53 protein-coding genes (2 of these 53 only partly in view) are annotated in these 56,413 nt (G+C 70.4%); 32 read left to right on the forward strand and 21 right to left on the reverse strand.

Annotated features, from left to right (window positions below; genetic code table 11):
• Window positions 1-722: the 5' portion of a bifunctional demethylmenaquinone methyltransferase/2-methoxy-6-polyprenyl-1,4-benzoquinol methylase UbiE gene (gene ubiE / locus RBXJA2T_RS09290; protein ID WP_009857095.1), read on the reverse strand. The gene continues 34 nt to the left of window position 1, outside the view; 722 of the gene's 756 nt are visible here — the first part of the coding sequence; its start codon is at window positions 720-722; its stop codon lies off the left edge, out of view.
• 177 nt (window positions 723-899) lie between these two features.
• Between ubiE and RBXJA2T_RS09295 the strand changes: the two genes are divergently transcribed.
• The 4 genes from RBXJA2T_RS09295 (at window position 900) to dsrP (ending at window position 5,225) form a co-directional block, all read left to right on the forward strand.
• The gene (locus RBXJA2T_RS09295) at window positions 900-2,306 is read left to right on the forward strand and encodes a coproporphyrinogen-III oxidase family protein (protein WP_081467612.1); all 1,407 of its coding nucleotides are present in this window, start codon (window positions 900-902) and stop codon (window positions 2,304-2,306) included.
• Between the two features lie 137 nt (window positions 2,307-2,443).
• On the forward strand, window positions 2,444-3,037 hold the full coding sequence (locus RBXJA2T_RS09300; RefSeq protein WP_009857097.1) for a hypothetical protein: 594 nt from the start codon (window positions 2,444-2,446) through the stop codon (window positions 3,035-3,037).
• A complete protein-coding gene (locus RBXJA2T_RS09305; protein WP_009857098.1) occupies window positions 3,037-4,002 on the forward strand; it encodes a 4Fe-4S dicluster domain-containing protein in 966 nt (321 codons plus the stop codon). The genes RBXJA2T_RS09300 and RBXJA2T_RS09305 overlap by 1 nt, the downstream gene beginning before the upstream one ends.
• The gene (gene dsrP / locus RBXJA2T_RS09310) at window positions 3,999-5,225 is read left to right on the forward strand and encodes a sulfate reduction electron transfer complex DsrMKJOP subunit DsrP (RefSeq protein WP_009857099.1); all 1,227 of its coding nucleotides are present in this window, start codon (window positions 3,999-4,001) and stop codon (window positions 5,223-5,225) included. The genes RBXJA2T_RS09305 and dsrP overlap by 4 nt, the downstream gene beginning before the upstream one ends.
• Here dsrP and RBXJA2T_RS09315 read toward each other — a convergent pair.
• A complete protein-coding gene (locus RBXJA2T_RS09315; protein ID WP_009857100.1) occupies window positions 5,212-5,532 on the reverse strand; it encodes a c-type cytochrome in 321 nt (106 codons plus the stop codon). The genes dsrP and RBXJA2T_RS09315 overlap by 14 nt on opposite strands.
• 161 nt (window positions 5,533-5,693) lie before the next feature.
• Between RBXJA2T_RS09315 and RBXJA2T_RS09320 the strand changes: the two genes are divergently transcribed.
• The 15 genes from RBXJA2T_RS09320 (at window position 5,694) to RBXJA2T_RS09390 (ending at window position 19,944) form a co-directional block, all read left to right on the forward strand.
• Window positions 5,694-6,614 carry a polyprenyl synthetase family protein gene (locus RBXJA2T_RS09320; protein ID WP_009857101.1) on the forward strand — a complete coding sequence of 307 codons (921 nt, stop codon included), beginning with the start codon at window positions 5,694-5,696 and terminating at the stop codon, window positions 6,612-6,614.
• Between the two features lie 7 nt (window positions 6,615-6,621).
• Window positions 6,622-7,794, forward strand: coding sequence for a methyltransferase (locus tag RBXJA2T_RS09325; protein WP_009857102.1), 1,173 nt, complete (start codon window positions 6,622-6,624; stop codon window positions 7,792-7,794).
• Window positions 7,795-7,945: 151 nt separating this feature from the next.
• Entirely contained in the window at window positions 7,946-8,899 is a 954-nt protein-coding gene (gene bchC / locus RBXJA2T_RS09330; protein WP_037290611.1) for a chlorophyll synthesis pathway protein BchC, read from the forward strand.
• Window positions 8,896-9,900 carry a chlorophyllide a reductase iron protein subunit X gene (locus tag RBXJA2T_RS09335; protein ID WP_009857104.1) on the forward strand — a complete coding sequence of 335 codons (1,005 nt, stop codon included), beginning with the start codon at window positions 8,896-8,898 and terminating at the stop codon, window positions 9,898-9,900. Before bchC ends, RBXJA2T_RS09335 begins: the two co-directional genes overlap by 4 nt.
• A gap of 8 nt (window positions 9,901-9,908) precedes the next feature.
• Complete coding sequence (gene bchY / locus RBXJA2T_RS09340) at window positions 9,909-11,441, forward strand: chlorophyllide a reductase subunit Y (RefSeq protein WP_029718818.1); 1,533 nt, start codon at window positions 9,909-9,911, stop codon at window positions 11,439-11,441.
• A complete protein-coding gene (gene bchZ, locus RBXJA2T_RS09345) occupies window positions 11,441-12,904 on the forward strand; it encodes a chlorophyllide a reductase subunit Z (RefSeq protein ID WP_009857106.1) in 1,464 nt (487 codons plus the stop codon). Before bchY ends, bchZ begins: the two co-directional genes overlap by 1 nt.
• A gap of 135 nt (window positions 12,905-13,039) precedes the next feature.
• Entirely contained in the window at window positions 13,040-13,186 is a 147-nt protein-coding gene (gene pufB / locus RBXJA2T_RS09350) for a light-harvesting antenna LH1, beta subunit (protein WP_009857107.1), read from the forward strand.
• Window positions 13,187-13,221: 35 nt separating this feature from the next.
• Window positions 13,222-13,446: a hypothetical protein gene (locus RBXJA2T_RS09355; RefSeq protein WP_230269217.1), complete on the forward strand. Its 225-nt coding sequence runs from the start codon at window positions 13,222-13,224 to the stop codon at window positions 13,444-13,446.
• A gap of 11 nt (window positions 13,447-13,457) precedes the next feature.
• Window positions 13,458-13,661: a light-harvesting antenna LH1, alpha subunit gene (gene pufA, locus RBXJA2T_RS09360; RefSeq protein ID WP_029718817.1), complete on the forward strand. Its 204-nt coding sequence runs from the start codon at window positions 13,458-13,460 to the stop codon at window positions 13,659-13,661.
• Window positions 13,662-13,782: 121 nt separating this feature from the next.
• The gene (gene pufL, locus RBXJA2T_RS09365; RefSeq protein ID WP_009857110.1) at window positions 13,783-14,616 is read left to right on the forward strand and encodes a photosynthetic reaction center subunit L; all 834 of its coding nucleotides are present in this window, start codon (window positions 13,783-13,785) and stop codon (window positions 14,614-14,616) included.
• Window positions 14,617-14,635: 19 nt separating this feature from the next.
• Entirely contained in the window at window positions 14,636-15,613 is a 978-nt protein-coding gene (gene pufM, locus RBXJA2T_RS09370) for a photosynthetic reaction center subunit M (protein WP_029718815.1), read from the forward strand.
• An 80-nt stretch (window positions 15,614-15,693) separates the two neighbouring features.
• Entirely contained in the window at window positions 15,694-16,713 is a 1,020-nt protein-coding gene (pufC, locus tag RBXJA2T_RS09375; RefSeq protein WP_230269218.1) for a photosynthetic reaction center cytochrome PufC, read from the forward strand.
• Window positions 16,714-16,755: 42 nt separating this feature from the next.
• Entirely contained in the window at window positions 16,756-17,526 is a 771-nt protein-coding gene (locus RBXJA2T_RS09380; protein ID WP_029718813.1) for a hypothetical protein, read from the forward strand.
• The gene (crtD, locus tag RBXJA2T_RS09385; RefSeq protein WP_009857114.1) at window positions 17,519-19,096 is read left to right on the forward strand and encodes a 1-hydroxycarotenoid 3,4-desaturase CrtD; all 1,578 of its coding nucleotides are present in this window, start codon (window positions 17,519-17,521) and stop codon (window positions 19,094-19,096) included. Before RBXJA2T_RS09380 ends, crtD begins: the two co-directional genes overlap by 8 nt.
• A gap of 5 nt (window positions 19,097-19,101) precedes the next feature.
• Entirely contained in the window at window positions 19,102-19,944 is an 843-nt protein-coding gene (locus RBXJA2T_RS09390) for a carotenoid 1,2-hydratase family protein (protein WP_510637543.1), read from the forward strand.
• A gap of 25 nt (window positions 19,945-19,969) precedes the next feature.
• Here RBXJA2T_RS09390 and RBXJA2T_RS09395 read toward each other — a convergent pair whose 3' ends face one another.
• From RBXJA2T_RS09395 to bchF, 14 genes are all read right to left on the reverse strand, one after another.
• Window positions 19,970-20,236 (reverse strand): hypothetical protein, encoded by a 267-nt coding sequence (locus RBXJA2T_RS09395; RefSeq protein ID WP_009857116.1) that lies wholly within the window; start codon window positions 20,234-20,236, stop codon window positions 19,970-19,972.
• A gap of 116 nt (window positions 20,237-20,352) precedes the next feature.
• On the reverse strand, window positions 20,353-21,390 hold the full coding sequence (locus tag RBXJA2T_RS09400; protein WP_009857117.1) for a phytoene/squalene synthase family protein: 1,038 nt from the start codon (window positions 21,388-21,390) through the stop codon (window positions 20,353-20,355).
• On the reverse strand, window positions 21,380-22,213 hold the full coding sequence (gene puhE / locus RBXJA2T_RS09405) for a putative photosynthetic complex assembly protein PuhE (RefSeq protein WP_009857118.1): 834 nt from the start codon (window positions 22,211-22,213) through the stop codon (window positions 21,380-21,382). Before puhE ends, RBXJA2T_RS09400 begins: the two co-directional genes overlap by 11 nt.
• A 10-nt stretch (window positions 22,214-22,223) precedes the next feature.
• Window positions 22,224-23,300, reverse strand: a complete 1,077-nt coding sequence (acsF, locus tag RBXJA2T_RS09410) for a magnesium-protoporphyrin IX monomethyl ester (oxidative) cyclase (protein WP_009857119.1) — start codon at window positions 23,298-23,300, stop codon at window positions 22,224-22,226.
• Between the two features lie 18 nt (window positions 23,301-23,318).
• A complete protein-coding gene (puhC, locus tag RBXJA2T_RS09415) occupies window positions 23,319-23,783 on the reverse strand; it encodes a photosynthetic complex assembly protein PuhC (RefSeq protein WP_009857120.1) in 465 nt (154 codons plus the stop codon).
• A complete protein-coding gene (gene puhB / locus RBXJA2T_RS09420) occupies window positions 23,780-24,463 on the reverse strand; it encodes a photosynthetic complex putative assembly protein PuhB (RefSeq protein ID WP_009857121.1) in 684 nt (227 codons plus the stop codon). Before puhB ends, puhC begins: the two co-directional genes overlap by 4 nt.
• On the reverse strand, window positions 24,460-25,221 hold the full coding sequence (gene puhA / locus RBXJA2T_RS09425; protein ID WP_009857122.1) for a photosynthetic reaction center subunit H: 762 nt from the start codon (window positions 25,219-25,221) through the stop codon (window positions 24,460-24,462). The genes puhB and puhA overlap by 4 nt, the downstream gene beginning before the upstream one ends.
• A gap of 25 nt (window positions 25,222-25,246) precedes the next feature.
• Window positions 25,247-26,695 (reverse strand): BCD family MFS transporter, encoded by a 1,449-nt coding sequence (locus RBXJA2T_RS09430; protein ID WP_009857123.1) that lies wholly within the window; start codon window positions 26,693-26,695, stop codon window positions 25,247-25,249.
• A complete protein-coding gene (gene bchM, locus RBXJA2T_RS09435) occupies window positions 26,692-27,393 on the reverse strand; it encodes a magnesium protoporphyrin IX methyltransferase (protein ID WP_009857124.1) in 702 nt (233 codons plus the stop codon). The genes RBXJA2T_RS09430 and bchM overlap by 4 nt, the downstream gene beginning before the upstream one ends.
• Before the next feature lie 5 nt (window positions 27,394-27,398).
• Entirely contained in the window at window positions 27,399-28,307 is a 909-nt protein-coding gene (gene bchL, locus RBXJA2T_RS09440) for a ferredoxin:protochlorophyllide reductase (ATP-dependent) iron-sulfur ATP-binding protein (RefSeq protein WP_009857125.1), read from the reverse strand.
• Between the two features lie 43 nt (window positions 28,308-28,350).
• On the reverse strand, window positions 28,351-32,061 hold the full coding sequence (locus tag RBXJA2T_RS09445; RefSeq protein WP_029718811.1) for a magnesium chelatase subunit H: 3,711 nt from the start codon (window positions 32,059-32,061) through the stop codon (window positions 28,351-28,353).
• Window positions 32,033-33,652 (reverse strand): ferredoxin:protochlorophyllide reductase (ATP-dependent) subunit B, encoded by a 1,620-nt coding sequence (gene bchB, locus RBXJA2T_RS09450; protein WP_009857127.1) that lies wholly within the window; start codon window positions 33,650-33,652, stop codon window positions 32,033-32,035. The genes RBXJA2T_RS09445 and bchB overlap by 29 nt, the downstream gene beginning before the upstream one ends.
• Window position 33,653: 1 nt before the next feature.
• Window positions 33,654-34,937: a ferredoxin:protochlorophyllide reductase (ATP-dependent) subunit N gene (locus RBXJA2T_RS09455; RefSeq protein WP_009857128.1), complete on the reverse strand. Its 1,284-nt coding sequence runs from the start codon at window positions 34,935-34,937 to the stop codon at window positions 33,654-33,656.
• Complete coding sequence (bchF, locus tag RBXJA2T_RS09460) at window positions 34,934-35,398, reverse strand: 2-vinyl bacteriochlorophyllide hydratase (RefSeq protein WP_037290597.1); 465 nt, start codon at window positions 35,396-35,398, stop codon at window positions 34,934-34,936. Before bchF ends, RBXJA2T_RS09455 begins: the two co-directional genes overlap by 4 nt.
• A gap of 277 nt (window positions 35,399-35,675) precedes the next feature.
• Between bchF and RBXJA2T_RS09465 the strand changes: the two genes are divergently transcribed.
• Together RBXJA2T_RS09465 and ppsR are read left to right on the forward strand one after the other, a co-directional pair.
• Window positions 35,676-36,515, forward strand: coding sequence for a cobalamin B12-binding domain-containing protein (locus RBXJA2T_RS09465; protein WP_138938828.1), 840 nt, complete (start codon window positions 35,676-35,678; stop codon window positions 36,513-36,515).
• A gap of 140 nt (window positions 36,516-36,655) precedes the next feature.
• Window positions 36,656-38,074 (forward strand): transcriptional regulator PpsR, encoded by a 1,419-nt coding sequence (gene ppsR / locus RBXJA2T_RS09470; RefSeq protein WP_009857131.1) that lies wholly within the window; start codon window positions 36,656-36,658, stop codon window positions 38,072-38,074.
• Between the two features lie 34 nt (window positions 38,075-38,108).
• Here the strand turns inward: ppsR and RBXJA2T_RS09475 are convergent, their stop codons facing one another.
• Window positions 38,109-39,650 carry a phytoene desaturase gene (locus RBXJA2T_RS09475; RefSeq protein WP_009857132.1) on the reverse strand — a complete coding sequence of 514 codons (1,542 nt, stop codon included), beginning with the start codon at window positions 39,648-39,650 and terminating at the stop codon, window positions 38,109-38,111.
• 78 nt (window positions 39,651-39,728) lie between these two features.
• Between RBXJA2T_RS09475 and chlG the strand changes: the two genes are divergently transcribed.
• From chlG to RBXJA2T_RS09495, 4 genes are read left to right on the forward strand one after another with little or no spacing between them, the layout of a single operon-like run.
• The gene (gene chlG, locus RBXJA2T_RS09480; RefSeq protein ID WP_081467614.1) at window positions 39,729-40,613 is read left to right on the forward strand and encodes a chlorophyll synthase ChlG; all 885 of its coding nucleotides are present in this window, start codon (window positions 39,729-39,731) and stop codon (window positions 40,611-40,613) included.
• Window positions 40,610-41,926 carry a BCD family MFS transporter gene (locus RBXJA2T_RS09485; RefSeq protein WP_009857134.1) on the forward strand — a complete coding sequence of 439 codons (1,317 nt, stop codon included), beginning with the start codon at window positions 40,610-40,612 and terminating at the stop codon, window positions 41,924-41,926. Before chlG ends, RBXJA2T_RS09485 begins: the two co-directional genes overlap by 4 nt.
• 1 nt (window position 41,927) lies before the next feature.
• Window positions 41,928-43,130, forward strand: a complete 1,203-nt coding sequence (locus RBXJA2T_RS09490; protein WP_009857135.1) for a geranylgeranyl diphosphate reductase — start codon at window positions 41,928-41,930, stop codon at window positions 43,128-43,130.
• Between the two features lie 10 nt (window positions 43,131-43,140).
• The gene (locus RBXJA2T_RS09495) at window positions 43,141-43,386 is read left to right on the forward strand and encodes a hypothetical protein (RefSeq protein ID WP_009857136.1); all 246 of its coding nucleotides are present in this window, start codon (window positions 43,141-43,143) and stop codon (window positions 43,384-43,386) included.
• Window positions 43,387-43,389: 3 nt separating this feature from the next.
• Here the strand turns inward: RBXJA2T_RS09495 and RBXJA2T_RS09500 are convergent, their stop codons facing one another.
• The 3 genes from RBXJA2T_RS09500 to RBXJA2T_RS09510 form a co-directional block, all read right to left on the reverse strand.
• Window positions 43,390-45,627, reverse strand: a complete 2,238-nt coding sequence (locus RBXJA2T_RS09500) for a sensor histidine kinase (RefSeq protein ID WP_009857137.1) — start codon at window positions 45,625-45,627, stop codon at window positions 43,390-43,392.
• Between the two features lie 37 nt (window positions 45,628-45,664).
• Complete coding sequence (locus RBXJA2T_RS09505; protein WP_009857138.1) at window positions 45,665-46,402, reverse strand: LuxR C-terminal-related transcriptional regulator; 738 nt, start codon at window positions 46,400-46,402, stop codon at window positions 45,665-45,667.
• A gap of 76 nt (window positions 46,403-46,478) precedes the next feature.
• Window positions 46,479-47,459, reverse strand: coding sequence for an NADPH:quinone oxidoreductase family protein (locus RBXJA2T_RS09510; protein WP_009857139.1), 981 nt, complete (start codon window positions 47,457-47,459; stop codon window positions 46,479-46,481).
• 96 nt (window positions 47,460-47,555) lie between these two features.
• Here RBXJA2T_RS09510 and surE point away from each other — a divergent pair, with 96 nt between their 5' ends.
• The 5 genes from surE (at window position 47,556) to rlmD (ending at window position 52,629) form a co-directional block, all read left to right on the forward strand.
• Complete coding sequence (gene surE, locus RBXJA2T_RS09515; protein ID WP_009857140.1) at window positions 47,556-48,323, forward strand: 5'/3'-nucleotidase SurE; 768 nt, start codon at window positions 47,556-47,558, stop codon at window positions 48,321-48,323.
• 139 nt (window positions 48,324-48,462) lie between these two features.
• Window positions 48,463-49,275, forward strand: a complete 813-nt coding sequence (locus tag RBXJA2T_RS09520; RefSeq protein WP_009857141.1) for a protein-L-isoaspartate(D-aspartate) O-methyltransferase — start codon at window positions 48,463-48,465, stop codon at window positions 49,273-49,275.
• Between the two features lie 68 nt (window positions 49,276-49,343).
• Complete coding sequence (locus RBXJA2T_RS09525; protein WP_050801753.1) at window positions 49,344-50,195, forward strand: peptidoglycan DD-metalloendopeptidase family protein; 852 nt, start codon at window positions 49,344-49,346, stop codon at window positions 50,193-50,195.
• A gap of 19 nt (window positions 50,196-50,214) precedes the next feature.
• Window positions 50,215-51,177 (forward strand): RNA polymerase sigma factor RpoS, encoded by a 963-nt coding sequence (gene rpoS, locus RBXJA2T_RS09530; RefSeq protein ID WP_009857143.1) that lies wholly within the window; start codon window positions 50,215-50,217, stop codon window positions 51,175-51,177.
• A 30-nt stretch (window positions 51,178-51,207) separates the two neighbouring features.
• Window positions 51,208-52,629: a 23S rRNA (uracil(1939)-C(5))-methyltransferase RlmD gene (rlmD, locus tag RBXJA2T_RS09535; RefSeq protein ID WP_009857144.1), complete on the forward strand. Its 1,422-nt coding sequence runs from the start codon at window positions 51,208-51,210 to the stop codon at window positions 52,627-52,629.
• A 63-nt stretch (window positions 52,630-52,692) separates the two neighbouring features.
• On the opposite strand, the gene RBXJA2T_RS09540 is transcribed toward rlmD, so the two are convergent.
• Complete coding sequence (locus RBXJA2T_RS09540; RefSeq protein WP_009857145.1) at window positions 52,693-53,388, reverse strand: Bax inhibitor-1/YccA family protein; 696 nt, start codon at window positions 53,386-53,388, stop codon at window positions 52,693-52,695.
• A gap of 313 nt (window positions 53,389-53,701) precedes the next feature.
• Here RBXJA2T_RS09540 and carA point away from each other — a divergent pair, with 313 nt between their 5' ends.
• On the forward strand, window positions 53,702-54,856 hold the full coding sequence (gene carA / locus RBXJA2T_RS09545; protein ID WP_009857146.1) for a glutamine-hydrolyzing carbamoyl-phosphate synthase small subunit: 1,155 nt from the start codon (window positions 53,702-53,704) through the stop codon (window positions 54,854-54,856).
• Between the two features lie 3 nt (window positions 54,857-54,859).
• On the forward strand, window positions 54,860-56,413 hold the start of the coding sequence (gene carB, locus RBXJA2T_RS09550; RefSeq protein WP_009857147.1) for a carbamoyl-phosphate synthase large subunit. Its footprint extends 1,692 nt past the window's final position; the window shows 1,554 of its 3,246 coding nt (coding positions 1-1,554); the start codon lies at window positions 54,860-54,862; its stop codon lies beyond the right edge, outside the window.

Below are 56,413 nucleotides of genomic sequence, written 5' to 3' on the forward strand. Positions count from 1 at the left end.
CGGGTGCCGACATGCACGCTGGCGATGCCGAAGCTGAGGTCGTGCCAGCGCACCTGCTCGAAGCCGGCCGCGGAGATCATCGCCGCGAAACGCGGCTGGTCCGGGAAGCGCCGGATCGACTCGACCAGGTAGGTGTAGGCCTCCGGCGAGGCGGCGATCCACGCGCCCAGGCGCGGGATCACGGTGAACGAGAACAGGTTGTAGAACGGCCTGAGCCACCACGCCGGCGTCGAGAACTCCAGGCACAGGAAACGCCCGCCGGGCTTGAGCACGCGGTGGATCTCCTTCAGCGCGTCGTCGATGCGGGTCGCGTTGCGGATGCCGAAGGAGATCGTCAGCGTGTCCACCGAGGCGTCGGCCAGCGGCAGCTGCTCGGCGCTGCCGAGCATCCAGTCGACGTGGGCGTGGCCGCGCGAGCGGCCGACATCCATCATCTCGGCGCTCGGGTCGACGACGGTCACGCGGCGGTCGGCCGCGGCCATCAGCGCGGCGACGTCGCCGGTGCCGCCGGCGAGATCGACGATGTGCTGGCCGGCCTGCGGCGCGGCCATGCGCACGAAACGACGCTTCCAGAGCCGGTGGATGCCGAAGCTCATCAGGTCGTTCATCAGGTCGTAGCGCGCCGCGACGGCGCTGAAGACGCGGCGGATGCGCTGCTCGCGCTCGCGCTCGTCCACGCTCTGATAGCCAAAACTGCGCGACAGCGGCGTGGGATCGTTCATGGGTGCGGAGGTCGTTCGGGCAAGGGGTGTCAGGCGGTCTCGACACTTTAACTGCCCGGCCGAAAGCCCGTCGGAAGCGGTCCATCCCGTTGACCTGTGTCAACCGACGGGTCGGCGGGGTGACTAAGGTTCGCCCCTAGGTCAGGCTCGAAGCGCACCGGCGTTCGAGATGTCTTCATGAGAACGCCCATCCCTCCCGACGACAGCACCCCCCATCGCCCGTCCGCCAGCGTGCTGAAGATCGCGAACCTCGACGCCGGCGCCTCGATGTGCTGGCAGCCGCCGCAGGCTTCCAATCCGCTGGTGCAGGCGATGCCGCACGGCGAGGCCCAGACGGCCCGGTCGCTGTACGAGGCCGCGCTGCGTGGCCTGGCCGCGCGCGCCGACGAGCCGATCGCGGTGTCGGCCCGCGTGCCGTTCTGCGCCGCGCACTGCTTCTGCTGCGACCGGGACATCCGCGCCGCGCAGCCCGACGACGTCATCGACGACTACGTCGCCGGCCTGGTCGAGGAGATCCGCGAAGTCGCGCAGCTGCTCGGCGGCCGGCGCGAGGTGCTGCAGTTCCACCTCGGCGGCGGCACCGCCAGCGAGCTGACCGGCTCGCAGCTCGCGCGCCTGGTGCAGGCGATGCAGTCGGAGTGGCGCATGCCGGCGGACATCGACATGTCCTGCGAATGCGACCCGCGCCGCGTCAGCCAGACGATGTTCGAGGTGCTGCGCGGGCTGGGCTTCCGCCGTGTCTCGCTGGGTGTGCTCGATCTCGACCCCGGCGTGCAGCAGGCCATCGGCCGGCGCCAGTCGGCAGCGCTGATCGACGACGTCTGCGAGCTCGCGCGTTCGGCCGGCATCGAGTACATCAACCTCGACGTCATGATCGGTCTGCCGCGCCAGACGATGGCCAGCTGGTGCACGACGATCGACCGCCTGATCGCGATGGGCCCCGAGCGCATCCGTCTGGCGCGCTACCACCACCGGCCCTGGCATGCGCCGGCGCAGGTGGCGATCGACACCGAGTCGCTGCCGTCGCCGGCGCTGATGGCCGAACTCGCGCGCGCCAGCGCCGAGATGCTGCGCAATGCCGGCTACCGCTGGATCGGCGCCGACCAGTTCGTGCTCGAGCACGACGACCTGTCGCACGCGATGGACGACGGCCGGCTGCGCCGCAGCCTGATCTCCTACACCGCCGCGCCGGCCACGCCGCTGATCGGCCTGGGTGTCGGCGCGGTCGGCGAGGTCGACGGCGCGATGTTCTGGAACGACGGTTCGCAGGCCGCCTGGCGCAACGCGCTGCGCCACGGCCGTCTGCCGGTGGCCCAGGCGCGCCCGGCCACGCCCGGCAGCGTGCAGCGCCGCGCCGCCGTCGAGCGCCTGCTGTGTTCGCTGGAGCTGCCTGCCGCGCAGGCGCAGGGGCTGGAAGAAGGGTACGGCCGTCTGGCCGCGCGCGAGGCCGACGGCCTCGTGCGTGTGTTCGACGACCGCATCGTCGTCACCGAGACCGGGCGCCACGCGCTGCATGCGCTGTGCACCGAGCTCGACGAACCCGGCGCACAGCCGGAAGGGAGGTCCGCCCGGTGCGGTTGCTGAAACGGCGCACGGCGGCGGCATTCGGTGCCGCGGCCGTGGGCCTGGTCCTCGCGCTGGGGTTTCCGGCGCTCTTTCCGTCCGAGGCCGATGCGGCAGCTGCCGCCGCGGCTCCCGTCCTGGCGCCAGGCGCCGCGCCGGTGGTTCCGGCCACCGAGACCGCGCCGCCGCACCGTCCGCTGCGCGACAACCGGCCGCCGCAGGCGCCCGACCCGCAGGAGCCGCTGGTCTTCGGCGGCTATCCCGACGCGCCGGCCTTCAGCGTCGTGCCGCGCAAGCCGCACCTGGGGCTGTACCCGTGCAGCCAGTGCCACAAGGTGCTGCCGCTGAACAAGCAGCCGCGGGCGCTGGTCGCCGCGCCGCACGTCGCCTCGCTGCCGCACGGCGGCGGCCGCATGTGGTGCCTGGACTGCCACGTCGGCGAAGACCGCGACTGGCTGCGCACCATCGACGGCCGGCGTGTCGACTTCGACCAGTCGCAGCTCGTCTGCGGCCAGTGCCACGGCCCGCGCCACCGCGACTGGGCTTTCGGCGCCCACGGCAAGCGTGACGCCAACTGGCAGGGCGACCGCACGATCTACGCCTGCACGCACTGCCACGACGCGCACGACCCCAAGATTCCGCCGCGCGAGGCCGCACCGCCGCCGCCGGTGCGTGCCGGCCTCGAACGCCCGGCGCTGACGCCGGCGCACGCCGCGCCCGTCTGGCAGCGCGCCGCTTCCGGAGCCCGATGATGAACCGCAAGCCCGACCCCGATCCGCCCGGCGGCGACGGCGCAGGCTTCCAAGCCTTGCGCCGCCGATTCCTCACCGGCGTGGCCGCCGCCGGCGGCGCCGCCGCGACCGCCCACGCCACCGGCGCCTGGGGTGGCCAGACGCTACAGGATGCGATGGGCAGCCTGCTGCAGGACCACTACCAGCGCATGACGAAGGACGAGATCCACGCCGCGCTGCAACGCATCGAGCGCAACGCCAGCCGCCGCTATGGCGTCGAGACCCGCTGCGAGGACGTGCCGCCGCTGCCGAACACCGTCTTCGGCTACGCGCTGAACATCAGCAAGTGCAAGGGCTACCGCGACTGCGTCGAGGCCTGCGTCAAGGAGAACAACCTCGGCCGTGACTCGCAGATGCAGTACATCCGCGTGCTGCAGATGCCCGACGGCACGATGGACCTGGAGAAGGCCGAGCACTACTACGACGCCAAGCAAGTCCCGGTGCCCGGCCACTGGTATCTGCCGGTGCAGTGCATGCAGTGCGACAACCCGCCCTGCGTGAAGGCCTGTCCGACCAAGGCCACCTGGAAGGAGCCCGACGGCATCGTCGTCGTCGACTACGACTGGTGCATCGGCTGCCGTTACTGCATGACGGCCTGCCCGTACTGGGCACGCCACTTCAACTGGACCGAGCCGCAGATCCCGGCGGCCGAGTTCAACCCGAACCTCAGCTACCTCGGCAACCGTCCGCGGCCCAGGGGCGTCGTCGAGAAGTGCCACTTCTGCACCCAGCGCACGCGCAAGGGCCGCCAGCCGGCATGCCAGGAAGCCTGCCCGACCGGCGCACGCATCTTCGGCAACCTGCTCGACCCGAACAGCGAGATCCGCTGGGTGCTCGAGCACAAGACCGTCTTCCGGCTGAAGGAGGACCTCGGCACCGAGCCCAAGTTCTGGTACTTCAGCGACGACCGGGTGAGTCCGGCATGAATCTCTCCCGCTTCGTGCTCGACGGCCTGCGTGCGATGGCCTCCGGCGGCGCGGCCTACCGGCGCTGGCTGGCCGCGCTGGCGGCGGTGATCGCCGCCGGCCTCTTCGCCTACGGCGGCCAGCTGCAGCAGGGCATGGTCGTCACCGGGATGAGCGACCAGGTCTCCTGGGGCTTCTACATCGCCAACTTCGCCTTCCTCGTCGGCATCGCGGCGGCGGCGGTGCTGCTGGTCATTCCGGCCTATCTGTTCCACCGAGGCGACGTCAAGCAGGTCGTCATCTACGGCGAGGCGCTGGCGGTCGCCGCGGTGGTCGCGGCGATGCTCTTCGTCACCGTCGACATCGGCCGGCCCGAGCGCATCTGGCACATGCTGCCGCTGGTCGGGCGCTTCAACTGGCCGCAGTCGATGCTGGCCTGGGACGTCGTCGTGCTCGTCGGCTACCTGCTGCTGAACCTCGGGCTGCCGGCCTACGTGCTGCACGCGCGCTGGCGCGGCGAGGAGCCGGTGACCGCGCGCTACTTCCCGGTGGTCGTGGTCGCGATCTTCTGGGCGGTGTCGATCCACACCGTCACCGCCTTCCTGTTCTCGGCCAACGCCGGGCGGCCGCTGTGGCACAGCGCGCTGCTGGCGCCGCGTTTCATCGCCTCGGCCTTCGCGTCGGGGCCGGCGCTGATCATCCTGGCACTGCTGGCCTTGCGCCGCTGGGGCGGGTTGGCCGTGAAGCAGTCGGTCATCGACCTGCTGGCGGTGGTCATGACGGTGGCGCTGCAGATCAGCCTGTTCTTCGTCGGCGTCGAGCTGTTCACCGACTTCTACAACGAGACCTCGCACGCGGCCTCGATCCGCTACCTGTTCTTCGGCCTGGCCGGCGCCGGCCAGCTGCAGCCCTGGATCTGGAGCGCGCTGGCGCTGAACGTCGTCGCGGTGGTGATCCTGTCGATCCACCCGCTGCGGCGCACGCCGCGGCTGCTGGCGCTGGCCTGCGGCCTGGCCTTCCTCGGCATCTGGATCGAGAAGGGCATGGGCCTGGTGGTGCCCGGCTACATCCCGACGCCGCTGGGCGAGATCTTCGAGTACGCGCCGAGCTGGCGCGAGTGGCTGGTGTCGGCCGGCATCTGGGCCTGCGGCGCGCTCGTCTTCACGCTGCTGGCCAAGGCCGCGCTGGCCTTCGACACCGGCCGCGCGCGGGCGCGGCCGGCGGCCGACGTCAAGGCGTCTTGAGGATCCAGTCGATCACGAGCTTGAGATCGGCGTCGCTGATGCGGGCCGGCGGGGTCGGCGTCATCGGCACCTTGCCGAAGATGCCGACGCTGCCCTTGCGCACGCGTTCGGCCATCACGGCCGGGGCGCCGGCCTGACCCTTGTACTTCTTCGCGATCTCCTGGTAGCTGGGGCCCAGGCCCTTGGCGACGGGCTGGTGGCAGACGGCGCAGCCGGCCTTGGTGGCCAGTTCGGCCGGCGTCGCGGCGAGGGCGCCGGAAGCGGCGAAAACGGTGCTGGTGGCGAGGATGAGAGGCGTGAGTTTCATGTGTTTCATTCGGCCAAAGGGAGCGTGCGACTGTCTTGAGCCGCGTCAGTTCCGCTTTCTTGACAGAGGTCTGCCCCGTGTCAAAATCAGTTGACACTTTGGGGTGACATGACGACCTTACAGCGGTGCGCCATCCGGTGCCGGGTCGTCGGAGGAAGTCGATGAACATGCAGACCCGCATCGAACAGGCGCTGGAGGCGGCGGTTGCCGCCCAAGAGGGCGCCGGTTGCCCCCCGAAGCTGGCGGCGGCGATCCGCCACGCGGTGTTTCCCGGCGGTGCGCGCATCCGTCCTCAGCTGTGCATCGCTGTCGCGATGGCCAACGGCGACACCGACCCCGAACTGGCCGATGCCGCCGCGTCTGCGATCGAGCTGATCCACTGCGCCTCGCTGGTGCACGACGACCTGCCGTGTTTCGACGACGCGCCGACGCGCCGGGGCCAGCCCTCGGTGCACAAGGCCTACGGCGAACGCCTGGCCGTGCTCGCCGGCGACGCGCTGATCGTCACCGCCTTCCAGACCCTGGGTGCCGCCGGTGCCCGCCACCCGGAGCGCATGGCGCGCGTGCTGCAGACCGTGGCCCGCGGCGTCGGCACGCCGCTGGGCATCATTGCCGGCCAGGCCTGGGAGTGCGAGCCGCGTGTCGCGCTGTCCGACTACCAGCGCGCCAAGACCGGCGCCCTGTTCGCTGCGGCCACGGCCGCCGGTGCGCAGGCCTCGGGTGGTGACGGAGAGACCTGGCGTGCGCTCGGCGACTGGCTGGGCGAGGCCTATCAGGTGGCCGACGACGTGCGCGACGCGCTCGCCGACCCCGAGCAGCTCGGCAAGCCGGTCGGCCGCGACGTCGCGCTCGGCCGTCCGAGCTCGGCGATCCAGCACGGCCTCGTGGGCGCCGTCGAACATTTCGAGCGCCTGGTGCAGGGCGCGATCGATGCCATCCCCGACTGCAAGGGTGCCGGCATGCTGCGCCAGATCGTGCGCATGGAGTCCGAGCGCCTGGTGCCCAAGGCCTGGTGCGCCAACATCGAAGCGCTCGCCGCCGAGCGCGCCGCGGTCCGCGCCGCCACGATCCAGACCGCCTGACATCCCGATGGACCGAGCCGAGACGAGGCCGCAGGCCGGGCCGCGCCGTTCCCCGACGCTGGCCGAACGCTTTCGCGACTGGAAGCACCGCACGATCGCCCGCCCCGGGTTCCAGAAGTGGGCCGCGGCCTTCCCGCTGACCCGCCCGGTGGCGCGCAAGCACGCCCGCGAGCTCTTCGACCTGCTGGCGGGCTTCGTCTATTCGCAGATCCTGCTGGCCTGCGTGCGCCTGGACGTGTTCCGCATGCTGGCCGACGGCCCGCTGCCGCTGGCCACCGTCGCCGAGCGCTGCGGCCTGAGCCTGGAGGCGACACGTCGCCTGGTGGCGGCTGCCGACTCGCTCGAGCTGCTGGACCTGCAGAGCGGGGACCTCGTCACGCTGGGGCGCCTGGGTGCGCCGCTGGTCGCCAACGAGGCGATCACGGCGATGGTCGAGCACCACGCGACGCTGTACGGCGACCTGACCGACCCCGTGGCGCTGCTGCGCGGCCAGGGGCGTCCGGCGATGGCCGGCTACTGGCCGTATGCCGCGGCCGCCGATGCCGGCCCCGGCCTGCCGGCGACGCTGGCCACCGAGAAGGTCGCCGAGTACTCCAAGCTGATGACGGCCTCGCAGCCGCTGGTGGCGCGCGAGGTCATCGCCGCCTACCGCTTCGGCCGGCACAAGGTGCTGATGGACGTCGGTGGCGGCGAGGGCGCTTTCGTGCGCTGCGTGGCCGCCGAGGTGCCGGGTGTCGAGCTGCGGGTCTTCGACCTGCCGGCCGTCGCCGAGCGTGCCAACGAGAACTTCCGGCGCTGGGGTCTGGCCGGCCGCGCCCAGGCTTTCGGCGGCGACTTCTTCGCCGACGAGCTGCCGCGTGGTGCCGACGTGATCTCCCTCGTCCGCGTGGCCTTCGACCATCCGGATGAACGGGTGTTGACGCTGTTCAAGAACGTGCGCCGGGCCTTGCCGGACAACGGCACGCTCGTGCTCGCCGAGGCGATGGCCGAGGTGCCCGGCGTCGAGCCGATCGGCGACGCGTACTTCGGCTTCTACCTGCTCGCGATGGGCCGCGGCCGTCCGCGTTCGGCGGCCCGCCTGACGCAGCTGCTGCACGAAGCCGGCTTCGCCAGCGTCCGTTCCCTGCCCACGCACATGCCGCTGCAGGCGGGTGTCCTGGTGGCGCGCTGCACTGCTTAAGGTTTCCTGATCTAAGGCATGTCCAGCCACCTTGACACACTGAACTGTCAGCTTAAGATGACGTCGTGATGTTGAAGCCGATGAAGCACCGTTCGCCGACGTGGCCTGTGATGCCGCCGATGGTCCGTCCGCTCTCGGCATGGAGGGCTGCATGAAGACTCAAGCCATCGTGCTCGAGCAGCCCGAGCGCCTGGTTCTCCGTGAACTCGAGCTGACGCCGCCGACCGGCGAGGATCTGGTCGTCGACATCGAGTACAGCGGGATTTCCACCGGTACCGAGAAGCTGCTGTGGAGCGGCCGCATGCCGGCCTTCCCCGGCATGGGCTATCCGCTGGTGCCTGGCTACGAATCCGTCGGCCGCGTCGTGCAGGCCGGCGCCGATGCGCACCACAAGGTGGGCGAGCGCGTCTTCGTGCCCGGCGCCCGTTGTTACGGCGAGGTGCGTGGCCTGTTCGGCGGTGCCGCGTCGCGGGTCGTCGTCGCGGACTCGCGCGTCTGCGCCGTGTCCGACAGCCTGGGTGAACAAGCCGTGCTGCTGGCGCTGGCCGCGACCGCCTACCACTCGGTGGCCGGCGGCGGCAAGCGCACGCCGATCGTGCCGCCCGACCTGATCGTCGGCCACGGCGTGCTCGGCCGTCTGCTGGCGCGCATGACCGTCGTCGCCGGTTTCCCGGCGCCGACCGTCTGGGAAACCAACCCGCTGCGTGCCGAGGGTGCCACCGGCTACACGGTCGTGCATCCCGACGAAGATCCGCGCCGCGACTACCGCGCGATCTTCGACGTCAGCGGCGACTCGTCGATCCTTGATCGTCTCGTCGAGCGCCTGGCGCGCGGTGGCGAGATCGTGCTGGCCGGCTTCTACACCGAGCCGCTGCACTTCAATTTCGCGCCGGCGTTCATGCGCGAAGCCCAGATCCGGTGTGCTGCCGAATGGCAGCGCCCCGACCTGCTGGCCGTGAAGGAACTGGCCGAGACCGGGCGCCTGTCGCTCGACGGCCTGATCACCCACCACGCCAGCCCGTCCGACGCCGACGCCGCCTACCGCACGGCTTTCGGCGATCCGGACTGCCTGAAGATGGTCCTCGACTGGAGCAGTACACGATGAGTCAGACCACCTCGCCCGTCATCCTCATGCGCGACGAGCGCCTGAAGAACGAGGCGGCGATCGAACCGGATGCGGTATCCACGGCCCCGGTGACCAAGACCACGCAGATCATCGCGATCTACGGCAAGGGCGGCATCGGCAAGAGCTTCACGCTCGCCAACCTGAGCTACATGATGGCTCAGCAGGGCAAGAAGGTCCTGCTGATCGGCTGCGACCCGAAGAGCGACACGACGAGCCTGCTGTTCGGCGGCAAGGCCACGCCGACGATCATCGAGACCAGCTCGAAGAAGAAGCTGGCCGGCGAGGCCGTCTCGATCGGCGACGTCTGCTTCAAGCGCGACGGCGTGTTCGCGATGGAGCTCGGCGGCCCCGAGGTCGGCCGCGGCTGCGGCGGGCGCGGCATCATCCACGGCTTCGAGACCCTGGAGAAGCTCGGCTTCCACGACTGGGGCTTCGACTACGTGCTGCTCGACTTCCTTGGCGACGTGGTCTGCGGCGGCTTCGGTCTGCCGATCGCCCGCGACATGTGCCAGAAGGTCATCGTCGTCGGCAGCAACGACCTGCAGTCGCTGTACGTGGCCAACAACGTCTGCAACGCGGTCGAGTACTTCCGCAAGCTCGGCGGCAACGTCGGCGTGGCGGGCATGGTGATCAACAAGGACGATGGCACGGGCGAGGCCCAGGCCTTCGCCGCCAACGTCGGCATCCCGGTGCTGGCCGCGATCCCGGCCAACGAGGACATCCGCCGCAAGAGCGCCGCCTACGAGATCGTCGCCCGTCCGGGCACGACCTGGGGCCCGCTGTTCGAGCAGCTCGCGACCAACGTCGCCGAGGCGCCGCCGGTGCGTCCGACGCCGCTGTCGCAGGACGCGCTGCTGGGCCTGTTCTCCTCGGAGAGCACCGGCCGCGACGTCGTGCTCGAGCCGGCGACCGTGCAGGACATGCTCGGCAAGGACGAGATCGTCCGCCCGACGCTCGAAGTCGTCTACGACGCCGCCTGAGACCCGCGATGAGCGAGCAACACGTCTCCAATCCTGGTGCGCCCGTGGCCGACGACGGCCTGGGTTGCCACGCGGGTCGGGAACAGATGCTGGCCGCGGCCGCCGCTTCGGGCAACGGCGAGATGCTGCAGCAGTACGCCCGCGACTATCCGATGCCCGAAGGCGCCGGCCCGCACGACCAGCCGCAGAGCATGTGCCCGGCCTTCGGTTCGCTGCGTGTCGGCCTGCGCATGCGCCGCACCGCGACCGTGCTGTCGGGCTCGGCCTGCTGTGTCTACGGCCTGAGCTTCACGGCCCACTTCTACGGCGCGCGCCGCTCGATCGGCTACGTGCCGTTCAGCAGCGAGACGCTGGTCACCGGCAAGCTGTTCGAGGACATCCGCGAGGCCGTCCACAAGCTCGCCGACCCGAAGCAGTACGACGCCGTCGTCGTCATCAACCTCTGCGTGCCCAGTGCCTCGGGCGTGCCGCTGCGCCTGCTGCCCAAGGAAATCGACGGCGTGCGCATCATCGGCATCGACGTGCCGGGTTTCGGCGTGCCGACGCACGCCGAAGCCAAGGACGTGCTCGCCGGCGCGATGCTGCGCGTGGCGCGTGGCGAAGCCGAGGCCGGCCCGGTGGCCGCGCCGCGCGGCGGCGTCAGCGAGAAGCCGACCGTCACGCTGCTCGGCGAGATGTTCCCGGCCGACCCGGTGGGCATCGGCATGATGCTCGAGCCGATGGGCCTGGCCGCCGGCCCGGTGGTGCCGACGCGTGAGTGGCGCGAGCTGTATGCCGCGCTGGACTGCGCCGCCGTCGCCGCGATCCACCCGTTCTACACCGCCAGCGTGCGCGAGTTCGAGACCGCCGGTCGCCCGATCGTGGCTTCCGCACCGGTCGGTCACGATGGCACCGAAGCCTGGCTGCAGGCCGTCGGCCGCGCCTGCAACGTGCCGCAGGCGATGATCGACGCGTCGAAGAACAAGTGGCTTCGCGCGATCAAGGGCGCGCTGGCCGCCACGCCGATCAAGGGCCGTGTCGTCGTCTCCGGCTACGAAGGCTCGGAGCTGCTGGTCGCGCGCCTGCTCGTCGAGAGCGGCGCCGAGGTGCCCTATGTCGGCACCGCCTGCCCGAAGACGCCCTGGAGCGCGCCCGACCTCGAATGGCTGCAGGCGCGCGGCGTGCACGTGCAGTACCGCGCCTCGCTCGAGCAGGACATCGCCGCGGTGCGCGAATGCCGCCCCGACCTGGCGATCGGCACGACGCCGGTCGTGCAGGCCGCCAAGCAGGCGACGATCCCCGCGCTGTACTTCACGAACCTGATCTCCGCGCGTCCGCTGATGGGCCCGGCCGGGGCTGGTTCGCTGGCCCAGGTCATCAACGCGGCCATCGCCAACAAGTCGCGCTTCCAGCAGATGCGCGAGTTCTTCGGCGAGGTCGGCACCGGCGACAACGCCGGTGTCTGGGAAGACGTTCCGCAGTCGCGCCCCGAGTTCCGGGCCGACACGCGCCGTCAGGTCATCAAGCTCCAGAAGCGCCGCAAGGCCGAGGAGATGATCTGATGTACGTGATCGACCACGACCGCGCGGGCGGCTACTGGGGCGCGGTGTACGTCTTCACCGCGATCAAGGGGCTGCAGGTCGTCATCGACGGCCCGGTGGGCTGCGAGAACCTGCCGGCCACCGCCGTGCTGCACTACACCGACGCGCTGCCGCCGCACGAGCTGCCGATCGTCGTCACCGGTCTCGGCGAAGAGGAACTGGGCCGCGAAGGCACCGAAGGCGCGATGAAGCGCGCCCACGCGGCGCTCGACCCGGACCTCCCGGCCGTCGTCGTCACCGGCTCGATCGCCGAGATGATCGGCGGCGGCGTGACGCCCGAAGGCACGACGATCCAGCGTTTCCTGCCGCGCACGATCGACGAAGACCAGTGGCAATGCGCCAACCGCGCGATGTTCTGGCTGTGGAGCGAGTACGGCCTGCGCAAGATCCCGCAGCGCACCCCGTTCGAGCAGCGCCCGGCCGGCGAGAAGCCACGCGTGAACATCATCGGCCCGAGCTACGGCACCTTCAACATGCCGAGCGACCTGGCCGAGATCCGCCGCCTGGTCGAAGGCATCGGTGCCGAGGTGAACATGGTGTTCCCGCTCGGCAGCCACCTGGCCGACGTGCCCAAGCTGGTCGACGCCGACGTCAACGTCTGCATGTACCGCGAGTACGGCCGCATGCTGTGCGAGGCGCTGGAGCGCCCGTACCTGCAGGCGCCGATCGGCATGCACAGCACGACCGCGTTCCTGCGCGAGCTCGGCCGCCTGCTGAACCTGGACCCCGAGCCCTTCATCGAGCGCGAGAAGCACACCACGCTCAAGCCGATCTGGGATCTGTGGCGCTCGGTGACGCAGGACTTCTTCGGCACCGCCAACTTCGGCATCGTCGCCGGCGAGACCTACGCCCGCGGCATCCGCCACTTCCTCGAAGACGAGCTGGGCCTGCCGTGCAACTTCGCCGTCGCCCGCAAGGCCGGCGAGAAGACCGACAACGAAAGCGTGCGCGAGCTGGTGCACTCGAAGACGCCGCTGGTGCTCTTCGGCAGCTACAACGAGCGCATGTACCTGGCGGAAACGACCTCGGGCCATGGTCCGAAGCCGGCCTATATTCCGGCCTCGTTCCCCGGCGCGATCATCCGCCGTCACACCGGCACGCCCTTCATGGGCTACGCCGGCGCGACCTACCTGGTGCAGGAGTTCTGCAACGCGCTCTTCGACGCGCTGTTCAACATCCTGCCGCTGGGCACCGAGCTCGACCGCATCGACGCGACGCCGTCGCGCCGCGGCGACTCCAGGCCCTGGGACGACGAGGCCCAGCAGGTGCTGCGCGACTACGTCGCCCGCCAGCCGGTGCTGGTCCAGATTTCCGCTGCCAAGCAGCTGCGCGACCGCGCCGAACGCGAAGCCGGCGCCGCCGGCGAGGAACGCGTCACCGCGGCCCGCGTGCGCCAGCTGCTCGGCCAGAAGGAGCCCGCGTGATCAAGGGCTCCATTCACCAGTTCCTGTCCGCGATCAGTGGACAAACCGAATGTCGTGGCACTCTGCCGCGGCTGCCCACCGTGCGCGGGTCTTGTGCGCACGCGGCCATCTGGCCGCTTATGAAGGAGTTTCCTCATGGCTGAAAGAAAGGGCTCGATCTCCGGGCTTACCGACGACGAGGCCCAGGAGTTCCACAAGTTCTGGGTTCAGGGTTTCGTGGGTTTCACGGCGGTCGCCGTGGTCGCTCACTTCCTGGTCTGGGTCTGGCGTCCCTGGCTCTAAGTACCTGATAGCTTGACCCGTCATTGGGGAGCGTTATGGCCCATCTTGAATCTGCAATGCCGAAGCCGGTCGCGGCGGGTGACTCCAGAAGTTTCTGGATCATCTTCGCGCTCAGCTACGTGGCGTTTCTGATCATTGCCCTCATCGGGCAATTGCTTGGTTGGCACTGGCGTTCCTGGTTGCCGGGTGCTGAAGGTGTGAAATCTATTTTTGGCGGCGTCAAGGCAGCGGTTTATACCTTCATGTCGCATTTGCTATAGGAGCTTGGATTATGTGGAGAATTTGGCGTCTGTTCGATCCGATGCGCGCCATGGTGGCCCAGGCGGTGTTCCTTCTCGGTCTCGCCGTTCTGATTCACCTGATGCTGCTGGGCACGAACAAGTACAACTGGATGGACGGCGCGAAGAAGGCGCCGGCGGCGACGGCTGTTGCCCCGGTTCCTGCCGAAGTGACGTCCCTGGCGCAGGCGAAGTAAAAAGCGCCACGCCAGTGCATGCGGGCGAGACCGGTCTTGACCGGTTTCGACCCGCTGCAACAACAAACTCGCCGTTCGGGTTGTCGGTGGCGACCCGTCGGTTGGAGGAATCAATATGGCAATGCTGAGTTTCGAGAAGAAATACCGGGTGCGCGGCGGCACGCTGGTCGGGGGCGATCTCTTCGACTTCTGGGTCGGACCGTTCTACGTCGGTTTCTTCGGCGTGACGACGCTCTTCTTCTCGGTCCTGGGAACCGCGTTGATCATCTGGGGCGCTTCGCAGGGGCCGACGTGGAATCTTTGGCAGATCAGTATTGCGCCCCCTGACCTGAAGTACGGGCTGGGCGTGGCACCGCTGATGGAAGGCGGTCTCTGGCAGATCATCACGGTGTGCGCCATCGGGGCATTCGTCTCTTGGGCGCTGCGTGAAGTCGAGATCTGCCGCAAGCTCGGCATGCAGTACCACGTGCCGATCGCATTCAGTTTCGCGATCCTGGCCTACGTCACGCTGGTCGTCATCCGCCCGGTTCTCATGGGCGCTTGGGGCCATGGCTTCCCGTACGGCATCTTCAGCCATCTGGACTGGGTGTCGAACGTGGGCTACCAATATCTGCACTTCCACTACAACCCGGCACACATGCTGGCGATCTCGTTCTTCTTTACGACGACGCTGGCGATGTCGATGCACGGTGGCCTGATCCTGTCGGCGGCCAACCCGAAGAAGGGTGAGCCGATGAAGACGACGGACCACGAAGACACGTTCTTCCGCGACGCGGTCGGTTATTCGATCGGTTCGCTGGGTATCCACCGCCTGGGTCTGTTCCTGGCGCTGTCGGCGGCCTTCTGGAGCGCGGTCTGTATCGTGATCAGCGGTCCGTTCTGGACCCGCGGCTGGCCGGAGTGGTGGGGCTGGTGGCTGAATCTGCCCGTCTGGAGTCAGTGGCCGCTCAACTGAGCTGCTCAGGAGAAACCCAATGGCTGAGTATCAAAACATCTTCACGCGTGTGCAGGTCGCAGGACCGGCGCACATGGGTGTGCCGCTGCCCGAGAGGGACAGCCCGCGCACCGGCAAGAAGCCTTGGCAGATCCACCTGCTGGGTCGTCTGGGCATGGCGCAGATCGGGCCGATCTACCTCGGTCCCCTGGGCATCCTGTCGGCGGTCTTCGGCGCGCTGGCGATCATGATCATGGGCTTCAACATGCTGGCCCAGGTCGGCTGGAACCCGATCGAGTTCGGCCGCCAGTTCTTCTGGCTGGCGCTGGAGCCGCCGTCTCCGAAGTACGGCCTGAACCTGCCGCCGCTGAACGACGGTGGCTGGTGGCTGATGGCCGGTCTGTTCCTGACGATCTCGATCCTGCTGTGGTGGGTTCGCATGTACACCCGGGCCCGCGCCCTGGGCATGGGCACGCACGTCGCCTGGGCCTTCGCTGCGGCCATCTGGCTGTACCTGGTCCTGGGCTTCATCCGCCCGATCGCCATGGGCAGCTGGTCGGAAGGTGTGCCGTTCGGCATCTTCCCGCACCTGGACTGGACCGCCGCGTTCTCGCTGCGCTACGGCAACCTGTTCTACAACCCGTTCCACGCGCTCTCGATCGCCTTCCTGTACGGCGCGACGCTTCTGTTCGCGATGCACGGTGCGACGATCCTGGCCGTCAGCCGCTTCGGTGGCGAGCGTGAACTGGAGCAGATCGCCGACCGTGGCACCGCCTCGGAACGCGCCCAGCTGTTCTGGCGCTGGACGATGGGCTTCAACGCGACGACCGAGTCGATCCACCGCTGGGCGTGGTGGTTCGCCGTGCTTTGCCCGCTGTGCGGCGGCATCGGCATCCTGCTGTCGGGTACCGTCGTCGACAACTGGTATCTGTGGGCCGTGAAACACGGCGTGGCACCGGCCTACCCGGCGGTGTTCGCGCCCACGATCGACCCCGCCACCCTGCAGGGAGTCAAGTGATGGCACTCGCGGCTCGTTTTACGACCCTTACCGTCGCCGTGACCGCGGCGGTCCTGCTCGCGGGATGCGAGCGTCCGCCGGTGGAATCGGTGCAGCGGGGCTACCGCGGCACCGGCATGCAGCACATCGTCAACCCGCGCACGCTGGCCGAGCAGATCCCGACTCAGCAAGCCCCGGTGGCAACGCCGGTGGCCGACGATTCGGGCCCGCGCGCCAATCAGGTGTTCCAGAACGTCAAGGTTCTGGGCCACCTGTCGGTCGCGGAGTTCACGCGGCAGATGGCGGCGATCACCGAATGGGTGTCGCCGACCGAGGGCTGCAACTACTGCCATACCGAGAACCTCGCCGACGACTCGAAGTACCAGAAGGTCGTCTCGCGTCGGATGCTCGAGATGACGCAGAAGATCAACGCCCAGTGGACGCAGCACGTCGCCGCTACCGGCGTCACCTGCTACACCTGCCACCGTGGTCAGCCGGTCCCGAAGGAGATCTGGTTCACCGCTGCGCCGCAGAACAAGCGTTCGGACTTCATCGGCAACCTCGACGGCCAGAACCAGGCCGCCAAGGTCGTCGGGCTGACCTCGCTGCCGTACGACCCGTTCACGACCTTCCTGAAGGAAGACACGAACGTCCGGATCTACGCGACGACGGCGCTGCCGGCGGGCACTTCGACGGCCGACATCAAGCAGGCCGAGAAGAGCTACGGTCTGATGATGCACTTCTCGGGCGCGCTGGGTGTCAATTGCACGTACTGCCACAACACCAACGGCTTCGGCAGTTGGGAGAACGCCGCGCCGCAACGCGCGACGGCCTGGTACGGCATCCGCATGGCGCGTGACCTCAACAACAACTTCATGCAAGGGCTGACCTCGGCCTTCCCGGCCCACCGGCTGGGCCCCACCGGGGACGTGGCGAAGATCAACTGCGCCACTTGCCACCAGGGCGCCTACAAGCCGCTGTACGGCGCGCAGATGGCCAAGGACTACCCGGGCCTGAAGCCGGCTCCGGCGGCCCCCGCCGCCTCTGCCGTGGAAGCCGCTCCGGTCGACGCCGCCGCGTCGGCTGCTCCGGTCGCCACGGTGGCCACCGCCGCGAAGTGACGTGTTGAACGGCGGCCGCGGCACCCGCCGCGGCCGTTCCGCATGACGAACGAACTCAGCATTGCCGCCGGCGCCTCGCAACAGGCCCCGGCGGCTTCTTCTTTGTCGAGCGAGGCGTTGCCGCGGGTCACCGCCGGTGGCGACGTGCTCGTTCTGCTGCTCATCGACGTGGCGCCCGCCTCGCGGCTGTGGGGTTACGGGCGTTTCATCGCCGGCAGGGCGCCAGCCCGTCGCGAGCCTGGCGCCCGCTTCGCCAAGCAACTCGGCACCGGCTACGAAGGCGGCTTCGGGCTGCGGCCCAGCGCCACGCGCCAGGGCCTTTTCGTGCTTTTCGAGGACGAGGCCGCGGCCGATGCTTTCATCGGGCACTCCGAGCTCGTCCAGGAATACCGCCGCCACGCGCGCGAGCTCTGCATCGTCAAGGCGCGGCCGTACGCGGCGCGCGGCACCTGGGATGGCCAGCAGCCGCGTGTCGGCGCACCGGCGCCGGTGGACGGCCCGGTCGCGGCGCTGACGCGAGCGTCGATCCGGCTGTCGCGGGCGCACCGTTTCTGGCCCAACGCCGGGCCTTCGCAGGTTTCGCTCGAGCGCGCGAGTGGCTGCCGGCTGGCCGTCGGCCTGGGCGAGGCGCCGTTCCTGCGCCAGGCCACCTTCAGTGTCTGGGACAGCGTCGCCGCGATGGACGCCTACGCGCGCACCGGCGCGCACCAGCGCGCGATCCAGGCCTCGCGCGACTTCTTCTCCGAATCGATGTTCGTGCGCTTCGTGCCGCTGGCGATCGAAGGCGTCTGGAAGGGGCGCCGTTATGGCTGATGTCTCCCGCACCCATCGTGTCGTCGTCGTCGGCGCCGGCATCGCCGGGCTGACCAGCGCGTTGCTGCTGGCCGCACGCGGGCTCGACGTCACGCTCGTCGACAAGTCGGCGACGCCGGGCGGCAAGATGCGCCAGGTGATGGTCGACGGCGCGCCGGTGGACGCCGGCCCGACGGTCTTCACGATGCGCTGGGTCTTCGACCAGATCTTCGCCGCCGCCGGCGCCAGGGTCGAGGACCACCTGAAGCTGCAGCCGCTGGGCGTGCTCGCACGCCACGCCTGGCGCGGGCACGAGCCCCGCCTGGACCTGTTCGCCGACATCCAGCGCTCCGCCGAGGCGATCGGCGAGTTCAGCGGCCCGCAGGAGGCCCAGCGTTTCCTCGGCTTCTGCCGCCAGGCTCGCCAGCTCTACGACCATCTCGAGGGCCCGTACATCCGCTCCGAGCGCCCGACGCTCGGCAGCATGGTCGGCGACCTGGGCCCGCGCGGCCTGATGGTGCTGATGCAGATCGGGCCGTTCTCCAATCTCTGGCGCTCGCTGTCGCGGCACTTCCGCGACCCGAAGCTGCAGCAGCTGTTCGCGCGCTACGCGACCTACTGCGGCGCGTCGCCTTGGATGGCGCCGGCGACGCTGATGCTCGTCGCCCAGGTCGAACTCGACGGCGTCTGGGCCGTCGAGGGCGGCATGCATGCCGTCGCCCGGGCCTTCTCGGCGCTGGCCGAGGCGCGCGGCGTCAAGCTGCGCTACGGCTGCGGCTGCGAGCAGGTGCTGGTGCGCGATGGCCGCGCCGTCGGCGTGCGCCTGTCCGACGGCGAGGAGATCGCCGCCGACTCGGTGGTGTTCAACGGCGACGTCAACGCGCTGGCCCAGGGGTTGCTAGGCGACCCGGCGCGGCGGGCGTCGGCGCCGGTCGCGCCGGCGCGGCGCTCGCTGTCGGCGCTGACCTGGCTGGTCAACGCGCGCACCAGCGGCTTCCCGCTGGTGCGCCACAACGTGTTCTTCGACGAGGACTACGCGTCCGAGTTCGACGACATCTTCCGCCAGCGCCGCCTGCCGCGGCGCGGCACCGTCTACGTCTGTGCGCAGGATCGCACCGACGAAGGAATCGGGTCGGACGCCCCCGAGCGCCTGCTGTGCCTGGTCAATGCACCAGCCGACGGGGACCGGCGACCCTTCGACGTTTCGGAGACCGAACCATGCGAGCAGCGGAGTCTGGCGCTGATGCGCGAGTGCGGCCTGTCGATCGAGTGGAGCCCGCAGACGCACCGGCTGGTGACGCCGGCGGACTTCGAGCGGCTGTTCCCGGCGACGGGGGGAGCGCTCTACGGCCCGGCGACACACGGCTGGATGTCCTCGTTCCATCGGGCGTCGTCGACGAGCCGGCTGCCGGGGCTGTATCTGGCGGGCGGGAGTGTCCACCCGGGGCCGGGCGTGCCGATGGCGGCGATGTCCGGCCGGTTGGCGGCCGAGACGCTGATGGCGCACCTCGATTCGACCAGCCGGTCCCGCCGGGTGGTTATCTCTGGTGGTATGTCGACGCGGTCAGCGACGACGGGCGGCATGGCCTGACCTTCATCGCCTTCGTCGGCAGCGTCTTCTCGCCTTACTACGCCTGGGCCGGCGGCCCGAACGCCGACCGCGCCGACCCGGAGAACCACTGCGCGCTGAACCTCGCGCTGTACGGCGACGCCGGCAAGCGCTGGACGATGACCGAACGCGGCCGGCGCTGGATGCGCCGCAGCCGCGACGAGTTCGTCATCGGCCCGAGCCGGCTGCACTGGGACGGCGAATCGCTGCTCGTCGAGTTCGACGAGATCGGCGTGCCGATCCCGCGCCGCGTGAAGGGCAGGGTGCGGGTCTGGCCGAAGGCGCTGTGCCGCTTCGTCACCTCGCTGGACAGCGGCGGGCGCCACCGCTGGGGCCCGATCGCGCCGTGCAGCCGCATCGAGGTCGAACTCGACAGCCCGCGCGTGCGCTGGAGCGGCCACGCCTACCTCGACTCGAACGAGGGCGACGAGCCGATCGACCGGCCGTTCCACGAATGGGACTGGTCGCGCGCGACGATGGCCGACGGCAGCACCGCGGTGATCTACGACGTGCGCCAGAAGCGCGACGGTGACCGCGTCATCGCCGAACGCTTCCTGCTCGACGGCAGCACCGAGAGCTTCGAGGCGCCGCCGCGCCAGCCGTTGCCGACGACGCTGTGGCGCATCGGCCGCACGATGCGCACCGAGCCGGGGGTGCCGGCGGTCGTCGAGCAGACGCTCGAGGACACGCCGTTCTACGCGCGCTCGATGGTGCGTTCGGGGCTGCTCGGCGAGGTCGTGACCTCGGTGCACGAGACCATGCTGCTGCCGCGCGTGATCACGCTGCCGGTGCGGCTGATGCTGCCCTGGCGCATGCCGCGCCGGGGGTGACGGCGGGGCCGGCCGGGGGGCCGGCTCATTCCTGGTGGTCGTCGGCGCGGCGGCCGTTGAACGAGCTGGGGCGGTAGACGTTGCCCTCGCGCTTGACGTTCGGGGCCCCGCGGCGGGCGCGTTCGATGACCTCGACCGCTTCGCGCTCGGCGTGCCGGCGCTGGCGGCTCCAGCGCCAGGCGCTGCGCGTGCGTTGCAGCATCGCGCTCACACGCTGGCGGCCGACCAGCATGCCCAGCAGCAGGGCCATGCAGACGGCCAGACCGATCGCGGCGAATACCTTCTCGAGCATGGTGACAATCTAGCGCGCTTCGCCGTCGGCGTCGCGCAAGTTGTGCACGGCGCGGGACGCGGTCTTGATCATTGTCGGCCGCAATCCCGCGAACATCGGGCGCCGGTGCGCCGCCTTCAGACGCCGCGGCGTGCCGCCTGGCGTTCCATCAGCTCGAGCACCCAGCCCAGCCGCTCGTTGAACGAGCGCGGCAGCGGGCGGTGGGTGGCCGAGGCGCCGGAGGTCGAGGCGACCGAGGCGTCCACCAGGTACTGGATGGCCGGCAGCGGCGGGATCGAGGCGTGGGCCCGCCCGGGGCTGTTCAGCGCCGCGGACGCGGCGACGGCCATCAGCGCGGCCTTGCGGCGGGCCGGCACGACGACCCGGCGGTTGACCGAATCCAGGCCGTCGCGCTCGAGGCGGTGGCCGATCTCGGCGTAGACCAGCCGGGCGGCGCGGATCGCCGGGCGGCAGTCGCGCGGCAGCGCGGCGATGCCGTGCTCGGAGCGTTCGTACAGCTCGTCGGCAGCCCGCAGCAGCCGGCGCACGGTCTGCGCCACCTCGGGGCAGTGCACGGGGTTCTTCAGCCAGGCGTCGACGTCCAGTCCGGCCTCGCGCAGCCACTGCCGCGGCAGGTACAGGCGGCCGTTGCGGGCGTCTTCGCCGACGTCGCGCGCGATGTTCGTGAACTGCATCGCCACGCCCAGCTCGCAGGCCCGGGCCAGCGCCTGCGGCGAGCGCACGCCCATGATCACCGCCATCGCGGCGCCGACGGTGCCGGCGACGCGTGCGCCGTAGGCCTCGACGTCGGCGACGGTCTCGTAGCGGCGGCCCTCGGCGTCCCAGAGGAAACCTTCGAGCAGCGCGTCGAGCAGCACGCGCGGCAGGCCGTGCCGGTGCACGGTGCAGGCCAGCGCGCGGTCGGCGGCGATCGGCTCGGGCGTGCCGGCGTAGACCTTGTCCAGCCGCGACCGCAGCTCGGCCATCGCGGCGTGCGGGTCGCCGCTCAGATCGACGGCGTCGTCGGCGACGCGGCAGAACGCGTACAGCGCGGTGGCCGGCGCGCGCACGCGTTGCGGCAGCAGCAGCGAGGCGGCGAAGAAGGACTTGGAGCCGCCGCGCATCAGTTCGCGGCAGGCCTGCAGTTCGGTCGAGACGCGCAAGTCAGCGGGCATGGAGCAGGTTGTTGTCGGGCGGGGGCACCAGCATCGGCGGCGGGTCGCGCGGCTCCCCCGGTTCGCGCGAACGCAGCGCCCAGCGCCACAGCGCGGCGACGGGCAGCGGCAGCACCATCATCCAGTGCTCGATGACGGCCATGCCGAGCATCGTGGCCACGAGCAGCAGGCCGACATGCATCGCCGGGCTGGTGCCGGGCAGCAGCGCCTCCTGGACCATCAGGCCGGCCACGATCGTCGGCACGGTGACCGAGATCGGGAACAGCAGGTTCATCGCGCGCCGACGGAAGAAGCTGACGAGGTACTTCAGGTGCTCCGGCAGGAACTCCTCGCTCAGGTTGCGCACGCCCAGGAACAGGTTCAGCTTGGCGCTGGCGCGCATCGTCCAGAGCACGAGGTAGGTCCAGGTGCCGACCTGGTTGGGCTCGCCCCAGGTGACGGCGATGATCGCGATGCCGACGCCGATGATCGCGATCTCGTGCCACAGGATGGCCTGGATGGCGTGGATGAAGCGTGTCCAGGTGCTCGCGCCGGGCGGCGTCGCGGTCTTGCGCGGGCCGGTGATCCAGCCGGTCAGGAAGGCCAGCTCGTGCCAGCCCCAGACCAGCAGCGCGCAGGTGAAGGCGCAGTACGCGTCGGCCGGCGTCGTGTTGCCGGCGGTGTGGACCAGGGCGCCGAAGGCCGTCACCGCCAGAGCGGTCGAGATGACCAGGCTCCAGCGGAAGGTCTTCCGCGGCAGACCGTCCAGCAGCAGGATCAGCCCGGTGCTGAACCACCAGACGAACACCGCGAACAGCACCGGGATCGCCACGCTCAGCATCATGTCCTCGCTTTCACCATGCCGGTGCCATGCGCACCTGCGCCGGCAGCGCGTGACGGCGCACCGGGATCAGGTACATGCGGGCGAAGGTCGCGGCACCCGCCACGGCCCAGACACCCTGCTGCAGGCGGCCGACGAGGCCGCCCCGCTTCTTCGCGGCGTCGAACGCCGTCTTCACGCGCACCAGGCGCTCCATGCCGGCACGGAAGGCCGGATGGTCGATGTCCAGCGAGATCGGGAAGACCTGCTTGGAGATCTCGTTGGTGATCTCGAACACGCGGTAGTCGTAGTCGGTCGACTCCAGCCCCATCGCCTCGTGAAGCAGCGGCCGCATGTGGTCGCGCACGTACATCGTCGTGTAGACGGCGAGCAGGAAGAAACGCACCCACAGAAGGTTGGCGCCCGAGACCAGGTGCGGGTTGGCACGCAGGATCAGCGCGAACGATTCGCCGTGGCGGAATTCGTCGTTGCACCAGCGTTCGAACCAGCGAAAGATCGGGTGGAAGCGCTTGTCGGGGTGGCGTTCGAGCTGGCGGTAGATCGTGATGTAGCGCGCGTAGCCGATCTTCTCGGACAGGTAGGTCGCGTAGAAGATGTACTTCGGCTTGAAGTACGTGTACGCCTTGGTGCGCTTCAGGCCGCCCAGGTCGATGCCCAGGCCGAAATCGCGCAGCGCCTGGTTGATGAAGCCCGCGTGGCGCGACTCGTCGCGCGCCATGAAGCGCATCAGCGCCTTGACGTCCGGGTTCTCGACGTTCTTCTGGATCTCGTTGTAGAGCACGCAGCCCGAAAACTCGGAGGTCACCGACGAGATCAGGAAGTCCAGGAACTCCTGGCGCAGTTCCGGAGACACCTGGGAGAAACGCTCGGCCACCTCCTGCGCGAACTCGGGCGTGCGCTGGAAGTGGTCGTGGTTGTTGTCGCCCTCGTACTCGGCCAGCATCGCGTCCCATTCCGCGCGGATCGACGAGACGTCGATCGCGTTCATCGCGGCGTAGTCCGTGGTGTAGAAGCGCGGGCTCAGGAGCGTGCTCTCCTTGGCCCGGCGGGCGGCCTCTTCGGGTGATTCGATCGTCGGGGTCGCGAGCATGAGGGTCTCCGTGGTGTTTCAGCGGGCCGAAGCCGGCTGGGGTTCGACGTTCAGCAGGCGCGCGAACACGCCGGCGTTGGTCGGGCCGAAGGACTCCAGGTCGATGCGCTCACCCGTTGCCGGGTCCATCAGCGTCAGTCGGCCATCGTTCCGGGCGACGAGTTCGAACGCCTGCTCGGGGCCGAGGCCCCGCTTCATGCGTTCGCGGGCGAGTGCACGCAGGGCCCCACGGAGGAACCCGGCCTCGCCCTGGACCGATTCGAGCAGCGCGCCGTCGCGCGCATCGATGACGGCGATGCTGCCGTCGGGTCGATCCTCGAACCGGAGGGCACGCGTCGCGACGGCATCGCCGTCGGGCGCGCGGATCGACTGCCCGCTCAGGCGCACCGCGGCAACGCCGACGATGACGGCCACGAGCAGCACGCCGATGGCGATCAGCGGCGTGCGGGGCAGGTCGTTGGAACGGGACGTGGTGTCGCTCATGCAGCGGCACCCTGGCCCGCGAGATTGCCGGCGGCAGGCTTGCCGTCGGCCGCCGCGGCAGGCACGGCGGGCAGCTCGTTGGCCCGCGACCAGGCCTCCGACAGCTGCCGGGCCACCGCCTCGGCATCGGGAACGCAGCGCAGCATCGGCTCCGGCTTGGCGTAGCGCCACGGGCGGGCGTGCGGCCAGAGGTGCAGATACGCGATGCGATCCGTTCCGAGCAGCGTGATCGGGATGTCGCCGCTGCCGTCGCGATGACGGCGCAGGCCGGCGGCCGCGATGCGCTTGAACGGAATGTTGAAGGTCACCGTCAGCACGATGCCGATGCGCATGACCACGCGCCGGTCGGTGATGGTGTAGACGGCGCCGCGCGCCGTCAGCCAGGCGAGCCCGGTGATCAGCACGAGCGCGAAGACGACCAGAGGCAGCAGCAGCACGAGCGCGCGCAGTGCGTCGCCGGCGCTGCCGCCCTGGCTCAGCACGTAACCGGCACGGGCCGCCAGGACGGCGGCGAAGTACAGCACCAGCGCAGGCACGTGAAAGGCGCGCCGTGCGAGGGCGCGCCAGTCAGGACTGCCCTGCCAGAGGATGTGCTCCTCGGCAGGGAGGACCTCCGGCAGTCCGTGCACGGGCTCGTATTCGTGCTCGTGCCCGGTGGTGTGCCGGTGGCCGTGTGTCACAGCAGGGGCTCCTGCCGCGACGGCTCGGCGTACAGCGTGCCGGCGCCGTAGTAGGCGCAGATCTTCTCTTCCTCGAGCATCGTGACCTGCTCGGGATGCTTGGTCGCCGGGACGTCGGCGAACTGGCCGGCCAGCAGCGCCGTGACCTTGACCGCGTCACGCTTGAGGATCGCGAAGTTGATCGGCAGCAGCACCTTGCGGGCCCCGTCGTTCAGCTCGACCTCGATGTAGCGGAACAGGTTTTCCGGCGTGTCGACCCACAGGTCGGTCACCGTGCCGGCCTGCACGCCGTCGGCGCCGAAGACCGGCTTGCCGCGCGGGTCGCTGTCCTGCTTGGCGACGTCGAAACCTTCGACGAGGCGCAGCGGCAGGATGCGGGCGTTGCCGTCGGCGTCCGTGTCGGGACGGTCGGCACGCTCGGCCCAGGCGCCCGGGCCGACGCCGGCCAGCAGCGGGTTGCCGGTCGGGACCAGCGGGGCACCGATCCAGCCGTGGGCCGGTTCGGCGGCGAGGTTGTCCTGCGACGGCTCGGCCTTCGGCACGACGTGCTCGTGGCCGTCGGCCAGCTTGAACGTCTTGGGCTCGGGGACCGGCCAGCCGGTGATGACACCGCGGCCCGTGCCGCTGTCCATCTCGGGGTAGCCCTCGCGATGGTTCTCGCGGATCAGGTAATAGCAAAGGCCCGCGAAGAACGCCCAGAAGGCGTACAGCACGAGCTGCGCAACGTCGACATAGGATGTGATGGCACCGGATTCCATGGGGTTCTCCTTCTCGCGAATCTCGCTAGCCGGGGAAATCGGCCAGTCCGAATTGGTTTTGGTCAGGCTGCTGCCGCCGCCCCGAGCGGCGCACCAGCGGGCCGATCGCGACCAGGGCCGCGAACAGCAGGATCATCTCGAGGTGATACACGAAGCTGTAGCCGGTCACGGGGCTGACCAGCACCTGGCCCAGCAGGCCTTGCGTCGCCATGCTCGACACGAGGTCGCGCATCGCGCCGCCGGCTGCAACCGCACCGCCGGCAGCCGTGGCCTGAACGGCGCCCCAGGCGCCGAGGGCCAGACCGACGTGCTCCTTGCGCTCCATTCCCATCGCCGCCGTCAGCGTGCCGACCGAGAACAGACCGCCTCCGAAACCGATCATCACCGTGCCGATGCGGAACATCGCCGGTGAATCCATCGGCGCGGCGAAGACCACCAGCGCGAACGCCGGCAGCCCGCAGACCGCACCCAGCGCCGCGACGCGCAGCGGATCCCAGCCGCGCGCCAGCATGCGTGCGGCGAGCGCGAACGCGACCAGCGCACCGCCGGCCAGCAGGGCCGTCAGCGTGCTCGTGGCGGCGACGCTCAGCTTCAGGATCTCGCCGCCGTAGGGCTCGAGCACGATGTCCTGCATGTTGAACGCCGCGGTGCCCAGGCCGACCATCCAGAGGAAGCGCCGGGCCTGCGGCTGCTCGATGAAGCCGCGCCACATGGTGCGGAATTCCGGCGCGGGCTGGTCCTTGCTGCGGCGGCGGTTCGGGTCGCGCGCCTCCTGCTTCCAGACGGCGATCAGGTTCAGCGCGACGGTCAGCACGGCGGCGCCCTGGACGACCTCGACCAGGCGCTGCTCGGAGAAGTCCGACAGCAGGGCCGAGCAGGTCATGCCGCCGCCGACCAGGCCGACCAGCAGCATCACGTACATCAGCGCGACGACACGCGGGCGGGACTCCTCGCTGGCCAGGTCGGTGGCCAGGGCCAGCCCGGTGGTCTGCGTGGTCTGCAGGCCGGCGCCGACGAGCAGGAAGGCGACGGCGGCGAAGATCTGGCCGACCCAGCCCATGCCGAGGTGGCCCTGGCCGGTCAGCACCAGCAGCGCGAACGGCATGATCGCCAGGCCACCGAACTGCATCAGCGTGCCCAGCCAGATGTAGGGCACGCGGCGCCAGCCGATGACCGAGGCGTGGATGTCCGAGCGGAAACCGACGAAGGCGCGGAACGGCGCCGCCAGCATCGGCAGCGCGACCATCATCGAGACGATCCAGGCGTGCACGCCCAGCTCGACGATCATCACGCGATTGAGCGTGCCGACGAGCAGCGCGGTGGCCAGGCCGACCGACACCTGGAACAGCGCCAGGCGCAGCAGGCGCGACAGCGGCAGGCCGGGGCTGGCCGCGTCGGCAAAAGGCATCAGGCGCGGCACGACACGCTGCAGCCATTCGCGCAGCGGGTCGGGCAGGGCCGGGGTCGCCTTCACGAGCGTTTCCACTCCGTGGCCTGGGAGGTGTAGAAGCCGCTGGCGACGCGTTCGCTGCGGCCCCACTGCCAGTCCTTCAGCCCGGGGTGCGCGGCCATCAGCGCACGCAACTGGTCGGGCGCGACCGGCACGATGGCCGGCGAGCGGTCACCGCGAGGGAACAGCTTGCCGACGGTCCACATCAGCGACAGCAGCGCGGTGCGCGGCGCGAAGGTGAAGACCATCGAGGTCGAGGTGCGCTCGGCGAGCCGCGACAGCGCCGCGACGGCGTCCGGCGCGTCGTAGTGGATCACCGAGTCCATCGCGATGACGTGGTCGAAGCGGCCCAGCGCCGCATCGAGCATGTCGCCGCTGCGGAAGTCGATCGAGCCCGGACCCAGCGACTCGGGCAGGCGCTCGCGGGCGTAGCCGACCAGCGTCGGCGACAGGTCGATCGCGACGACCTCGGCGCCGCGGCGCGCGAGTTCGATCGAGGCCGCGCCGGTGCCGCAGCCTGCGTCGAGCACACGCCGGCCGCGCAGGTCCTGCGGCAGCCACGACAGCAGCGTCGTGCGCATGCGGTCGCGGCCGGCGCGCACGGTGGCGCGCACGCCGCTGACCGGGGCGTCGGACGTCAGCCGCGCCCAGGTCTGGGCGGCGGTGCGGTCGAAGTAGTGCTCGACCTCGCCGCGGCGGTTCTGATAGCTGGTGTTGTCCATGGCGATCAGTCGTAGCCCAGCAGGTCGAAGATCTCGCGGTCCTTCAGCGGCTCGCAGTACAGCGGGTCGACGCCGTCCCACAGGCGCTGGGCGAGCTGCAGGTACTCGGCCTGCACCGCCAGCACCTCGGGGCTTTCTTCCATCTCGAACAGCGTGGCCTTCTTCAGCCGGCTCTTGCGGATGACGTCCAGCGCCGGGATGCGCGCCAGCGAGCGCATGCCGATGCGCTCGTTGAACTTGTCGATCTGGTCGGTGGCGTCGGAGCGGTTGGCGATGATGCCGCCCAGGCGCACGTTGTAGTTCTTGGCCTTGGCACCGATCGCCTGGACGATGCGGTTGGCGGCGAAGATCGAGTCGAAGTCGTTGGCGGTGACGATCAGCGCGCGGTCGGCGTGCTGCAGCGGGGCGGCGAAACCGCCGCAGACCACGTCGCCGAGCACGTCGAAGACGACGACGTCGGTCTCCTCGAGCAGGTGGTGCTCCTTGAGCAGCTTGACGGTCTGGCCGACGACGTAGCCGCCGCAGCCGGTGCCCGCCGGCGGGCCGCCGGCCTCGACGCACATCACGCCGTTGGTGCCCTCGAAGACGAAGTCCTCGACACGCAGCTCCTCGGGGTGGAAGTTCACCGTCTCGAGCACGTCGATGACGGTGGGCACCATGCGCTTGGTCAGCGTGAACGTGGAGTCGTGCTTCGGGTCGCAGCCGATCTGCAGCACGCGCTTGCCGAGCTTGCTGAAGGCCACCGACAGGTTGCTCGACGTCGTGCTCTTGCCGATGCCGCCCTTGCCGTAGATCGCGAACACCTTGGCGTTGCCGATCTTGGCGCCGGTTTCCATCTGCACCTGAACGCTGCCTTCGCCGTCCGGGCGTCCGCCGCGGCCGATCTGGCTGGGGGAGATCGTGGCCGTGCTCATGCCTGCGTCTCCGTCATCCGGGCGTACTGCCCCCGGGTCATCGTCATGCTGGAGTTCCTTCGTATACACCTTCGAGGCGGTCTTCCAGCTCTTCGCCGGCACGGCGCAGGGCTTCGAGCACTTCGGGGTCCGGGCTCCAGTACTGGCGCTCGGACGCTTCGATCAGGCGATTGGCCACCTTCGCCGAGGCGGCCGGGTTCAGACGCGCGAGGCGTTCGCGCATCTCGGGGTCGAGCATGAAGGTCTCGGTGAGCTGCTGGTAGACCCAGGGCTGCACCTGACCGGTCGTCGCCGACCAGCCCATCGTGTTGGTCACGTGGACCTCGATCTGGCGCACGCCTTCGTAGCCGTGCTCCAGCATGCCTTCGTACCACTTCGGGTTGAGCATGCGCGTGCGGGTCTCCAGCGCGACCTGCTCGGACAGCGTGCGCACGGTGCCGTCGCCCTTGGTCTGGTCGCCGATGTAGACCGGCGTCGCGGTGCCGCCCTTGGCGCGGCGCACCGCGCGGCTGATGCCGCCCAGCGTGTCGAAGTAGGTGTCGATCGTCGTCACGCCCAGCTCGACCGAGTCGAGGTTCTGGTAGGCGAGGTCGACGTCGGCGAGCACGCTTTGCAGCAGCTCGGCCTTCTGCATCGGCTTGCCGGCGCGGCCGTAGGCGAAGCCCTTGCGGCGGCTGTAGGTCTCGGCGAGCTCGTCTTCGTCGTCCCAGCGGCCGTTCTCGACCAAGTTGTTGACGTTGGAGCCGTAGGTGCCGTCGGCGTTGCCGAAGACACGCAGCGCCGCGGTCTCCATGTCGCAGCCGTGCTGCTGCATGTAGGCCAGGGCGTGCTTGCGCACGAAGTTCTGCTCGACCGGCTCGTCGGCGGTGGCGGCCAGGTAGGCGGCTTCGGCCAGCAGCTTGATCTGCAGCGGCAGCAGGTCGCGGAAGATGCCCGACAGCGTGATGACGACGTCGACACGCGGACGGCCGAGCTGCTCCAGCGGGATCAGCGTCGCGCCGGCGAGGCGGCCGTAGCTGTCGAAGCGCGGCGTCGCGCCCATCAGCGCCAGGGCCTGGCCGATCGGGCCGCCTTCGGTCTTCAGGTTGTCGGTGCCCCACAGCACCAGCGCGACCGATTCCGGCAGCGCGTTGCCGTCGGCGACGTGGCGGTCCAGCAGCAGCTGCGCCAGGCGCGTGCCGTCCTTAACGGCGAAGGCGCTGGGGATGCGGAACGGGTCGAAGCCGTGCAGGTTGCGCCCGGTCGGCAGCACCTCCGGCGTGCGCAGCAGGTCGCCACCCGGCGCCGGCGGCACGAAGCGGCCGTCGAGCGCGCGCAGGATGCCCGGCACCTCGGTGTCCAGCGCCAGCAGCTTGTTGGCGCGCACCAGGTCGTCGTGGCCGCTGACGGCCTTGCCGGCGACGATGGCCTCGACCACCGAACGCTCCGGCGGCGTGTCGCCGGCCATCGACATCAGCATGTCCACACGCTGGCCTTCGGTCAGCGGCTTGCCGACGACGTGCAGGCCGTGCGGGATCAGCGTGTACTCGAGCTCGAGCACTGCCGAGGTCAGGCGCTGGACCTCGGTCTCGGCCTGTTCCGGCGTCCAGGCCGGTTCGGCGGCGGTGAGTTCGAGTTCGGCGGCCTGGGCCTGGATCACCGAGGCGTACTCGGCGCGTTCGGCGGCGTCGGGATCGAGCCCGCGCCAGCGCTCCAGCGAGGCCTTCAGCTCGAGCAGGCCGCGGTACAGGCCGGCCTGGGCCACCGGCGGCGTCAGGTAGCTGATCAGCGTCGCGGCGGCACGGCGCTTGGCGATCGCGCCTTCGGACGGGTTGTTCGACGCGTAGAGGTAGAAGTTCGGCAGGTCCGAGATCAGGCGGTCGGGCCAGCACATGCCGGACATGCCGGTCTGCTTGCCGGGCATGAACTCCAGCGCGCCGTGGGTGCCGAAGTGCAGCACCGCGTCGGCCTTGAAGTCGTCGCGCAGCCAGCGGTAGAAGGCCGAGAACGCGTGCGTCGGCGCGAAGCCGCGCTCGAACAGCAGGCGCATCGGGTCGCCTTCGTAGCCCATGCTCGGCTGGATCGCGACCAGCGCGTTGCCGAACTGGGCGCCGAGCACGAAGATCGAGCGGCCGTCGGTCAGCTGGCGGCCGGGCGCCGGGCCCCACTGCGCCTCGATCTCCTTCAGGTAACGCTCGCGACGGACGTGGTCGTCCACCGGGATGAAGGCGTGCACGTTGGCGTCGGCGCCGTAGGTCTGCGCGTTGCCCTTGAGCACCGCGTCGCGCAGCGCGTCGACGCTGTCCGGCACCTCGACGGCGTAGCCCTGGGCCTTCATGCCCTTGAGCGTCTCGTACAGGCTCTCGAAGACCGACAGGTAGGCGGCGGTGCCGATGTTCCCGGCGTTGGGCGGGAAGTTGAAGATGACGATCGCGACCTTGCGCTCGGCGCGGCGGGCGCGGCGCAGCGACACGAGGCGCGCCACGCGGGCCGCCAGCATCGCGGTGCGTTCCGAGCAGCTGCGCATGTCCTGCGAGTTGTCGCTGCTGGTGAACTGGCAGCCCTTCTCGCAGCCGGCGCAGGTGGTGCCGGCGGCGCCGCAGCGGCCGCCGAAGATCGTCGGGCTGGTCGCGCCGTCGAGCTCGGGGATCGCGACCATGATGGTGCTTTCCACCGGCAGCAGGCCGCGGTCGGAGCCGCCCCATTCGCCAAGCGTCTGGAACTCGACCGGGTGCGCGGCGATGTAGGGCACGTCGAGCTGGGCGAGGATCTCCTCGGCGGCGCGCGCGTCGTTGTAGGCCGGGCCGCCGACCAGAGAGAAGCCCGACAGCGAGACGACGGCGTCGACCGTCGGCTTGCCGTCCTTCATGAAGAAGCGTTCGATCGCCGGACGCGAGTCCAGACCCGAGGCGAAGGCCGGCACGACCTGCAGGCCCTGGACCTCGAGCGCCGCGATGACGCCGTCGTAGTGCGCCGCGTTGCCGGCCAGCAGGTACGAGCGCAGCAGCAGCAGGCCGACGCGGCCCTGGCATTCGCCGTCCTTGACGACCGTCGGCAGTGCCGCGGCGTCCTCGCCGATGCGGCCCTTCATGCGCGGGTGGTAGACGCCGATGTCGGGGTACTCGACCGGCGCCGCGGGCTTGCCGCGGCCGCGCAGCGCGGCGCGCTCGCCGGCCGCGTAGCGGTCGACGAGGAAACGCACCATGTTGAAGATGTTCTCTTCGGAGCCGCCCAGCCAGTACTGCAGCGACAGGAAATAGGCGCGCACGTCCTGGGCGGTGCCCGGGATGAAGCGCAGCAGCTGCGGCACGCGGCGCAGCATCTTCATCTGCGCGGCGCCGCCGGTGGCGGCCTTGTCCTTGTTGCCGCGCAGGCGCTTCAACAGCGCCAGCGGCCCCGAGGCCGGCTTGTCCATGTCGAAGCCGCCCAGGCGCGTCAGCTTGACGACCTCGGCGGCCGACATGGCGCAGACCATCGCGTCGCACTGCAGGCGCCGCTCCTGCAGCACCGGCATCAGCGGCAGGAAGTGGTCTTCCAGGAACAGCATCGTCACGATGACGATGTCGGCCTGGCGGATGTCGGCGATGCAGCGCTGCAGCCCTTCGGGCTCGTTGGCCCACTCCGACGCGGCGTGCAGCGTCAGTTCCAGGCCGGGCAGCACGCGGCGGAGGTTGACCCGCGCGCGCTCCGCAGCGCTCGCCAGGTGGGTGTCCATCGTGACGATGACGACCCGGATGGGCGTCGCGTCAACGCCCGAAGTGCGCCTTGGCGTCATACAGCGTTTCCACGGTGATGGTCGCGAGGCCGCGTTCGGCGGCGAATCGCTCGGTGTTGCGACGGGCCTTGCCGCGCACGAAGAACGGGATCTTCTGCAGTTCCTTCTGCGCGTCGGGTGCCCATTGGGCGACGGCGATCGGAGCGGAGGCGGCGGGCGCGGCCGTGACGGCCGCAGCGGGGGTGTCGGGGGCGGGCTCGGGGGCTTCGGCGGCGGCGGGCGCAGCGGCCGGCGCCGGCACGGCGGCACGCCCGAGGTGCGAGGCCGCGGCGCCGTCGTGGAACTCGAAGTCGCCGCGGAACATCGTCAGCAGGTGTTCCTCGAGGCCCATCATCAGCGGGTGGACCCAGCTGTCGAACAGGACGTTGGCGCCCTCGAAGCCCATCTGCGGCGAGTAGCGCGCGGGGAAGTCCTGCACGTGCACCGGCGACGAGATCACCGCGCAGGGCACGCCCAGGCGCTTGGCGATGTGGCGCTCCATCTGGGTGCCCAGCACCAGCTCGGGGTGCAGCTCGGCCACCTTGGCCTCGACTTCCAGATAGTCGTCGGTGATCAGCGCCTCGACGCCGTAGAGCTTGGCCGCCTCGCGCACGTCGCGGGCGAACTCGCGGCTGTAGGTGCCCAGGCCGACGACGGTGAAGCCCATCTCCTGGTGCGCCACGCGCGCCGCAGCGACGACGTGCGTGGCGTCGCCGAAGATGAACACGCGCTTGCCGGTGAGGTAGGTCGAGTCGACCGAACGCGAGTACCAGGGCGAGCGCGACAGCGCGTCGGGCAGCGGCGTGTCGGCCGGCAGGCCGGCCAGGCCGAGCACCTCGGCGATGAAGTCCTTGGTCGCGCCGACGCCGATCGGGATCGTCTTCGTGAACGGCTGGCCGAAGAAGCGCTGCAGCCAGCTCGCCGCCTGTCCGCCCGTCTCGGGGTAGAGCACGACGTTGAAGTCGGCCTCGCCCAGGCGGGCGATGTCGTCGGCCGAGGCGCCCAGCGGCGCGACGGTGCGGACCTCGATGCCGAGCTCGTTCAGCAGGCCGGTGATCTCGCGCACGTCGTCGCGGTGGCGGAAGCCCAGCGCGGTCGGGCCGAGGATGTTGCAGCTCGGCTTGGCGCCGGGCTCGCGTGCGGGCCGCGGCGTGCCGGGCGCGGGGGCGTTCGGGCCGGCCAGCGTGCGCACGACCTGGTAGAAGGTCTCGGACGCGCCCCAGTTCTCCTTGCGCTGGTACGACGGCAGCTCCAGCGGGACGACGGGGATCGGCAGCGCCAGCGCACGGGCGAGGCCGCCCGGATCGTCCTGGATCAGCTCGGCCGTGCACGAGGCACCGACCAGCAGCGCGTTCGGGCGAAAGCGCTCGACCGCCTGGGCGCAGGCGGTCTTGAAGAGTTCGGCGGTGTCGCTGCCCAGGTCACGCGCCTGGAAGGTCGTGTACGTGACCGGCGGGCGGCGCGGCAGCCGTTCGATCATCGTGAACAGCAGGTCGGCGTAGGTGTCGCCTTGCGGCGCGTGCAGCACGTAGTGCACGTCGTCCATCGCGGTGGCGACCCGCATCGCGCCGACGTGCGGCGGGCCTTCGTAGGTCCAGAGCGTCAACTGCATGTCAGGCGACCAGTTTCATCCGCCGGGCGAGCGGGCGGGTGAACAGCTCGGCCAGGTCGGCTGCCTGGTCGAAGCCGTGCACCGGCGTGAACACGAGCTCGATCGACCACTTGGTCGTGAGCCCCTCGCTTTCCAGCGGATTCGCGAGGCCCAGGCCGCAGACGACGATGTCGGGGCGGGCGGCGCGGCACCGGTCGAGCTGACGCTCGAGATCCTGGCCCTCGGAAAGCTGGGTACCCGCCGGCAGCAGCGCCAGTTCGGGCGCGACCAGCTGGCGGTGCAGGTAGGGCGTGCCGACTTCGACCGGCACCATGCCCATCTCTCGCGCGAGGAAGCGGGCCAGCGGCACCTCGAGCTGCGAGTCGGGGAAGAAGAAGACCTTGCGCCCCTCGAGCAGGACGCGGTGGCGGGCCAGCGCGCGGGCGGCGCGTTCGCGGCGCGGGCCGACGACCGAGACGAACTTCGTCGCCTCGACCTGGAACTCGCGGGCGATGGCCTGCAGCCACAGCGTCGTGCCTTCGGCGCCGAACGGGAACGGCGCCGGCAGTCGCTTGGCGCCGCGCAGTTCCAGCGCGCGTGCGGTGTCGGCCAGGAAGGGCTGGGCCAGCACGAAGCGCGTGCCCGGGCCGACCGGCGGCATCTCGCCGGCACGGTGGGCGGGGAAGAAGTGGACCGGGCCCACGCCCAGGCCGTCGAAGACGCGGCGGAACTGGTCCTCGACGATGTCGGCGACCGCGCCGACGACCATCAGCGCGCGCTCGTCGCTGGCCGGCAGTTCGGGCACCAGCGCCGCCAGGCAGGTGTCTTCGCCCTGCGTGAAGGTGGTGTCGATGCCGCTGCCGGTGTAGGACAGGATGCGCACGCGCGGCGAGAAGCTGCGCGACAGGCGCTCGGCGGCGCGCGACAGGTCGAGCTTGATGACTTCCGACGGGCACGAGCCCACCAGGAACAGCATCTTGATGTCCGGCCGGCGCTCGAGCAGGCGCGTGACGACGCGGTCGAGCTCGGCGTTGGCGTCGGCCAGGCCGGCGAGGTCGCGGTCGTCGATGATCGCGGTGGCGAAACGCGGCTCGGCGAAGATCATCACGCCGGCGGCCGACTGCAGCAGGTGGGCGCAGGTGCGCGACCCGACGACGAGGAAGAAGGCGTCCTGGATCTTGCGGTGCAGCCAGACGATGCCCGCGAGACCGCAGAACACCTCGCGCTGCCCGCGTTCGCGCAGGACAGGGGCGTCGCCACAGCCCTGCTGCATCGGGGCAGGGGCGATGTCGATGACGGCATTCATGCGTAGGCTTCCGACTGGGCGCTCAATCGCGCGGCCCGGAGCTTAAGGAGGAACTGCCCGGCGTTAATGACGTAGGTCGCGTACGCTGCGAGTGCCAGCCACATTTGTTGACGCGCATCAAGCCAGCCAGTGGCCAGCGCCACGAGGTAGGCCGTGTGCAGCGCCAGCACCAGCATGCTGAACACGTCTTCCCAATAGAAGGAAGGGTGGAAGAGGTAGACGCCGAAGACGTCCTTCTCCCAGATCGCGCCCGTGACCATGATGGTGTAGAGCAGCAGCGTCTTGACGACGATCGAGATCGTCGCCGCGTCATGCCCTTGACCTGTGATCAGGTAGCGCACGACGAGCACGAGGCTGACGAGGAAGACGAAGAACTGCAGCGGCGCGAGCACGGCCTGGACGATCGTCCAGGGCGAGCGGTCGCGCCGAATGCGCTCTTCGGGCGTGTACAGCGGAGGCACGCGCGGCGCCGTGGGTCCGCGGTCGAGTTTGGTCCTTTGACCCATGACGCAGAATCTAGACGGGGACACCCCTGATGTCAACAGGGGTTGACGTCATGCGAGCCTGACACTACTCTTGACTCATGCGGGTTCAGTTCGCCCGCGCCAGGGGAGTCGCTCGCATGATGGACGCCGGAAAAGCCGGTCCGCAGACGCGTTTCACGCGCGCGGCGGCAGGTGCGTCCGTGTCGCGGGCCCCGCGCTCCCGGCAATGCCTTTCGCGACGCGGAGAGCGGCCGTGAGCCCGGCCGCCTGCGCCGCGAGGGTCGATCCGGCATCGGCTGTCGACGGTGTCCAGGTGTTGTCTCCCGATGGTCGTCTCGTGCTGCCGCCGGCGCGTGCCGGCCGCCCCCTCGAAGGCGAGGTGGTGCCGTTGCTGGGGCGTGGCGGGCGCGTCGACCCGTCGGCCCGCGTGGCCGACGACGACCTGTCGCGCTTCATCGAGTTCGCGCTCGCTCCGGGGGATGCGGGCTGGCTCGAGATGATCGCCGATCTGCGCGAGCGCGGCGTCCCCGTCGAGACCCTCTATCTTGATCTTTTGGCGCCGGCTGCCCGGCGGCTCGGCGAGATGTGGGAGCAGGACCTGGTGATGTTCAGCGACGTCACCGTCGCGCTGGGCCGCCTGCACCGCATCATGCGCGGGCTGAGTCCCTCGCTCGGCCACGATCTGCATCTGCCCGCCGAGGGCCGCCGCGCGCTGCTGCTGCCGGCCCCGGGGGAACAACACACTTTCGGCCTGTCGATGGTCGCCGAGTTCTTCCGCCAGTCCGGCTGGGAGGTGGTCTGCGAACTCGACAGCCGCAGTGTCGACCCCGTGCGCCGGGTGCGCCGGGAGTGGTTCGATGTCGTCGGCGTGTCCGTCGGCGTTGAGGCGCGGCTGGATTGGCTGCGCGACGGCATCACGACGATGCGCCGTGCGTCCCGCAACCGCGGGTTGGCGGTCATCGTCGGCGGCCCGGTCTTTGCGCTGCACCCTGAGCGTGCTGTCGAACTCGGCGCCGATGGCACCGCGCATGACGCGCGCGAGGCCCCGGCACTGGCAGCGCGCCTGGTGGCCGCGAAAGCGGTGCGGCCATGAGCGGGCGACGCCACGAACCTGATTTCGGGAAGCTGCTGCATGAACCAAGTGCTGCTGTTTCGATCAACGCAGTTTTTATGAGCTGAAAGGCGGGTCTCCGAATGAGACCGTTTGGAGCACCGGAGAAGACGTTCGGCGGCGTGACCGCCGCGACGGCCGGGTCGCTGCTGTCGGTTGCGAACGACATTACGCTGGTCATCGATGCCCAGGGTGTCGTGTGCGACCTCGCCTGTGGTGGCGAGGACTTCGCCCGCGAGGCCGGCGCCGAGTGGATCGGCAAGCGCTGGATCGACATCGTCACGCCCGAGAGCCGTGACAAGGTCGAGGCGCTGCTGCGCGAGGCCGCGCCCGACGCGGTCGGCGCGATCCGCTGGCGCCATCTGAATTTCGTCCTCCCCGGTGACCGCGAGATCCCGCTGCTGTTCGTCGCCGTGCGGCTGAACGGCGTCGACGGCGACCGGCCGGGTTCGATCCTCGCGTTCGGCCGCGACCTGCGTGCCGTGGCGGCGCTGCAGCAGCGTCTGGTCGAGGCCCAGCAGGCGATGGAGCGCGACTACTGGAAGTTCCGCCACGCCGAGACGCGCTATCGCCATCTCTTCCAGGTGGCGTCGGAAGCGGTGCTGGTCGTCGACGCGACGACGCAGAAGATACTCGAGGCCAACCCGGCCGCGGCCCGGTTGCTGGCCGACGGCGGCGCCGCAAGCCTCGTCGGGCTGACCTTCCCGACCGGTGTCGATCCCCGCACGGCCGAGCAGCTGAACCTGTTGCTGGCCGGCGTGCGCGCCACCGGTCGCGCCGACGAAGGCCGGGCGGAGCTGGTCGACGGCCGCGGCGAGGTCAGTGTCGCGGTGTCGACCTATCGCCAGGATCTGGTCTCGCACTTCCTGGTGCGCCTGTCGCGTGTGCAGTCGCAGGTGGTCGCCGAGATGGCGCCGTCGACCGGGTCGATGCTGCTCAAGCTCGTGCAGAGCGCGCCCGACTGCCTGGTCGTCACCGACCTCGAAGGCCGCGTGATCTCGGCCAACCCGGCGTTCGTCGAGCTGGCCCAGCTGACGACCGAGGAGCAGGTGCGCGGCGAGACGCTGGACCGCTGGCTGGGCCGCACCGGCGTCGACCTGAGCGTGATGATCTCCAACCTGCGCCAGCGCGGCCAGGTGAGGCTGTTCGCGACGACGCTGCGCGGCGAATACGGTGCCGTCACCGACGTCGAGATCTCGGCGACGATGGTCGGGCAGGGTGACCGGCCCTTCCTCGGCTTCACGATCCGCGACGTCGGCCGCCGTCTGGCGGGCCACGACGCGCGCACGACGCGCGAGCTGCCCCGTTCGGTCGGTCAGCTGACCGAGCTCGTCGGCCGCCTGCCGCTGAAGGACATCGTCGGCGAGACGACTGACCTGATCGAGCAGCTGTGCATCGAGGCCGCGCTCGAGCTCACGCGCGACAACCGCGCGTCGGCGGCCGAGATGCTCGGCCTGTCGCGTCAGAGTCTGTACGTGAAGCTGCGCCGCTACGGCCTGGGTGACCTGGGCAGCAGCACCACGGCCGAAGCCGAGAAGTAGAACGGCCGGCAGCCGCCGGCCGTCGTCCTGCGCTTCAGCGGCGGAATGTCGCCGGGTCGGGCAGCACCGACTCCAGCGCCTTGGCTGACATGATGACGCCCGGCACGCCGGCGCCCGGGTGGGTGCTGGCGCCGACCATGAACAGGTTCTTCACGTCCTCGCTGCGGTTGTGCGGGCGGAAGTAGGCGCTCTGCAGCAGCAGCGGCTCCAGGCCGAAGCCGGCGCCCTTGTACGACAGCAGCCGGTGCTGGAAGTCCAGCGGCGTGGTGCAGAACGAGACGCGCAGGTGCTGCCCCAGCCCCGGCAGCACGGTGCGCTCCAGCGCCTCCTGGATCGCCTGGCGATAGGGCTCGGCCTGCGTCGTCCAGTCGGTGCCGCTGTCCAGGTGCGGCACCGGCGACAGCGCGTAGAAGGTGTCGCAGCCCTCGGGGCCCATCGACGGATCGGTGGCCGTCGGGCGGTGCAGGTAGATGCTGAAGTCGCCGGCCAGCTTCTTCTTGCGGAAGATGTCGTCCAGCAGCTCGCGGTAGCGCGGGCCCAGCACCATCATGTGGTGCGGCACGTCGTCGTAGCGGCGGTCGGTGCCGAAGTACCAGACGAACAGGCCCATCGAGTAGTGGCCGCGTTCGATGCGGTTGTCGGTCCAGTGCTTGCGCCAGCGTGCGTCGACGAGGTTCTTGTACAGGTAGCCGGTGTCGCCGTTGCAGACCACGATGTCCGCCGGGATGCGCTCGCCGTCGGCCAGCGTGACGCCGGTGGCGACGCCGTTGTCGATCTCGATGCGCTTGACCTCGGCCTTCAGCCGCACCGTGCCGCCCATGCCCTCGAAGACATTGACCAGGCCGCGGATCAGCTCGCCGGTGCCGCCCATCGCCCAGTGCACGCCCCACTGGCGCTCGAGCGCGTTGACCAGCGCGTACATGCTGGTCACCGAGAACGGGTTGCCGCCGATGAGCAGCGACTGCAGGCTCATCGCGACGCGCAGCTTGGGGTGCTTCAGGTGGCTGGACACCATCTGGTGCAGGCTGCGCCAGCCACGCAGCTTGATGATCAGCGGCGCGGCCTTGATCAGGTCGCCGACGGTGTCGAAGGCCTTGTCGCCCAGCGAGCGGAAGCCCAGCTCGTAACACTGGTCGGCCTCGCGCATGAAGCGTTCGAAGCCCTCGGCGTCCGACGGGCTGATGCGCCGCACCTCGGCCCGCATGCGCGCCGGGTCGCCGCTGTAGTCGAAGTGGTCGCCGTCGTCGAAGCGGATGCGGTAGAACGGGTCGAGCGACTTCAGCTCGATGTCGTCGCTGAACTTGCGCCCGGCCAGCGCCCACAGCTCGTCGAAGAGATAGGGCACGGTGACGATGGTGGGCCCGGCGTCGAAGACGTGGCCTTCGCGGCGGTGCACGTAGGCCCGGCCGCCGGGGGCGTCGAGCTTCTCGAGAACGGTGACGCGGTAGCCTTTGGCGGCCAGACGCACCGCGGCGGCCATGCCGCCGAACCCGCTGCCCACGACCAGCGCCACCGGCGCCTGGGGATCCTGCTTTCCGGCCGCGCCCGTGGCTGCGGCATCCGACTTCATCAGCATTCGCAGAGCTTGTCCTAAGGCAGGGATTGTGTCAACGATAATTGACGCTCTGTTTTGTCAAGCGCAAGATTCAGCCCCATGGCAAGGCCCGCGTTGTCCGCTGTAGCGGAGTTGCTCAAACCGATCACCTGGTTCCCTCCGATGTGGGCCTTCTCGTGCGGCGTCGTCGCATCGGGACAGTCGATCACGGCGAACTGGTTTCTCGTCTTCCTCGGCGTGCTGCTCGCCGGGCCGCTGGTCTGCGCGACCAGCCAGGCCGTCAACGACTGGTTCGACCGTCACGTCGACGCGATCAACGAACCCAACCGTCCGATCCCCTCGGGCCGCATCCCCGGCCGCTGGGGGTTGTACATCGCGATCGGCTGGACGGCGCTGTCGCTGCTCGTCGCCACGCAACTCGGGCCCTGGGGCTTCGGTGCCGCGGTGCTGGGGCTGATCCTGGCCTGGGCCTACAGCGCGCCGCCGGTGCGCCTCAAGCAGAACGGCTGGTGGGGCAACGCCGCCTGCGGCATCTCCTACGAAGGCCTGGCCTGGGTGACGGGCGCGGCGGTGATGGCCGGCGGCGCGATGCCGGCTTCGCACTCGCTGGCGCTGGCGCTGCTCTACAGCATCGGCGCGCACGGGATCATGACGCTCAACGACTTCAAGGCCATCGAGGGCGACAAGAAGATGGGCGTCGGCTCGCTGCCGGTGCGCCTGGGCGTCGACGGCGCGGCGCGCACGGCCTGCATCGTGATGGCGGTGCCGCAGGTCGTCGTCATCGGCATGCTGGTGCAGTGGGGGGCCGTCTGGCACGCCGCGGCGATCGGCGCGCTGCTGGTCGCGCAGTTCGTGCTGATGGCCTGGTTCCTGAAGGACCCGGTCAAGCGCGCGCTGTTCTACAGCGGCTTCGGCGTGCCGCTGTTCGTCAGCGGCATGATGGTCAGCGCCTTCGCGCTGCGCGCGACCGGGGGCCTGGTGTGAGCGCCGCGCACTTCGGCTGGTTCACCGTCTTCCGCCTGGGTCTGGTGCAGGCCTGCATCGGCGCGATGGTGGTGCTGACGACCTCGACGCTGAACCGCATCATGGTCGTCGAGCTGGCGCTGCCGGCGCTGCTGCCGGGGCTGCTGGTGGCGGTGCACTACATGGTGCAGATGATGCGTCCGCGCATGGGCTTCGGCTCCGACGTCGGCGGCCGGCGCACGCCGTGGATCGTCGGCGGCCTGGCGGTGCTGGCCGCCGGCGGCATCGGCGCCGCGGCCTCGGTGGCGCTGATCCCGGTGGCGCGCGTGCCCGGCATCGCTGCGGCCTTCGTGTCCTTCGTCGTCATCGGCCTGGGCGTCGGCGCGGCCGGCACCTCGCTGCTGGTGCTGCTGGCGCAGCGTGTGCCCGAGCATCGCCGCGCGCCGGCCGCGACCATCGTCTGGATGATGATGATCCTCGGCCTGGCGGTGACCGCCGGCGTGGCCGGCAAGCTGCTCGACCCGTACTCGCCGGCGCGGCTGATGGTCGTCGTCACCGGGGTGGCCGTCGCCGCGTTCGTCGTCGCCACGCTCGCGCTGTGGCGCGTCGAGGGCGAGGGCCGGCCGGCGCCGGCCGAGGCCGAGGCCAAGCCCGACTTCCGCCAGGCGCTGGCCGAGGTCTGGGCCGAGACCGATGCCCGCCGCTTCACGATCTTCATCTTCGTGTCGATGCTGGCGTTCAGCGCGCAGGACCTGATCCTCGAGCCCTTTGCCGGCACCGTCTTCGGCTTCACGCCGGGCGAGTCGACCTCGCTGTCGGGCATGCAGCACGGCGGCGTGCTCGCCGGGATGATCCTGGTGGCGCTGGCCGGCCAGCGCCTGGGCACGCTGCGCACCTGGTCGATCGGCGGCTGCCTCGCCTCGGCGCTGTGCCTGCTGTCGCTGGCCGGTGCCGGCATCGTCGGCCCGGGCTGGCCGTTCAAGGCCACGGTGTTCCTGCTCGGCGTGGCCAACGGCGCGTTCTCGATCGCCGCGGTCGGCTCGATGATGCGCCTGGCCGGCGAGGGCAAGGAACGCCGCGAGGGCGTGCGCATGGGGCTGTGGGGTGCGGCGCAGGCCGTCGCCTTCGGCCTGGGCGGCGTGATCGGCACCGGCGCGAGCGACCTCGCGCACTGGCTGCTGGGCGAGCCCTCGGTCGCCTATTCCAGCGTCTTCGCTGCCGAAGCGCTGCTGTTTGTCGTGTCCGCCTTCCTGGCGGCCAAGATCGATGCCCGGCCTCGCGCCACCGCGACGCCGCGCCTTTATGCTGAACCCGCGGTGGCAAAGGTGGAGTGAGATGCAACTGGAGACCTTCGATGTCGTCGTCGTCGGCGGCGGTCCGGCTGGCGCCACGGCGGCCACGGAGATCGCGCGGCAGGGCCGCAGCGTGCTGCTGCTGGACCGTGCCGGCCGCATCAAGCCCTGCGGCGGGGCGATTCCGCCGCGCGCGATCCGCGACTTCGGCATTCCCGACGAGCTGATCGTCGCCAAGGCCTTGTGCGCCCGGATGATCTCGCCGAGCGACGTCAAGGTGGACATCCACATCGAGAACGGCTACGTCGGCCTCGTCGACCGCGAGCACTTCGACGAGTGGCTGCGCGAGCGTGCGCGCCAGTGCGGCGCCGAGCGCCGCACCGGCACCTTCGAGCGCATCGACCGCGACACCGACGGCTGCGCCATCGTGCGCTACCGCCCGCACGACAAGGGCGAGCGCGGCGAAGGCCAGGAGGCCGCGGTGCGCGCCCGCGCGATCATCGGTGCCGACGGCGCCCGCTCGGAGGTCGCGCGCCAGCAGATCGCCTGCGCCAACGAGATCGAGTACGTCTTCGCCTACCACGAGATCATCGAGGCGCCCGAGCCCGGCCACCCCGACTACGACCCCAACCGCTGCGACGTCTACTACCGCGGCACGATCTCGCCGGACTTCTACGGCTGGGTGTTCCCGCACGGCAAGACGATGAGCGTGGGCACCGGCAGCGCCGACAAGGGCTTCTCGCTGCGCAACGCGACCGCCAAGCTGCGCGAGGACGCCGGCCTGGCCAACTGCAGGACGATCCGCCGCGAAGGCGCGCCGATCCCGCTGAAGCCGCTGCGCTGCTGGGACAACGGCCGCGACGTCGTGCTCGCCGGCGACGCCTCGGGCGTCGTCGCGCCGGCCTCGGGCGAGGGCATCTACTACGCGCTGGCCGGCGGCCGCTTCGCCGCCGAGGCGGTGCTGGAGATGCTGCGCACCGGCGACGCCAAGGCGCTGGCCGGCGCGCGCCGCAACTTCATGCGCGAGCACGGCCGCGTGTTCTGGATCCTCGGCGTCATGCAGCGCTTCTGGTACTCCAGCGACAAGCGCCGCGAGCGTTTCGTCAGCATCTGCAAGGACAAGGACGTGCAGCAGCTGACCTTCGACTCGTACATGAACAAGCGGCTGACGCGGCGCAAGCCGATGGCCCACGTGCGCATCTTCTTCAAGGACATCGCGCACCTGCTGGGCCTGGCCCGGGTCTGACGACGGCGGCGTGGCGCTCGTCGACATCGTCATCGCCGTCACGCTGCTCGAGGGCCTGGCGCTCTGGGTCTGGCACGCGCGCACTGGGCGCGGCCTGGCGCCGCGCGAGTTCGTCGCCAACCTCTGCGCCGGCCTGGCGCTGATGCTGGCGGTCAGGGCGGCCCTGTCAGGTGCCTCCTGGACCTGGGTGGCCACCGGCCTGGCCGCCGCCGGCGTCGCGCACCTGCTGGACCTGCGCCGGCGCTGGCGCCGCTGAGGCTCAGGCGTCTTCCTCGGGCGCCTGGAAGTCGGGCACGAGGACCTCGCAGACGATGCCGCGCGGCGTGTTCTCGCGCCAGCGCACCTCGCCGGCCAGCAGCTTCACGCGCTTGCGCACGCCGCCCATGCCCAGGCCGTGGGCCCAGGACTGCGGGTCGCGGCCGTCGCCGTCGTCGCTGACGGCCAGCGTCAGCCGCGCGCCGGCAAGCATCACCTGGACGTCCACGCGCGTGGCGTGGCCGTGGTACAGCGCGTTCGTCACCAGCTCGCGGATCACGCGCGTGATCGCCGACCACTGCACGACGGTCAGGCGGACGTCGCGGTCGTACTCCACCGACCAGCCGAGCTGCACCTGGGCTGCCGTCAGGCGCTGGGTCAGGTCGGCCTTCCACTCGGCCGCGGCGTGCGACAGCCGGTGCTCGGCTGCGGCCAGGCCGCGCGTCAGGGTCTTCAGGTCCAGCAGCGTGTGGCGGATGTAGTCCTCCATCTCCGGTGTCGGCGACTGGTACATCAGCGTCAGCAGGCGGGCCCCGATGTCGTCGTGCAGGTCCTGGGCGATGCGCAGCCGTTCCTCGTTGCGTCCGCGTTCGACGGCCTGGTCATAGGCCACCGCACGGCGCAGCTGTTCGACGACACGCTCGGCCAGTCGCGCGTCGTCGCGCGAGAACAGGCGCTGGCCGCGGCGCGCGAAACGCAGCACCAGCGACAGCGGCCGGCTGCCGCCGCGGGCGCCGCGCACCGGCACGATCAGCGCGGCGCCGCCGCCGACGACCGAGGCACGCGGCGAGTCGCGTTCCAGGCGCAGCACCTCCAGCGGCTCGAACAGGTCGCGCAGCAGCTCGGCGACCAGCGTCGAGTAGCGTGCCGGCTGCTTCTGCAGCTCGCGTGCGACGCGGTAGAGCTGCTCGAAGCTGCGTTCGGTGGTCAGCACCTCGGCGCCGATCGTCTGGTTCAGGATCCATTGGCGCGAGACGGTGTAGGCCCCCAGCGCCAGCAGAACCGCCAGCGTCAGCGACGTCAGCTGGCCGAGCGAGAAGATGGCGACGAACAGCAGGTCCAGCGAGATCGCGATCGTGCCGATGCCCGCCAGCATCGCGAGCTCGCGCAGCGCCAGCCGCGAGCGCGACAGAAAGGGCACCAGCAGCAGCAGCGAGCTCAGGAACAGCGTCCAGATCAGCGAGCCGGCCGCGGCGATCGTGCCGGGCGGCCCCGGCGTGCCGGCGGCAGCGGCCATGCCCAGCGTCACGAGGGCGAAGGCGCCGACGGCGATGAAGCCCAGCCGCCGCAGCACCGCCGAGAACGGATTGGGCTCCAGGCGGTACGACCAGCTGATCGTCGCCAATGCCGCCGCGCCTTGCGCCAGCATCGTGCCCTGGGTCCACCACCAGACCTGCTGCAGCCCGCCCGCGTGCGCCAGCGCCGGCAGCAGCAGCACCGGCAGCCAGCCGGCCGCCGCGATGACCAGCCGGTGCGGCAGCGGGCGCGGGTGCAGCGTGAAGGCGTGCAGCACCGCGGCGCCGGTCGCCAGGTCCAGCGCCATGCGCGCGATGGGCTCCAGGGTGGCGAATCCGGCCGGCAGTCCCAGCCCCCGCATCGAGCCGACGGCGATGATCAGCAGCGTCGCTGCCTGGCACAGCACGACCGTCAGGTACAGCAGGTTGCGCCCCTGGGGCCGGGCGAGCACGACGAAGGCGCCGACCAGCGCGACGGCCAGCGCCAGCCCGGCGAGCGGCCAGAACAGCAGCCCGAGGCCGCCGTAGCCGCGCGGCCGCGCGGGCACCGGCACCTCGATGCCGTTGCGGAACTCGACGAAGACCTCGCGGCCCTCGAGCACCGCGGCCAGCGCCTCCTGCCGGGCGATCAGCTGGGCGCGCATGGTGTCGTCGACCTGCCAGCGCGGCGAGCGCTCGGTCAGCATCTCGTCGACCTGCAGTTCCCGGCCGTCGGCGTTGCGCAGCACGATCGGTGCGCGTCCGACCATCGGCTCGAGCGCCGGGATCGAGGTCGACAGCACCGTCGGCGGGCCGCTGACGGTGGGCAGCAGCACGATGTCCAGCGACGGGATCGCCGCCAGCCAGCGCGCCAGCGCGAGGATGCCCAGGACGCCCGCCACGGCCAGCAGCACCAGCAGCTGGCGCCGCCAGCCCGGGCGCTGGACGGGCAGCTCGCCGCCGAGCGCCGGCTCCAGCGGGGTGTTGTCGAAACTCGAATCGCCGGGGACGGCGGGACGTTCCGTCATGGCGATGGGGCAGCGGCGGTGCGGCGCCGCCGCGGGCTCAGACCAGGCCCTGCTTGCTCGCCAGCACCGCGGCCTCGGCGCGGCTGGAGACGTTCAGCTTCTTGTAGATGGACTTGATGTGGTCGTTGACGGTGAACCACTTGATGCCCATCAGGCTGGCGATCTCCTTGATCGTGAAGCCCTTGCTGAGGTAGGTGAGCACTTCGCTCTCGCGCGGCGTCAGGCGCTCGTGCTCGGGCAGCGCCTTCTCCATCGGCACCGGCCGGCTGGTCGTGAAGCCGGTCGTGCTGACGAAGCCGCTGTCCGGCGGCAGGTCGGGGCCGGCGCCCTGGCGGAAGTGGGTCAGCAGGCGGCGTGCGATCGCCGGCGACAGCGGCGGCTGGCCACGCACGATCTTCTGCAGCTCCTCGACCAGGACCTCGAAGCGGTCCACCTTCAGCAGGTAGCCGTCGGCGCCGTGCTGCAAGGCGGGGAAGAGATGCTCGTCGTCGGAGTACAGCGTCGTGACGATCTTCGTCGCCGGGTAGTGCGCCAGCTCGGCCAGCAGCTCCATGCCGTTGCCGTCGGGCAGTTCCAGGTCGATCAGGATGAGCTTGAACGGATCGACGCCGTGCAGCCCGGTGGCGCCGCCGGCCAGCGTGATCTGGCGGCGCGCCGACTCGAGATCGCCGGCCTCGGTGATGTGGTTCGCATCGCTGAAGCTCTCGCGAACGACCCGGCAAAGGAAGCTGCGCGCCACCGGGTTGTCTTCCAGGATCAGCACCTTGACGGCCATAGCCGACCTCCCCCTTATTCGCTCGGCCGTCATCCTAGCGCGTTCGCTTCGCGCCCGGACAGGTGCACCCCCTGCCTCAGTTGCCGCAGTCGACCAGCAGCTTGCCCAGGGCGCGCCGTGAGGCCATGCGTTCGTAAGCCTGGGGCAAGTCTTCGAGGGCGAAGCGGGCGCCGACGACTGGCTTGACGCGGCCCTCGGCGTACCAGCGCGCGAGCTGGCCGATCGCCGCGGCGCTGGCCTGCGGTTCGCGGCGCACGAACTCGCCCCAGAAGACGCCGACGATGGACGCGCCCTTGAGCAGCGCGAGGTTCCACGGCAGCGCCGGGATCGTGCCGGCGGCGAAGCCGACGACGAGGTAGCGCCCGCGCCAGGCGATCGAACGCAGCGCCGGCTCGGCCAGGTCGCCGCCGACCGGGTCGTAGACGAGGTCCGGCCCGCGGCCGCCGGTCAGCGCCTTCAGCGCGTCGCGCAGCTTGTCCACCGAGTAGTCGATGGTCGCGTCGGCGCCCAGCTCGCGGCACAGCGCGCATTTCTCGGCGCTGGACGCGGCGGCGATGACCCGCGCCCCGGCCGCCTTGGCGATCTGCAGCGCCGCGCTGCCGACGCCCCCGGCGGCCCCCAGCACCAGCACCGTCTCGCCGGCGACGAGGCCGCCGCGGTCGATCAGCGCGTGGTGCGAGGTCCCGTAGGTGAAGGCGAAGGCCGCCGCGTCCTCCAGCACGAAGCCCGGCGGCAGCGCGATCGCCCGGCCGGCGTCGACGCAGGCGTGGGTGGCGAAGCCGCCATGCGTGCCGATCACGGCCACCGGCTGGCCGACGGCCAGCGTCGTCACGCCCTCGCCGAGCGCCTCGACGACGCCGGCGAACTCGGCGCCGGGCACGAAGGGCAGGGCAGGCCGCGCCTGGTACTTGCCCTCGACGATCAGCAGGTCGGGGAAGTTCAGGCTCGCGGCGCGGATCGCCACGCGCACCTCGCCGGGTGCCGGCTCGGGTGTCGGCAGTTCGCGCCATTGCAGGCCGGCCACGCCGTCCAGCGATTCACAGAGCCAGGCCTTCATCGTCGTCTCCTGTCGAGTGCCGCGGGCATCTTAGGCAGCGCGGCACCGGCAGGCCGTCGCGAAGGCGACGTCCGGGCGACTCCCTACAATGCTCCGATGCGCATCCTGATCGCCAACGACGACGGTTATCTGGCCCCCGGCATCGCCGCGCTGGTCAAGGCCTGCGAGGGCCTGGGCACGATCGACGTCATCGCCCCGGAGCAGAACGCCAGCGGCACCTCCAACGCGCTGACGCTGAACCGGCCGCTGTCGGTGTTCGAGGCGCGAGGCGAGCCGGTGCAGGGCTTTCGCGTCGTCAACGGCACGCCGTCGGACTCGGTGCACGTCGCGCTGACCGGGCTGCTGCCGCACAAGCCCGACCTGGTGCTCTCGGGCATCAACCAGGGTGCCAACATGGGCGACGACACGCTGTACTCGGGCACCGTCGCTGCGGCGATGGAAGGCTACCTGTTCGGCATCCCGGCGATCGCCTTCTCGCAGGTGGAGAAGGGCTGGACCCACCTCGACGCCGCCGCCGCGACGGCACGGGCCATCGTCGAGCAGGTGCTCGCCGGCGGCCCGCCCAGCGGGCCCTGGCTGCTGAACGTCAACATCCCCAACCGCGCCGACGCGGCGTCGCTGCCGCGCCTGGTCACGCGGCTGGGCCGCCGCCACGCCAGCGAGCCGGTGATCCACCAGACCAACCCGCGTGGCGAGCCGATCTACTGGATCGGCCCGGCCGGCGACGCGCGCGACGCCGGCGAAGGCACCGATTTCCACGCCGTCGCCCACGGCGCGGTGTCGATCACGCCGCTGCAGGTCGACCTCACCGACCACGCGATGCGTGGCGCCTGGGCGTCCCGGCTGGGTGTGCCGCTGGCATGAGCCCGCAGGACATGTCCGGGGCTCATTCCCGCTCGGCGGGACCGGCCGCCAGGCCGAAGGGTGCCCCAGCGAGCCCGCAGGACTTGTCCGGGGCTCGTTCCCGCCTGGCGGGACCGGCCGAAGGCCGAGGGGTGCCCCGGTGACCACCAAGCCGCCGCGCTTTCCGCTCGGGCTGCACCACGTGCAGCCGCGTTCACCGGCGCGGCCGGCCACCGACGTGCTGCGCCCGCAGCGCCTGCTGCACGACGCGGCGCGCGACGCCGCACGCCGCGTCGCACCCAGCGGGCTGGGGCTGGACTCGCCCGCGGTGCGCGAGCGCATGGTGGCCCGCCTGCACGCCGACGGCCTGCGCTGCGAGCCGGTGCTGCGCGCCTTTGCCGCGGTGCCGCGCCACCACTTCGTCGACAGCGCGCTGGCGATCCAGGCCTACGAGGACACCAGCCTGCCGATCGGCCTCGGCCAGACGATCTCCAAGCCTTCGGTGGTCGGCCGCATGCTCGCGCTGCTGTTCGGCGGCGAACGTGCCGCGGCCGCCGGCCAGCTCGGCCGCGTGCTGGAGATCGGCACCGGCTGCGGCTACCAGACGGCGCTGCTGGCGCATCTGTCGCGCCGCGTCGTCTCGATGGAGCGTCTGAAGCCGCTGCACGACAAGGCCCGCGAGAACCTGGCCGCACTGCGCCTGCCCGGCGACCTGCGCCTGCTCTACGGCGACGGCCGCCTCGGGCATGCGCCGCTGGCCCCTTACGACAGCATCGTGGCCGCCGCCGGCGGCGAGGACATCCCGGCCGCCTGGCTCGACCAGCTGGCCGAAGGCGGGCGCCTCGTCGCCCCGATGCACGATCCGGCCCTGGGCGGACAGGTGCTCGTCGTCGTCGACCGCCGCCCCGAAGGGCTGAGGCGCCAGATTCACGATGCCGTCCATTTCGTCCCTCTAAAATCCGGCACGGCATGACCTACGACGCACCCCAAGAGTTGAATCGTCGCGTGACCCGGGGCCGCCCCGCGTCCGCCCTGCTGCCGATGGCCGTCCTCGCCGCCCTGGTGGCCGGCTGCGCCAGCCCGACGCATCGCGCCCCGGTCGAGGACCGCGGCGGCCGCGGCACCGCGCCTGTCGCCGCCGCCGACGCCGCAGTGAAGCCGCCGCCCGGCCAGGAGAACCTCGGCAAGCCCGGCTACTACGCCGTCAAGCCCGGCGACACGCTGATCCGCATCGGCCTGGAGAACGGCCAGAACTGGCGCGACATCGCCCGCTGGAACAACCTCGAGAACCCCGACCGCATCGAGGTCGGGCAGGTGGTGCGCGTGGTGCCGCCGGCGGCCGAGACCTCGGCCGTCGTCGTGCGCCCGGTGCTGCCGCCGGGCCGCACCGAGGCCCGGCCGGTGGGCGCGCCGGCCTCCGGTGCGTCGACCGCCGCGTCGTCGGCGACGCCGTCGACGAGCGCGCCCTCCGCGGTCGCCACCCCGGCACCGTCGTCGCCGCCTCTGGCCGCGCGTGACGGTGACGACGACCTGAACTGGACCTGGCCGGCTTCGGGCCACGTGGCCGCCGGCTTCGACGAGCTGCGCAGCAAGGGCCTAGCGATCACCGGCAAGGCCGGCGATCCGGTCTTCGCCGCCGCCGACGGCCGTGTCGTCTATGCCGGCTCCGGCCTGCGCGGCTACGGCAACCTCATCATCGTCAAGCACAACGCCACCTTCCTGTCCGCGTACGCGCACAACCAGACGCTGCTGGTGAAGGAAGACCAGGTCGTGCGCCGCGGCCAGAAGATCGCCGAGATGGGCTCCAGCGACGCCGACCGGGTGCAGCTGCACTTCGAGATCCGGCGCCAGGGCAAGCCGGTCGATCCGGCGAAGCTGCTGCCCTCGCGGTAGTGCACGCGGAGCCGGGCGGATGGTCACGCGGCGCGATGCGCACGACGGCCCCGCCGAAGGCTCCGACACGTTCGAACCGGGCGCCGCCCCCGAGGCGCCCGAACTCGCGGCGTCCCCGCCGCCCGCCGACGGCGAGGCCGAGCACGGCAACACGCTGCAGAGCTATCTGCGCGACATCCGCCGCGCGCCGCTGATGAGCGCCGAGGAGGAGCACGCGACCGCGGTGCGTGCACGCGCCGGCGACTTCGCGGCGCGCCAGACGATGATCGAGCGCAACCTGCGCCTCGTCGTCAGCATCGCCAAGCACTACGTCGGCCGCGGCATGCCGATGATCGACCTGATCGAGGAAGGCAACCTCGGCCTGATGCACGCCACCGGCAAGTTCGAGCCCGAGCGCGGTTTCCGCTTCTCGACCTACGCCTCGTGGTGGATCCGGCAGAGCATCGAGCGGGCGATCATGCACCAGGCCCGGCTGATCCGGCTGCCGGTGCACGTCGTGCGCGAGCTCAACCAGGTGCTCAAGGCGCGCCGGGCGCTGGAGTCTTCGCGCCATGGCGAGGCCGAGCGGCCGGTCTCGGTCGACGAGGTCGCCGCGGCGCTGGGTCGCCCGGTCGACGAGGTCGCCGAGCTGCTGAAACTCGCCGAGCAGCCGACCTCGCTGGACATGCCGCTGGAGCGCGAAGGCGGCGAGTCGATGCTCGACACGGTGGCCGACGACGATGCCGTCGACCCGCTCGGTCTGACGCTCAGCCGCGAGGCCGTGCACCTGCTGGACCACGGTCTGGCCGAGCTCAACGAGCGCGAGCGCGAGGTGCTTGCCGGCCGCTTCGGCCTGCACGATCGCGAGCCCGAGACGCTGGAGGAACTGGCCGTGCGACTGGGCCTCACGCGCGAGCGCATCCGCCAGATCCAGCAGGAAGCCCTGCTCAAGCTCAAGCGCCGCATGATGCGCCGTGGCGTCGATCGCGACGCGCTGTTCTGAGTCGGGGCGCCGGCCCGGGATAATCGGGGCATGAGTTCAGGTACGGATTGGCTGCAGGTCGAGTCGCTCGACCTCGAGGCCCAGGGCGTCGCGCATCGCGCCGACGGCAAGGTGGTGTTCATCGAAGGCGCGCTGCCGGGCGAGACCGTGCAGGTGCAGGTCGCGCGGCGCAAGAACCAGTGGGAGCAGGGCGTGCTCTCCGCGCTGGCACGCGAGAGTTCGCAGCGCGTGCGCCCGGGCTGCCCGCACTTCGGCTTGCATGCCGGCGCTTGCGGCGGCTGCAAGATGCAGCACCTGCATCCGTCGGCCCAGGTCGCCGTCAAGCAGCGGGTGCTGGAGGACAACCTCTGGCATCTCGGCAAGGTCAAGCCCGAGCGGCTGCTGCGCCCGGTTCACGGGCCGGCCTGGGGGTATCGCTGGCGCGCGCGGCTGTCGGTGCGCTACGTGCCGAAGAAGGGCACGGTGCTGGTGGGCTTTCACGAGCGCAAGTCGCGCTACGTCGCCGACATGCTCGAGTGCCCGGTGCTGCCGGCCCAGGTCAGCGCGATGCTGCCGGCGCTGCGCGAGCTGGTCGGCGCGATGGAGCAGCGAGACCGCCTGCCGCAGATCGAGCTGGCCGCCGGCGACGAGGTCGTCGCGCTGGTGCTGCGCCACCTCGAGCCCTTGTCGGCCGGCGATGCGGCCAGGCTGCGCGCCTTCGGTGCTGAGCACGGTGTGCAGTGGTGGCTGCAGCCCAAGGGGCCGGAGACCGTTCACCGTCTCGACGACGGTGGGCCGCAGCTCTCTTACTCGCTGCCGGAGTACGGCGTGACGATGCCGTTCAAGCCGACCGACTTCACGCAGGTGAACCCGCAGATCAACCGCGTGCTCGTCGACCGCGCGGTGCGGCTGCTCGACCCGAAGCCGCACGAACGTGTCGTCGACTGGTTCTGCGGCCTGGGCAACTTCACGCTGCCGCTGGCGCGGCGTGCGGCCGCGGTGCACGGCATAGAAGGCAGCGAGACGCTGGTGCAGCGGGCGCGCGACAACGCCGCCGCCAACGGCCTCGCGGCCAACACCAGCTTTGCCGCGCGCAACCTGTTCGAGATGAGCGCCGACGAGCTGATGACCAGCGGCGCCGCCGACGCCTGGCTCGTCGACCCGCCGCGCGAAGGCGCGTTCGCGCTCGCCAAGTCGCTGGCCGAGCTGCGCGGCCGCGAAGGCTGGACGCCGCCGCGGCGCATCGTCTACGTCAGCTGCAACCCGGCGACGCTGGCGCGCGACGCCGGGCTGATCGTGCACCTGGCGGGCTTCCGCTGCGTCGCCGCGGGCGTCGTCAACATGTTCCCGCACACCGCCCACGTCGAGAGCGTCGCGGTGTTCGAGCGCACCGAGGCGGCGCTCGGCCCGCGCCCCGAGGGCGAGGCGCAGCCGGAGCTCGCCGGGGTGGAAGTCGCGCCCGAGGCTGGCTGACGCGTCCGCGACGCACAAGAAAAACGGGGCCCTCGGGCCCCGTTCTCGTTGCTCGTGCGAGCGTCAGTCGCGTTCGCCGCCGAAGATGCCCAGCAGCATCAGCAGGCTCTGGAACACGTTGTAGATGTCCAGGTAGATCGCCAGCGTGGCGCTGATGTAGTTCGTCTCGCCGCCGTCGATGACACGCTTGACGTCGACCAGCATGAAGGCCGAGAAGATGCCGATCGCGGCGACCGACAGCGTCAGCATCAGCGCGCTGGACTGCACGAAGATGTTGATGACGCCAGCGACCAGCAGCAGGATCGCGCCGACGAACAGGAACTTCGACAGGTTCGACAGGTCGCGCTTGACCACCGTGGCCAGCGAGGCCATCGCGAAGAACACCGCCGCGGTGCCGCCGAAGGCGGTCATGATCAGCGACGCGCCGTTCGAGAAGCCGAGGATGGCCGCCAGCATGCGCGACAGCATCAGGCCCATGAAGAACGTGAAGCCGAGCAGCACGCCGACGCCGGCCGCCGAGTTCTTGGTCTTCTCGATCGCGAACATGAACGCGAACGCGCCGCCGAGGAAGACCAGCGCGCTCATGCCCATGCCGAGGCTGGCCGTGATGCCGGTGGTGACGCCGATCCAGGCACCGAGCACGGTCGGCACGAGAGACAGCGCGAGCAGCGCATAGGTGTTGCGCAGGACGCGGTTGCGCTGCGCGGTCAGAACGCCGCCGCCTGCGAAACCGCCGTAGGTGGGCGAAGTGCGATCCATCAGACCTCCGAAGGGGGTTGTGACAAAGACGACTCTTTGAGTCGGAAAGCAATTGTAGGTTCCGTCATTCGTCGAATGGCCCCGCGGCGCCCTGGGCTGTTCTCCTGGCGGGGCAGGCGGCGGGAAGTGCCGCCTCCGCGGCTGCGGCCACGGGGCTGTATCACGATCGTTGACCGGTGGGTGCCACGAATCGGCTATACTCAGCAGGTTTACCCGCCATCACCGCAGCCCTAGCGAAACTCCGTCGTCGGTTTCCCCCTCGGACCACCCTTCACCGGGTGGCGCTGGGCGCGCGAATCCCGGAGCTTTTCACTTGCTGCCCGTCCTGCCCCCCGCACTCCTCGCACTCGCAGACGGCACGACCTTCCTCGGTACCTCGATCGGCGCGCCCGGTCGGACCGTCGGCGAGGTGGTGTTCAACACCGCGCTCACCGGCTACCAGGAAATCCTCACCGACCCGAGCTATTGCCGGCAGATCGTCACGCTGACGTATCCGCACATCGGCAACGTCGGCGTCAACGAGGAAGACGTCGAGGCCGCCAAGGTTCACGCCGCCGGCCTGGTCATCAAGGACCTGCCGCTGCGCGTCTCCAACTTCCGCGCCACGCTGTCGCTGGCGCAGTACCTCGAGCGCGAGGGCACGGTGGCCATCGCCGGCATCGACACCCGCCGCCTGACGCGCGTGCTGCGCACGACCGGCGCGCAGAACGGCTGCATCGTCAGCTTCGTGCCCGGCACCGTCGTCGGTGAAGCCGAGATCGCCGCCGCCGTCGCCGCCGCCCAGGCCGCGCCGTCGATGGCCGGGCTGGACCTGGCTCAGGTCGTGTCGGCCGACGCGCCCTACGAGTGGACCGAGACCTCCTGGCAGCTCGGCCGTGGCCACGGCACGCTGACCGACGCGAAGTTCCACGTCGTCGCCTACGACTTCGGCGTCAAGCGCAACATCCTGCGCCTGCTGGCCGACCGCGGCTGCCGCGTCACCGTCGTGCCGGCGAAGACGCCGGCCGCCGAGGTGTTCAAGCTGAAGCCCGACGGCGTCTTCCTCAGCAACGGCCCCGGGGACCCGGAGCCTTGCGACTACGCCATCGCCGCGGCGCGCGAGATCATCGACGCCGGCGTGCCGACCTTCGGCATCTGCCTGGGCCACCAGATCATGGCCCTGGCCTCGGGTGCGAAGACCTTCAAGATGAAGTTCGGCCACCACGGCGGCAACCATCCGGTGAAGGACCTGGACAGTGGCCGCGTCAGCATCACCAGCCAGAACCACGGCTTCGCGGTCGACGAGAAGACGCTGGGTGCCAACCTGCGCCCCACGCACGTCAGCCTGTTCGACGGCACGCTGCAGGGCCTGGCCCGCACCGACCGCCCGGCCTTCTGCTTCCAGGGACACCCCGAGGCCAGCCCCGGCCCGCACGACATCGGCTACCTGTTCGACCGCTTCGTGGCGCTGATGCAAGAGAGAGCCTGACCCATGCCCAAGCGCAACGACATCCACAAGATCCTCATCATCGGCGCCGGCCCGATCATCATCGGCCAGGCCTGCGAGTTCGACTATTCCGGCGCCCAGGCCTGCAAGGCGCTGCGCGAGGAGGGCTACAAGGTCATCCTCGTCAACAGCAACCCGGCGACGATCATGACCGACCCGGAGATGGCCGATGTCACCTACATCGAGCCCATCACCTGGCAGGTCGTCGAGAAGATCATCGCCAAGGAGCGCCCCGACGCGATCCTGCCGACGATGGGCGGCCAGACGGCGCTGAACTGCGCGCTGGATCTGCACCGCCATGGCGTGCTCGCCAAGTACGGCGTCGAGATGATCGGCGCCAACGAGCACGCGATCGAGAAGGCCGAAGACCGCATGAAGTTCAAGGACGCGATGACGGCCATCGGGCTGGAATCGGCCAAGAGCGGCATCGCGCACAGCATGGAGGAAGCGCTCGCGGTGCAGCGGCGCATCCAGTCCGAGATCGGCGGCACGGGCTTCCCGATGGTCATCCGCCCGAGCTTCACGATGGGCGGCACCGGTGGCGGCATCGCCTACAACCCGGAGGAGTTCGAGGAGATCTGCAAGCGCGGCCTCGACCTTTCGCCGACCAAGGAACTGCTCATCGAGGAGTCGCTGATCGGCTGGAAGGAGTACGAGATGGAAGTCGTCCGCGACCGTGCGGACAACTGCATCATCGTCTGCTCCATCGAGAACCTCGACCCGATGGGCATCCACACCGGTGACTCGATCACCGTGGCGCCCGCGCAGACGCTGACCGACAAGGAATACCAGCTGATGCGCAACGCGTCGATCGCGATCCTGCGCGAGATCGGCGTCGACACCGGCGGCTCCAACGTCCAGTTCTCGGTCAATCCGAACAATGGCCGCCTGATCGTCATCGAGATGAACCCGCGCGTGTCGCGTTCGTCGGCGCTGGCGTCTAAGGCCACCGGCTTCCCGATCGCCAAGGTCGCGGCCAAGCTGGCTGTCGGCTACACGCTCGACGAGCTGAAGAACGACATCACCGGCGGCGCGACGCCGGCCAGCTTCGAGCCCTCGATCGACTACGTCGTCACCAAGATCCCGCGCTTCGCGTTCGAGAAGTTCCCCGCCGCCGACCCGCACCTGACGACGCAGATGAAGTCCGTCGGCGAGGTGATGGCGATGGGCCGCACCTTCCAGGAGAGCTTCCAGAAGGCGCTGCGCGGCCTGGAGACCGGCATCGACGGCCTGACCGAGCGCAGCACCGACCGCGACGAGATCGTCGACGAGATCGGCAACGTCGGCCCCGAGCGCATCCTGTTCCTGGCCGACGCCTTCCGCATCGGCATGACGCTGGACGAGGTCTTCGAGGAGACCGCGGTCGACCCGTGGTTCCTGGCCCAGATCCAGGACCTGGTGACCACCGAGCAGCAGGTCGCCGCGCGTGCCGACCTGGCCGCGCTGTCGGCCGCCGAGCTGCGCTGGCTGAAGGCCAAGGGCTTCTCCGACAAGCGTCTGGCCAAGCTGCTGGGCACGAACCAGCACGCGGTGCGCGCG

It is taken from the genome of Rubrivivax benzoatilyticus JA2 = ATCC BAA-35, from assembly GCF_000190375.1.
Taxonomy (GTDB): domain Bacteria; phylum Pseudomonadota; class Gammaproteobacteria; order Burkholderiales; family Burkholderiaceae_C; genus Rubrivivax; species Rubrivivax benzoatilyticus.

Coding starts and splice junctions, on each gene's coding strand:
- rlmD (WP_009857144.1), top strand. CDS start 51,208: ATGAGTTCAGGTACGGATTGGCTGCAGGTCGAGTCGCTCGACCTCGAG.
- bchM (WP_009857124.1), bottom strand. CDS start 27,393: ATGGACAACACCAGCTATCAGAACCGCCGCGGCGAGGTCGAGCACTAC.
- dsrP (WP_009857099.1), top strand. CDS start 3,999: ATGAATCTCTCCCGCTTCGTGCTCGACGGCCTGCGTGCGATGGCCTCC.
- RBXJA2T_RS09510 (WP_009857139.1), bottom strand. CDS start 47,459: ATGAAGGCCTGGCTCTGTGAATCGCTGGACGGCGTGGCCGGCCTGCAA.
- puhA (WP_009857122.1), bottom strand. CDS start 25,221: ATGGAATCCGGTGCCATCACATCCTATGTCGACGTTGCGCAGCTCGTG.
- RBXJA2T_RS09295 (WP_081467612.1), top strand. CDS start 900: ATGAGAACGCCCATCCCTCCCGACGACAGCACCCCCCATCGCCCGTCC.
- pufA (WP_029718817.1), top strand. CDS start 13,458: ATGTGGAGAATTTGGCGTCTGTTCGATCCGATGCGCGCCATGGTGGCC.
- bchB (WP_009857127.1), bottom strand. CDS start 33,652: ATGCAGTTGACGCTCTGGACCTACGAAGGCCCGCCGCACGTCGGCGCG.
- rpoS (WP_009857143.1), top strand. CDS start 50,215: ATGGTCACGCGGCGCGATGCGCACGACGGCCCCGCCGAAGGCTCCGAC.
- RBXJA2T_RS09505 (WP_009857138.1), bottom strand. CDS start 46,402: ATGGCCGTCAAGGTGCTGATCCTGGAAGACAACCCGGTGGCGCGCAGC.
- pufB (WP_009857107.1), top strand. CDS start 13,040: ATGGCTGAAAGAAAGGGCTCGATCTCCGGGCTTACCGACGACGAGGCC.
- RBXJA2T_RS09475 (WP_009857132.1), bottom strand. CDS start 39,650: ATGCTGATGAAGTCGGATGCCGCAGCCACGGGCGCGGCCGGAAAGCAG.
- bchC (WP_037290611.1), top strand. CDS start 7,946: ATGAAGACTCAAGCCATCGTGCTCGAGCAGCCCGAGCGCCTGGTTCTC.
- surE (WP_009857140.1), top strand. CDS start 47,556: ATGCGCATCCTGATCGCCAACGACGACGGTTATCTGGCCCCCGGCATC.
- RBXJA2T_RS09395 (WP_009857116.1), bottom strand. CDS start 20,236: ATGCTCGAGAAGGTATTCGCCGCGATCGGTCTGGCCGTCTGCATGGCC.
- bchY (WP_029718818.1), top strand. CDS start 9,909: ATGAGCGAGCAACACGTCTCCAATCCTGGTGCGCCCGTGGCCGACGAC.
- pufM (WP_029718815.1), top strand. CDS start 14,636: ATGGCTGAGTATCAAAACATCTTCACGCGTGTGCAGGTCGCAGGACCG.
- RBXJA2T_RS09320 (WP_009857101.1), top strand. CDS start 5,694: ATGAACATGCAGACCCGCATCGAACAGGCGCTGGAGGCGGCGGTTGCC.
- RBXJA2T_RS09325 (WP_009857102.1), top strand. CDS start 6,622: ATGGACCGAGCCGAGACGAGGCCGCAGGCCGGGCCGCGCCGTTCCCCG.
- RBXJA2T_RS09335 (WP_009857104.1), top strand. CDS start 8,896: ATGAGTCAGACCACCTCGCCCGTCATCCTCATGCGCGACGAGCGCCTG.
- puhE (WP_009857118.1), bottom strand. CDS start 22,213: ATGATGCTGAGCGTGGCGATCCCGGTGCTGTTCGCGGTGTTCGTCTGG.
- RBXJA2T_RS09355 (WP_230269217.1), top strand. CDS start 13,222: ATGGCCCATCTTGAATCTGCAATGCCGAAGCCGGTCGCGGCGGGTGAC.
- RBXJA2T_RS09445 (WP_029718811.1), bottom strand. CDS start 32,061: ATGACGCCAAGGCGCACTTCGGGCGTTGACGCGACGCCCATCCGGGTC.
- RBXJA2T_RS09305 (WP_009857098.1), top strand. CDS start 3,037: ATGAACCGCAAGCCCGACCCCGATCCGCCCGGCGGCGACGGCGCAGGC.
- RBXJA2T_RS09315 (WP_009857100.1), bottom strand. CDS start 5,532: ATGAAACTCACGCCTCTCATCCTCGCCACCAGCACCGTTTTCGCCGCT.
- RBXJA2T_RS09525 (WP_050801753.1), top strand. CDS start 49,344: ATGGCCGTCCTCGCCGCCCTGGTGGCCGGCTGCGCCAGCCCGACGCAT.
- chlG (WP_081467614.1), top strand. CDS start 39,729: ATGGCAAGGCCCGCGTTGTCCGCTGTAGCGGAGTTGCTCAAACCGATC.
- RBXJA2T_RS09380 (WP_029718813.1), top strand. CDS start 16,756: ATGACGAACGAACTCAGCATTGCCGCCGGCGCCTCGCAACAGGCCCCG.
- RBXJA2T_RS09490 (WP_009857135.1), top strand. CDS start 41,928: ATGCAACTGGAGACCTTCGATGTCGTCGTCGTCGGCGGCGGTCCGGCT.
- RBXJA2T_RS09455 (WP_009857128.1), bottom strand. CDS start 34,937: ATGAATGCCGTCATCGACATCGCCCCTGCCCCGATGCAGCAGGGCTGT.
- bchZ (WP_009857106.1), top strand. CDS start 11,441: ATGTACGTGATCGACCACGACCGCGCGGGCGGCTACTGGGGCGCGGTG.
- RBXJA2T_RS09540 (WP_009857145.1), bottom strand. CDS start 53,388: ATGGATCGCACTTCGCCCACCTACGGCGGTTTCGCAGGCGGCGGCGTT.
- puhC (WP_009857120.1), bottom strand. CDS start 23,783: ATGAGCGACACCACGTCCCGTTCCAACGACCTGCCCCGCACGCCGCTG.
- crtD (WP_009857114.1), top strand. CDS start 17,519: ATGGCTGATGTCTCCCGCACCCATCGTGTCGTCGTCGTCGGCGCCGGC.
- RBXJA2T_RS09400 (WP_009857117.1), bottom strand. CDS start 21,390: ATGCCCGCTGACTTGCGCGTCTCGACCGAACTGCAGGCCTGCCGCGAA.
- acsF (WP_009857119.1), bottom strand. CDS start 23,300: ATGCTCGCGACCCCGACGATCGAATCACCCGAAGAGGCCGCCCGCCGG.
- bchL (WP_009857125.1), bottom strand. CDS start 28,307: ATGAGCACGGCCACGATCTCCCCCAGCCAGATCGGCCGCGGCGGACGC.
- RBXJA2T_RS09500 (WP_009857137.1), bottom strand. CDS start 45,627: ATGACGGAACGTCCCGCCGTCCCCGGCGATTCGAGTTTCGACAACACC.
- pufL (WP_009857110.1), top strand. CDS start 13,783: ATGCTGAGTTTCGAGAAGAAATACCGGGTGCGCGGCGGCACGCTGGTC.